Source organism: Paenarthrobacter nitroguajacolicus, from assembly GCF_007786235.1.
GTDB lineage: Bacteria > Actinomycetota > Actinomycetes > Actinomycetales > Micrococcaceae > Arthrobacter > Arthrobacter nitroguajacolicus_A.
The window spans coordinates 1-57671 of record NZ_VNFK01000014.1 but is presented as its reverse complement, the minus strand read 5'-3'; the positions used below and the strand labels follow the sequence as shown (position 1 = coordinate 57671).

General features: G+C 63.3%; 52 protein-coding genes (1 of these 52 running past the window's edge). 40 read left to right on the top strand and 12 right to left on the bottom strand.

The window, feature by feature from the left end; all coding sequences use genetic code 11:
• The 4 genes in view from FQP90_RS16625 to dapF are tightly spaced (at most 38 nt apart) and all read left to right on the top strand, a layout consistent with a single transcriptional unit that may run on beyond the window.
• On the top strand, nt 1-401 hold the 3' portion of the coding sequence (locus FQP90_RS16625; protein WP_144652184.1) for a regulatory protein RecX. Its footprint begins 142 nt before the window's first position; 401 of the gene's 543 nt are visible here — the last part of the coding sequence; its start codon lies off the left edge, out of view; it ends in the stop codon at nt 399-401.
• Nucleotides 401-1930, top strand: a complete 1530-nt coding sequence (miaB, locus tag FQP90_RS16620; protein ID WP_144652183.1) for a tRNA (N6-isopentenyl adenosine(37)-C2)-methylthiotransferase MiaB — start codon at nt 401-403, stop codon at nt 1928-1930. Before FQP90_RS16625 ends, miaB begins: the two co-directional genes overlap by 1 nt.
• A 19-nt stretch (nt 1931-1949) precedes the next feature.
• Nucleotides 1950-2882, top strand: a complete 933-nt coding sequence (gene miaA, locus FQP90_RS16615; RefSeq protein WP_144652182.1) for a tRNA (adenosine(37)-N6)-dimethylallyltransferase MiaA — start codon at nt 1950-1952, stop codon at nt 2880-2882.
• Nucleotides 2883-2920: 38 nt separating this feature from the next.
• Nucleotides 2921-3889, top strand: a complete 969-nt coding sequence (gene dapF, locus FQP90_RS16610) for a diaminopimelate epimerase (RefSeq protein ID WP_144652181.1) — start codon at nt 2921-2923, stop codon at nt 3887-3889.
• Here dapF and FQP90_RS16605 read toward each other — a convergent pair.
• Nucleotides 3870-4484 carry a class I SAM-dependent methyltransferase gene (locus tag FQP90_RS16605; RefSeq protein WP_144652180.1) on the bottom strand — a complete coding sequence of 205 codons (615 nt, stop codon included), beginning with the start codon at nt 4482-4484 and terminating at the stop codon, nt 3870-3872. The two genes, dapF and FQP90_RS16605, sit on opposite strands and share 20 nt — an antisense overlap.
• A 494-nt stretch (nt 4485-4978) precedes the next feature.
• Between FQP90_RS16605 and hflX the strand changes: the two genes are divergently transcribed.
• Together hflX and FQP90_RS16595 are read left to right on the top strand one after the other, a co-directional pair.
• Nucleotides 4979-6541, top strand: coding sequence for a GTPase HflX (gene hflX, locus FQP90_RS16600; protein WP_144652179.1), 1563 nt, complete (start codon nt 4979-4981; stop codon nt 6539-6541).
• On the top strand, nt 6534-8594 hold the full coding sequence (locus FQP90_RS16595) for an ATP-dependent DNA helicase (protein WP_144652178.1): 2061 nt from the start codon (nt 6534-6536) through the stop codon (nt 8592-8594). The genes hflX and FQP90_RS16595 overlap by 8 nt, the downstream gene beginning before the upstream one ends.
• Here FQP90_RS16595 and lexA read toward each other — a convergent pair.
• Entirely contained in the window at nt 8591-9334 is a 744-nt protein-coding gene (gene lexA / locus FQP90_RS16590) for a transcriptional repressor LexA (RefSeq protein ID WP_090822501.1), read from the bottom strand. The genes FQP90_RS16595 and lexA overlap by 4 nt on opposite strands.
• A 345-nt stretch (nt 9335-9679) precedes the next feature.
• On the opposite strand from lexA, the gene FQP90_RS16585 reads away from it, so the two are divergent.
• From FQP90_RS16585 to FQP90_RS16555, 8 genes are all read left to right on the top strand, one after another.
• Nucleotides 9680-10039 (top strand): LysM peptidoglycan-binding domain-containing protein, encoded by a 360-nt coding sequence (locus FQP90_RS16585; protein WP_144652177.1) that lies wholly within the window; start codon nt 9680-9682, stop codon nt 10037-10039.
• Nucleotides 10040-10117: 78 nt separating this feature from the next.
• A complete protein-coding gene (locus FQP90_RS16580; protein WP_144652176.1) occupies nt 10118-11236 on the top strand; it encodes a histidinol-phosphate transaminase in 1119 nt (372 codons plus the stop codon).
• A 47-nt stretch (nt 11237-11283) separates the two neighbouring features.
• Nucleotides 11284-11910, top strand: coding sequence for an imidazoleglycerol-phosphate dehydratase HisB (gene hisB / locus FQP90_RS16575; RefSeq protein ID WP_144652175.1), 627 nt, complete (start codon nt 11284-11286; stop codon nt 11908-11910).
• The gene (hisH, locus tag FQP90_RS16570) at nt 11907-12650 is read left to right on the top strand and encodes an imidazole glycerol phosphate synthase subunit HisH (protein ID WP_144652174.1); all 744 of its coding nucleotides are present in this window, start codon (nt 11907-11909) and stop codon (nt 12648-12650) included. The genes hisB and hisH overlap by 4 nt, the downstream gene beginning before the upstream one ends.
• Nucleotides 12651-12809, top strand: a complete 159-nt coding sequence (locus FQP90_RS23360; protein ID WP_167510508.1) for a hypothetical protein — start codon at nt 12651-12653, stop codon at nt 12807-12809.
• A 48-nt stretch (nt 12810-12857) separates the two neighbouring features.
• Nucleotides 12858-13601 (top strand): bifunctional 1-(5-phosphoribosyl)-5-((5-phosphoribosylamino)methylideneamino)imidazole-4-carboxamide isomerase/phosphoribosylanthranilate isomerase PriA, encoded by a 744-nt coding sequence (priA, locus tag FQP90_RS16565; protein WP_144652173.1) that lies wholly within the window; start codon nt 12858-12860, stop codon nt 13599-13601.
• On the top strand, nt 13601-14512 hold the full coding sequence (locus FQP90_RS16560) for an SseB family protein (RefSeq protein WP_144652172.1): 912 nt from the start codon (nt 13601-13603) through the stop codon (nt 14510-14512). The genes priA and FQP90_RS16560 overlap by 1 nt, the downstream gene beginning before the upstream one ends.
• 51 nt (nt 14513-14563) lie before the next feature.
• The gene (locus FQP90_RS16555; RefSeq protein ID WP_144652171.1) at nt 14564-15868 is read left to right on the top strand and encodes an MFS transporter; all 1305 of its coding nucleotides are present in this window, start codon (nt 14564-14566) and stop codon (nt 15866-15868) included.
• 81 nt (nt 15869-15949) lie between these two features.
• Here the strand turns inward: FQP90_RS16555 and FQP90_RS16550 are convergent, their stop codons facing one another.
• Entirely contained in the window at nt 15950-16348 is a 399-nt protein-coding gene (locus FQP90_RS16550; protein WP_144652170.1) for a DUF1844 domain-containing protein, read from the bottom strand.
• Between the two features lie 396 nt (nt 16349-16744).
• On the opposite strand from FQP90_RS16550, the gene infC reads away from it, so the two are divergent.
• The 5 genes from infC (at nt 16745) to FQP90_RS16525 (ending at nt 20820) form a co-directional block, all read left to right on the top strand.
• Nucleotides 16745-17752, top strand: coding sequence for a translation initiation factor IF-3 (gene infC, locus FQP90_RS16545; protein WP_244296809.1), 1008 nt, complete (start codon nt 16745-16747; stop codon nt 17750-17752).
• Nucleotides 17753-17869: 117 nt separating this feature from the next.
• Nucleotides 17870-18064, top strand: coding sequence for a 50S ribosomal protein L35 (gene rpmI, locus FQP90_RS16540; protein ID WP_011774324.1), 195 nt, complete (start codon nt 17870-17872; stop codon nt 18062-18064).
• 119 nt (nt 18065-18183) lie between these two features.
• Nucleotides 18184-18858, top strand: a complete 675-nt coding sequence (gene rplT, locus FQP90_RS16535; protein ID WP_144652168.1) for a 50S ribosomal protein L20, sunset domain variant — start codon at nt 18184-18186, stop codon at nt 18856-18858.
• 26 nt (nt 18859-18884) lie between these two features.
• Nucleotides 18885-19796, top strand: coding sequence for a TrmH family RNA methyltransferase (locus FQP90_RS16530; protein WP_144652167.1), 912 nt, complete (start codon nt 18885-18887; stop codon nt 19794-19796).
• Nucleotides 19797-19896: 100 nt separating this feature from the next.
• Nucleotides 19897-20820, top strand: a complete 924-nt coding sequence (locus FQP90_RS16525; RefSeq protein ID WP_144652166.1) for a cation diffusion facilitator family transporter — start codon at nt 19897-19899, stop codon at nt 20818-20820.
• A gap of 71 nt (nt 20821-20891) precedes the next feature.
• Here the strand turns inward: FQP90_RS16525 and FQP90_RS16520 are convergent, their stop codons facing one another.
• Nucleotides 20892-22100, bottom strand: a complete 1209-nt coding sequence (locus tag FQP90_RS16520) for an MFS transporter (RefSeq protein WP_144652165.1) — start codon at nt 22098-22100, stop codon at nt 20892-20894.
• A gap of 134 nt (nt 22101-22234) precedes the next feature.
• Here FQP90_RS16520 and FQP90_RS16515 point away from each other — a divergent pair, with 134 nt between their 5' ends.
• Nucleotides 22235-22669, top strand: a complete 435-nt coding sequence (locus FQP90_RS16515) for a (deoxy)nucleoside triphosphate pyrophosphohydrolase (protein WP_144652164.1) — start codon at nt 22235-22237, stop codon at nt 22667-22669.
• A gap of 117 nt (nt 22670-22786) precedes the next feature.
• On the opposite strand, the gene FQP90_RS16510 is transcribed toward FQP90_RS16515, so the two are convergent.
• Nucleotides 22787-23878, bottom strand: a complete 1092-nt coding sequence (locus FQP90_RS16510) for an Rv2578c family radical SAM protein (protein WP_144652163.1) — start codon at nt 23876-23878, stop codon at nt 22787-22789.
• A 91-nt stretch (nt 23879-23969) separates the two neighbouring features.
• Between FQP90_RS16510 and pcp the strand changes: the two genes are divergently transcribed.
• Entirely contained in the window at nt 23970-24611 is a 642-nt protein-coding gene (gene pcp / locus FQP90_RS16505; protein ID WP_144652162.1) for a pyroglutamyl-peptidase I, read from the top strand.
• Here the strand turns inward: pcp and FQP90_RS16500 are convergent.
• Both FQP90_RS16500 and FQP90_RS16495 read right to left on the bottom strand, forming a co-directional pair.
• Nucleotides 24608-25237, bottom strand: coding sequence for an SIMPL domain-containing protein (locus FQP90_RS16500; protein ID WP_144652161.1), 630 nt, complete (start codon nt 25235-25237; stop codon nt 24608-24610). The genes pcp and FQP90_RS16500 overlap by 4 nt on opposite strands.
• Nucleotides 25238-25239: 2 nt before the next feature.
• Nucleotides 25240-25683, bottom strand: a complete 444-nt coding sequence (locus tag FQP90_RS16495; RefSeq protein ID WP_144652160.1) for a hypothetical protein — start codon at nt 25681-25683, stop codon at nt 25240-25242.
• Nucleotides 25684-25784: 101 nt separating this feature from the next.
• Between FQP90_RS16495 and FQP90_RS16490 the strand changes: the two genes are divergently transcribed.
• From FQP90_RS16490 to FQP90_RS16460, 7 genes are all read left to right on the top strand, one after another.
• Entirely contained in the window at nt 25785-26690 is a 906-nt protein-coding gene (locus FQP90_RS16490; RefSeq protein WP_144652159.1) for an LppM family (lipo)protein, read from the top strand.
• Nucleotides 26691-26872: 182 nt separating this feature from the next.
• Nucleotides 26873-27934 carry a phenylalanine--tRNA ligase subunit alpha gene (gene pheS / locus FQP90_RS16485; protein ID WP_144652158.1) on the top strand — a complete coding sequence of 354 codons (1062 nt, stop codon included), beginning with the start codon at nt 26873-26875 and terminating at the stop codon, nt 27932-27934.
• A gap of 2 nt (nt 27935-27936) precedes the next feature.
• Nucleotides 27937-30480 (top strand): phenylalanine--tRNA ligase subunit beta, encoded by a 2544-nt coding sequence (pheT, locus tag FQP90_RS16480; RefSeq protein ID WP_144652157.1) that lies wholly within the window; start codon nt 27937-27939, stop codon nt 30478-30480.
• A gap of 187 nt (nt 30481-30667) precedes the next feature.
• Entirely contained in the window at nt 30668-31534 is an 867-nt protein-coding gene (locus FQP90_RS16475; protein WP_144652156.1) for a trypsin-like serine peptidase, read from the top strand.
• A gap of 203 nt (nt 31535-31737) precedes the next feature.
• Complete coding sequence (locus FQP90_RS16470) at nt 31738-32175, top strand: hypothetical protein (protein ID WP_144652155.1); 438 nt, start codon at nt 31738-31740, stop codon at nt 32173-32175.
• Between the two features lie 149 nt (nt 32176-32324).
• Nucleotides 32325-32708, top strand: coding sequence for a DUF4259 domain-containing protein (locus FQP90_RS16465; protein WP_167510507.1), 384 nt, complete (start codon nt 32325-32327; stop codon nt 32706-32708).
• A 141-nt stretch (nt 32709-32849) separates the two neighbouring features.
• Entirely contained in the window at nt 32850-33494 is a 645-nt protein-coding gene (locus FQP90_RS16460) for a 4'-phosphopantetheinyl transferase family protein (RefSeq protein WP_144652153.1), read from the top strand.
• Here FQP90_RS16460 and FQP90_RS16455 read toward each other — a convergent pair.
• From FQP90_RS16455 to FQP90_RS16440, 4 genes are all read right to left on the bottom strand, one after another.
• On the bottom strand, nt 33491-34828 hold the full coding sequence (locus tag FQP90_RS16455; RefSeq protein WP_144652152.1) for a M1 family metallopeptidase: 1338 nt from the start codon (nt 34826-34828) through the stop codon (nt 33491-33493). The two genes, FQP90_RS16460 and FQP90_RS16455, sit on opposite strands and share 4 nt — an antisense overlap.
• Nucleotides 34829-34839: 11 nt before the next feature.
• A complete protein-coding gene (locus tag FQP90_RS16450; protein WP_208760028.1) occupies nt 34840-38796 on the bottom strand; it encodes a Pls/PosA family non-ribosomal peptide synthetase in 3957 nt (1318 codons plus the stop codon).
• Between the two features lie 118 nt (nt 38797-38914).
• Nucleotides 38915-39880, bottom strand: a complete 966-nt coding sequence (locus tag FQP90_RS16445) for a quinone oxidoreductase family protein (RefSeq protein ID WP_144652151.1) — start codon at nt 39878-39880, stop codon at nt 38915-38917.
• 85 nt (nt 39881-39965) lie between these two features.
• A complete protein-coding gene (locus FQP90_RS16440) occupies nt 39966-41054 on the bottom strand; it encodes a fatty acid desaturase family protein (RefSeq protein WP_144652150.1) in 1089 nt (362 codons plus the stop codon).
• Between the two features lie 167 nt (nt 41055-41221).
• Between FQP90_RS16440 and argC the strand changes: the two genes are divergently transcribed.
• The 9 genes from argC (at nt 41222) to FQP90_RS16395 (ending at nt 50831) form a co-directional block, all read left to right on the top strand.
• Entirely contained in the window at nt 41222-42265 is a 1044-nt protein-coding gene (gene argC / locus FQP90_RS16435) for an N-acetyl-gamma-glutamyl-phosphate reductase (RefSeq protein ID WP_144652149.1), read from the top strand.
• Nucleotides 42262-43428: a bifunctional glutamate N-acetyltransferase/amino-acid acetyltransferase ArgJ gene (argJ, locus tag FQP90_RS16430; RefSeq protein ID WP_144652148.1), complete on the top strand. Its 1167-nt coding sequence runs from the start codon at nt 42262-42264 to the stop codon at nt 43426-43428. The genes argC and argJ overlap by 4 nt, the downstream gene beginning before the upstream one ends.
• An 11-nt stretch (nt 43429-43439) precedes the next feature.
• Nucleotides 43440-44381, top strand: coding sequence for an acetylglutamate kinase (gene argB / locus FQP90_RS16425; RefSeq protein ID WP_144652147.1), 942 nt, complete (start codon nt 43440-43442; stop codon nt 44379-44381).
• Nucleotides 44378-45709 (top strand): acetylornithine transaminase, encoded by a 1332-nt coding sequence (locus FQP90_RS16420; RefSeq protein ID WP_208760027.1) that lies wholly within the window; start codon nt 44378-44380, stop codon nt 45707-45709. The genes argB and FQP90_RS16420 overlap by 4 nt, the downstream gene beginning before the upstream one ends.
• Complete coding sequence (argF, locus tag FQP90_RS16415) at nt 45706-46731, top strand: ornithine carbamoyltransferase (RefSeq protein ID WP_144652146.1); 1026 nt, start codon at nt 45706-45708, stop codon at nt 46729-46731. The genes FQP90_RS16420 and argF overlap by 4 nt, the downstream gene beginning before the upstream one ends.
• On the top strand, nt 46731-47267 hold the full coding sequence (locus FQP90_RS16410) for an arginine repressor (RefSeq protein ID WP_039240660.1): 537 nt from the start codon (nt 46731-46733) through the stop codon (nt 47265-47267). The genes argF and FQP90_RS16410 overlap by 1 nt, the downstream gene beginning before the upstream one ends.
• Nucleotides 47268-47338: 71 nt before the next feature.
• Nucleotides 47339-48544, top strand: a complete 1206-nt coding sequence (locus FQP90_RS16405) for an argininosuccinate synthase (protein WP_018779118.1) — start codon at nt 47339-47341, stop codon at nt 48542-48544.
• Nucleotides 48541-50016 carry an argininosuccinate lyase gene (gene argH, locus FQP90_RS16400; RefSeq protein WP_144652145.1) on the top strand — a complete coding sequence of 492 codons (1476 nt, stop codon included), beginning with the start codon at nt 48541-48543 and terminating at the stop codon, nt 50014-50016. Before FQP90_RS16405 ends, argH begins: the two co-directional genes overlap by 4 nt.
• A 77-nt stretch (nt 50017-50093) precedes the next feature.
• Entirely contained in the window at nt 50094-50831 is a 738-nt protein-coding gene (locus FQP90_RS16395) for a maleylpyruvate isomerase family mycothiol-dependent enzyme (RefSeq protein ID WP_144652144.1), read from the top strand.
• Nucleotides 50832-51097: 266 nt separating this feature from the next.
• Here FQP90_RS16395 and FQP90_RS16390 read toward each other — a convergent pair whose 3' ends face one another.
• Nucleotides 51098-52588 carry an AlkA N-terminal domain-containing protein gene (locus FQP90_RS16390; protein WP_144652143.1) on the bottom strand — a complete coding sequence of 497 codons (1491 nt, stop codon included), beginning with the start codon at nt 52586-52588 and terminating at the stop codon, nt 51098-51100.
• Between the two features lie 83 nt (nt 52589-52671).
• On the opposite strand from FQP90_RS16390, the gene FQP90_RS16385 reads away from it, so the two are divergent.
• The 3 genes from FQP90_RS16385 to tyrS all read left to right on the top strand — a co-directional run bounded on the left by FQP90_RS16385 (nt 52672) and on the right by tyrS (nt 57039).
• Nucleotides 52672-53340, top strand: a complete 669-nt coding sequence (locus FQP90_RS16385) for a DNA-3-methyladenine glycosylase (RefSeq protein WP_144652142.1) — start codon at nt 52672-52674, stop codon at nt 53338-53340.
• Nucleotides 53341-53462: 122 nt separating this feature from the next.
• Nucleotides 53463-55691 carry an ATP-binding domain-containing protein gene (locus tag FQP90_RS16380; RefSeq protein ID WP_144652141.1) on the top strand — a complete coding sequence of 743 codons (2229 nt, stop codon included), beginning with the start codon at nt 53463-53465 and terminating at the stop codon, nt 55689-55691.
• Between the two features lie 37 nt (nt 55692-55728).
• On the top strand, nt 55729-57039 hold the full coding sequence (gene tyrS / locus FQP90_RS16375) for a tyrosine--tRNA ligase (protein ID WP_144652140.1): 1311 nt from the start codon (nt 55729-55731) through the stop codon (nt 57037-57039).
• Nucleotides 57040-57671: the final 632 nt, after the last annotated feature.

Below are 57671 nucleotides of genomic sequence, written 5' to 3'. Positions count from 1 at the left end.
CCGAACGCAATGTTCCCGAGGACGTGGCGGAAGCTGTCCTCGACCGGTTCGAAGAAGTTCAGCTGATCGACGACGCCGAGTTTGCCAGGATGTGGGTCCGCAGCCGCTCGCAAAGCAAAAAACTGGCCAAGGGTGCGCTTCGTCGCGAACTGACAGATAAAGGCATTGGCCTGGACGCAGCGGAGGAAGCCCTGTCCCAGCTCAGCGACCAAGACGAAGAAGTGGCTGCGCGGGAACTCGTCCAGCGCAAGCTACGGCCAGGCGTGGACTTGTCAGATCGTGCCGAACGGGACAAGTACACGCGGAGGTTGGCCTCGATGCTCGCACGGAAGGGCTACGCCCCCTCCATGGCCTTCAGGATCGTCGGTGAGGTGCTGGCAGAAGCCGGTACCCTTGAGTAGTGAGTTTGACCATTCCTTCCCCAGCAGCTGCCACCACCCCTTCGGCTGAGCCCAGGACCTACCAGGTCCGGACGTTTGGCTGCCAGATGAACGTCCATGACTCGGAACGCATGGCGGGACTCCTGGAGGATGCGGGCTACGTTCCCGCTGAAGGTGAGCTTGCCGACGTCGTGGTTTTCAACACGTGTGCGGTGCGGGAGAACGCGGACAACAAGCTCTACGGAAATCTCGGCCAGTTGCGGCAGGTCAAAGAGGCCAACCCCGGAATGCAGATTGCCGTAGGTGGTTGCCTTGCGCAGAAGGACCGCGAAACCATAGTGAAGAAGGCGCCGTGGGTTGATGCCGTATTCGGTACTCACAACGTCGGTGCCCTTCCTGCCCTCCTCAAACGCGCCCGACACAACAACGAGGCACAACTCGAAATCCTCGAGTCCTTGGACGTCTTTCCCTCAACGTTGCCTACCAAGCGGGACTCGGTCTACTCGGGGTGGGTCTCCATCTCCGTGGGCTGCAACAACACCTGCACCTTCTGCATCGTGCCCTCACTCCGCGGCAAGGAGAAGGACCGCCGGCCCGGTGAAATCCTTGCCGAAATCCAGGCATTGGTGGATGACGGGGCTGTGGAAGTCACCTTGCTCGGCCAAAACGTGAATTCTTATGGCGTTGAATTCGGGGATCGTTTGGCATTCTCCAAGTTGCTGCGGGCCTGCGGCGAGATCGAAGGACTCGAGCGCGTTCGGTTCACCAGCCCCCACCCGGCGGCCTTCACTGACGACGTTATCGACGCCATGGCCGAGACTCCCAACGTCATGCCTCAGTTGCACATGCCGCTCCAGTCAGGCTCGGACAAGGTCCTCAAGGACATGCGCCGCTCCTATCGCTCCAGCAAGTTCCTTGGGATCCTGGATAAGGTTCGGGAACGGATTCCCAACGCTGCCATCACCACGGACATCATCGTCGGGTTCCCGGGGGAGACCGAGGAAGACTTCCAGGCGACCCTGGACGTAGTTGAGAAGTCCCGTTTCGCGTCGGCCTTCACCTTTCAGTATTCCAAGCGACCAGGGACGCCCGCGGCCGAGCTGCCGGAGCAGCTCCCCAAAACCGTTGTCCAGGAGCGCTATGAGCGGCTTACTGCACTGCAGGACCGCATTGCGGCCGAAGAGAACGCCCGGCAGCTGGGGCGCCAGGTCGAAATTCTGGTGACTGCCCAGTCAGGGCGAAAGGCGGGCGAAACCCACCGGTTGTCCGGACGTTCGACCGACCAGAGACTGGTGCACTTCTCTGTGCCGGCCGGTGCTGAGACTCCTCGCCCCGGTGATTTCGTCACCGTGACCATCACTGAGGCCGCGGCCTTCCACCTTGTCGCGGATCCTGCCACCGCGGGGGATTACACCCTTCGCCGTTCCAGGGCCGGCGATGCTTGGGACCGTGCGCAGGCTGAATCCTGCGGTGTGCCCGCGACGGGATCGCCGTCAGGCAAGACCGGGGTGTCGTTGGGCATGCCGTCCTTGCCGATCCGGCGAGCCTAGCTGCGGACCCGCGGATCACATGTCGCACTCCCCACAGGAAAGGCCCTTGCCTGTCATTGCGGTGGTAGGCCCCACCGGTTCCGGCAAGTCGGATTTGGGCGTCAGCCTGGCCTTGGCGCTGGACGGCGAAGTCATCAACGCCGACGCCTTGCAGTTCTACCGAGGCATGGACATTGGCACAGCCAAGATCAACGTGGAGGAGCGCAAAGGTGTTCCGCACCACCTCTTGGACACCATGGACGTCACACAGGAAGCCAGCGTCGCCGACTTCCAAGAGGAATGCCGCGCTGCCATCATGGACATTCACTCGCGGGGAAAACGCGCCATCCTGGTGGGAGGGTCCGGCCTGTATGTGCGGGCGGCCCTGGATGTCCTGGAGTTCCCGGGCACCGATCCTGCGCTTCGGAAGCGCCTCGAAGGCGAGTGTGAAGCCCATGGCCTGGCACCGCTGCGGGCGCGTCTTGAGGAAGTGGACCCTGTCTCGGCCGCTCGCCTCGGGGATGCCAGGCGGGTGATCCGTGCCTTGGAAGTGCACGGACTGACCGGACGGCCCTTCAGTTCGTTCATGCCGCAGCGTGAGTATTTCCAACCTTCGGTTCAGATCGGCCTGTCGGTGGATCGCGAGGAGCTGAGGGAACGACTGGCCGTCCGCGTGCACCGGATGGTCGACGCCGGCCTTCAGCAGGAGGTGGAGCGGCTTGACGCCTTGGGGCTTCGGCATGGGAAAACGGCCTCACGTGCCTTGGGTTACTCCCAGTTCTTGAAGGTTCTGGACGGCCACATGGAAGTGGAGGCGGCAGTTGAAGAGACCATTGTGGCCACCAGGCAGTTCGCCCGGCGCCAACTCACGTGGTTCCGCGGAGATCCCCGCATCACGTGGCTGGACTGGCAGGATTCCGAGCTGTTGGCCAAGGCCGTCGCCAGTGCCAACGGTACTCAAAGCTCAGGGTAATTTCGGGCCGAACCCGCGTGGAAGGTAGCCTTGATTCCATGGATGAAACCGTCGAAGTTCCCGTGCCGCAGCCCACAGCTGCCGGTGCCCCCGCCCCCACTGCCAGCCTTGCCGGATTGGCTTTTTCCAAGGGCCACGGAACGGGTAACGACTTCGTCCTCATTGCTGATCCAGGCGACGCGCACGAGATCACACCGGACCAGGTGGCGCATTTGTGCGACCGCCATATTGGCATTGGGGGCGATGGACTCATCCGTGCCGTTCCCTCACGGTTTCTTCCTGAAGGCCGCACCCTGCTGGAACAGGATCCTGCAGCGGAGTGGTTCATGGATTACCGCAACGGAGACGGTTCCCTCTCCGAAATGTGTGGCAACGGCGTCCGCGTCTTCGTCCATTTCCTCATCGAGGAAGGTTTGGTTGATCTTGGACCCGGCCAAACCCTGACCATCGGAACACGTGGCGGCGTCAAGAAGGTTGTCCGTACGGTCAACGGCTATGCCGTAGACATGGGCCCCTGGGAGTTCATCTTCCCCAACGAAGCAACCAGCAAGGCGATGGATGCCTTGGTCAGCGCCGACGGACTGGAAGTAGCACGGCCGGGCCTGTCCGTGAGCATGGGCAACCCGCACACGGTCGTGGCCCTTGCCGAACTCGGCGAGCTTGCGGCCACGGAACTGTTCAAAGCTCCCTTGGTTGACCCGAAGCCCGTCAACGGTACGAATGTCGAATTCGTGGTTCCCGCCGAACCGTTGGTGGAAGAAGGCGTAGGAACCATCACCATGAGGGTTCACGAGCGAGGTGTGGGGGAGACCCAGTCTTGCGGCACGGGCGCCTGCGCGGCAGCCGTCGCCATCCGCCACTGGGCGGGCGCAACGGCACCGAACGATTGGCACGTCAAGGTTCCGGGCGGCGTCGTGGGCGTTAAGTTCTTTCCGGGTGCAGGTGGCCGCGAGCACGTTGAGCTCAGCGGCCCGGCCGTGATTGTGGCTACTGGGATGCTTTCCTGACCCGAAGGATCCTGAAGGACTTGGACGTGCTCTCGCGTGAGACTGTGAAGGATGCGTCCAGTTCGGTGGCCAGCCATCGTTGCAGCGAGTCGGCGCCCAGGTTCTTCTGAACCACCAGCCAGGCGTTCCCGCCGGGTGCGAGGCGGGGCAGCCACGTGAGCAGCAGAGAGTGGAGTTCGGCCTTGCCGATGCGGATGGGCGGGTTGGACCAGATGGTGTCGAATTCGACGCCGGGATCTACTTCGTGCGGAAGGCTGGCGGTGACGTTGCCCAAACCCACAGCTGCCGCATTCTCGTTGGTGAGGGTGACGCACCGCTCGTTGACGTCAACGGCGTACACCTGGGCGTTAGGGGCCGAAAGGCCCAGCGTGAGGGCGATCGGCCCCCAACCGCATCCGATGTCCAGCAAATTTCCTTGAGGAGAAGGCGGGGGGACCTCGGCAAAAAGTACTGCCGTCCCCTTGTCCACACCCTCGGGGCTGAAGATGCCTGAAGAGGTCTGCAAGTGGCGTGTGGCTCCAGCAAGCTCCACTGTGAGGGGCTTTCGGGTGAACGGTCCGGCGGGTTGAGCGGTGAAATAGTGTGCAGACTCCATAATTTGCCAGATTAGTTGGCTAACGGCGCCTTGGGAAACTGCCCCTGCCAAGCGGGTGTTTGACACCTGATGCTATTGTGGAACGCATGTTCTTGATCTTCGAGTAATCAGCCGACATACGGCACCGCCCGCGACGCAGGCCCTCACCTGGCACAGCCCAGCCACAGGCCTTTCCGCCCGGCAGGTCCACCCGGCTCAGTTCGGCTCCCTATAGTGCGGAGACGGATGCTCTGAAGATCCCGCCCACCCCTGTATTCGCAGTGGACCGCCAGCTATTGCGCGGCCGAATCATGGACAGTGCGCCCTCCAGTTTGCCGGGAACCTCCTCGCGGATCCAACCACGCTCGATCACCAACAGCCACAGCCCCATTGAGGGCTGGCTGTACAGCACACAGGAGGCCCCTTTGGCCCAAGCCCGTCAGCCCAGCGCGAATAGCGCCCCATTGGGCAGCAAACAGCACTATTCTGGAATTGCCGAACAGTCTAAGGAGACCATGACCACCCAGAAGCACTCCGGATCCGATTCCGACGCCCAGGACATGAGTCCTGAACAAATCCAGGCCGTCATCGACCGGATTCTTTCCAAGGATGTACCAGCGCAGGCATCCGACGACAACGACGCCAGCGGCGTGTTCGGTAAGGCGCAGGCGATTTCCACGCTGGACCAGGAACACAGCATCTACGACGGTGACCAGGAAGACCTGGCCGAACGTCGTGCACTGCGTCGTACCGCGGGACTGTCCACGGAACTTGAAGATGTCACCGAAGTTGAGTACCGGCAGCTGCGGCTCGAGCGCGTCGTCCTGGCAGGCCTCTGGACCGAAGGCACCCTGGCCGATGCCGAAAACTCGCTCCGTGAGCTGGCCGCTTTGGCAGAGACCGCCGGTTCCGAAGTTCTGGACGGCTTGGTTCAACGCCGCATGAAGCCGGACCCGGGGACGTTCCTGGGGTCAGGCAAGGCCCAGGAACTTAAGGACATCGTTGCCGCCACCGGTGCCGACACCGTGGTGGTGGACACTGAACTCGCGCCATCGCAGCGACGCGGCCTTGAAGACATCGTGAAGGTCAAGGTCGTTGACCGCACCACGCTGATCCTGGACATCTTCGCCCAGCACGCGAAGAGCCGTGAAGGCAAGGCCCAGGTTGAGCTCGCACAGCTCGAATACCTGCTCCCGCGCCTCCGCGGTTGGGGTGACTCCATGTCCCGTCAGGCCGGTGGCCAGGTGGGCGGAGCCGGTGCAGGCATGGGCTCGCGCGGTCCGGGTGAAACCAAGATCGAACTTGATCGCCGGCGTATCCGTACCCGCATGGCCAAGCTGCGTCGTGAAATCGCCGCGATGAAGCCGGCGCGCGAAACCAAGCGGGCCAACCGTCGTCGTAATGCCGTTCCGTCTGTTGCCATTGCCGGGTACACGAACGCCGGCAAGTCGTCACTGTTGAACCGCCTTACGGACGCGGGTGTCCTGGTGGAGAATGCCCTGTTCGCAACCTTGGACCCCACGGTTCGGAAAGCGCAAACCCCTGACGGCATTGGCTACACCCTGGCAGATACCGTCGGGTTCGTTCGCTCCCTGCCAACCCAACTGATTGAGGCCTTCCGGTCAACGTTGGAGGAAGTGGCAGATGCTGATTTGATCCTCCACGTCGTGGATGCTTCGCACCCCGACCCGGAGGGACAGATCGCTGCGGTGCGGGCCGTCTTCACCGAAGTGGATGCGCGGAAGGTTCCCGAGATCATCGTCCTCAATAAGGTTGATGTGGCGGACCCGTTTGTAGTGGAACGCCTCAAGCAGAAGGAACCGCGCCACGCTGTGGTTTCCACACGCACTGGCCAGGGCATTGCTGAACTCTTGGAAGACATCAGCCAGTCCATTCCCCGGCCCGGCGTGCGCCTGGAGCTGTTGATTCCCTACGAACGTGGCGACATGATCAACAAGCTGCACAGCTCCGACTCGGAGATCCTCAGCCTTGATCACGAGGAAAACGGAACGCGCGTGGTTGTCATGGTCCGCGAAGGACTGGCAGCCGAACTGGAGTCATTCGTCAGCAATGGTTGAGAAGGTGGCGGCGGACGCCGTCGAGTCGGTGGGGGAGAAGGCCACCCTCGAGTTGTTGGATCGGGCTGTTGCCGGCATGGGCGGTCAAAGCCGTGCCGGCCAGCACGAAATGGCCAAGCACGTCACCCGGGCGATTGAGACCGGAGAGCATTTGCTGGTCCAGGCAGGGACGGGAACAGGTAAGTCCTTGGCGTACCTGATTCCGTTAATTGCGCACTCCATGGACAGCGATAAACCCACACTGGTGTCCACCGCCACTTTGGCACTCCAGACCCAAATTGTTGGCCGGGACCTTCCCCGGTTGCTGGAGACCATCAACCCTGCCCTTGAACGGCCCGTCAACGTGGCACTCGTCAAGGGCAGGGCGAACTACGTGTGCCTGCAGAAACTCGAGGGAGGGTTCCCCAGCGAGGAACCCTCCGAAGGGCAGCTGTTCTCCCTGGGCGAAGACACCAGCGTGCCGCATTTCGCTGCGTCCATGGGCGGTCCGCAATCGCAGCTGGGTAAGGAAGTGGTCCGGCTCCGCGAATGGGCCGAGAAAACCGCGACCGGAGATAGGGACGAACTCATGCCCGGCGTCACTGACAGGGCCTGGCGGCAGGTTTCAGTGACGTCCATGGAGTGCTTGGGTGCCCAGAAGTGCCCCGTAGCTGAAGAGTGCTTCAGTGAGCTGGCTCGTTCCCGCGCCGCGGAGGCCGATGTGGTGGTCACCAACCACGCCATGTTGGCCGTCAGCGCCTTCGAGGGCCTGGCTGTGCTGCCTGAGTACGACGTGGTGGTGGTGGACGAGGCGCATGAGCTCCAAGACCGTGTGACGGGCGCCGTTTCGGGCCAGTTGTCGGTGGCCATGGTCCACGCCGCGGCATCGAGTGCGCGCAAGCACACCGCCATCACGGTGGATGCGCTCAATGCTGCGGCCGACCGGTTGGATATGGCCATAGCCGGCGTGTCCAATGGGCTGTTGCCCAGCGGGCTCAGTGACGAGCAGCTCGATTGCCTGGACCAGCTGCGGGACGCCACGCGCGCGGCGCTGTCCGATTCGAAGACGGACTCTTCAAACGCGGTGGACGGCGGCAGGCAGCTTGCGCGTTCACGGCTCATGCTCATTCTTGAACTGTGCGAGCGTATGCTCGCGGCCAAGGAGAACCGGGAAGTAGTGTGGTTCTCGCGGAACAGCACCTTCGACCCCCAACAGGGTTATTCGCAACCTGACGAGACCGCACCTGCCCTCATCAACATCGCTCCGCTCAGCGTCGCGGGACGGCTCCGGGAGGGTCTCTTTGCCGGCCACACCGTGGTGCTTACCTCAGCTACGCTGGCCATCGGCTCGGCCTTCGAACCGGCCGCCGGCGGCCTCGGCCTGATCGGCGACGGGGCACCAAGCTGGACCGGCATCGATGTTGGATCGCCGTTCGACTATCCCAAGCAGGGCGTGTTGTACGTAGCGAAGCATCTGCCTAAACCTGGCCGGGGTACTTCACCCGAAGCGCTCGATGAGTTGGAAGACCTCATCCGCGCGTCCGGCGGCGGAGCACTGTGTCTCTTCTCCTCTCGGCGGGCTGCCGAGGAAGCTGCGGATGCCATGCGGCTGCGCCTGGACGTGGACATCCTCTGCCAAGGCGAATCCACCATGGCGGCCTTGGTGAAGCAATTCGCGGACGAGCCGGATACCTGCCTCTTCGGAACCATGTCCCTGTGGCAGGGCGTCGACGTGCCGGGCGGTTCCTGCCGGCTCGTGGTGATCGACCGCATTCCTTTTCCTCGTCCGGATGACCCCCTGATGACCGCCCGTTCACGGGCCGTCGCACAGTCAGGCGGGAACGGTTTCATGGCGGTTTCGGCAACACATGCCGCGATCCGGCTGGCGCAGGGCGCTGGACGCCTCATCCGTTCCACCGGTGACAAAGGTGTCGTGGCTGTGCTCGACTCACGGCTCTCGACAGAACGCTATGGCGGTTTCCTGCGGGCCGCGCTGCCACCGTTCTGGGCCACGACCGACCGAGCGGTGGTGCGTGGGGTCCTGGAGCGTCTGGGGTCGGCCAAAGCCCCCTAGAGGGAACGCAGGACCGAGACGACCTTGCCCATGATGGTGGCTTGATCGCCAAGGATGGGTTCGTATTGGGTGTTTTGCGGGAGCAACCACGTGTGCCCGTCCCGCTGGCGGAAGGTCTTTACGGTGGCCTCGTCGTCCAGGAGTGCCGCCACGATGTCGCCGTTGATGGCGTCGTTTTGCCGCCGGACAACCACCCAGTCCCCGTCGCAAATGGCGGCATCAATCATGGAGTCGCCGGCAACCTTCAGCATGAACAGTTCGCCATGTCCCACGAGCTGCCGAGGCAGCGGGAGTACGTCTTCCACTGTCTGGTCCGCCAGGATTGGACCGCCCGCTGCGATGCGGCCTACCAGGGGAACCATGGCGGTATCGCTGGCGCTGGCCAGTTCCGTCACGGCGAGGCCTCCTGCGCTGCGAAGCGTCGTAGGCGCTTCAACTCCAGGGATGGGCCCGCCGTCGAGGGTCAACGGCATGAGGACTTCCATGGCCCGGGGACGCTTGGGATCGCGGCGGAGGTAGCCCAGTTTTTCCAATTGGGAGAGCTGGTGGGTGACGCTCGACAAACTGGCGAGGCCCACGGTGTCGCCGATTTCGCGCATGCTGGGGGGATAGCCGTTGTCGTTCACTGACCGCTGGATGGTCTCCAGGATCTTCTTCTGCCGGACAGTCAGGCTCTTGGGACTCTTCTGAGGCTGTTGGCTCCGCAGGGGTGCCCCGCCGCCTGTGGCTTTCGCTGCCATGTTCGCCAATGCCTTTCCATTCCGCCCCGAAGAGTCTCCGGGATGCAGGGCCTGAAAAATGTCAGACCCTCCTGTTCCACTGAAACAGTGCTGTTTCTTCACTCAAACGTAGGGCAGCCACAGGCGTTTATCAAACATTTGTTCTAGCGAGTCTCGACACCGTTCGTTGATAAGTGCTAAAAATGTCATAGCAAGGTTCGAATATGTGTTCTATAAACCTGATGCTGATGCGGGATGTTCGAAGAAAGTGTTCGAACATCGGGGTCGGTGGAGGGGGACGCAAAGAATTGGCAGTCGAACGCCGGGCACTCCGGCGTGAGGCAATAGCTCAGAAGGGCTCAGCTCATGTCCGCAATCACTACGTTCGCTGATTTCCGCACCACTCAGGCTCCCTCGCGCCTGCGGCTCACCCGTCGGGGTCGGATGGTCTTCTTCGGCATTCCCGCGATGCTGCTGGTGGCTGCGCTGCTAAGCCTCGCCGGATTCATCACTTCGCCCGCCAAGGCCTCCGACTCGCAGGCTCAGCTGCACCCGCCGGTGGCGGTTACCGTCACTGTGCAACCTGGCCAATCCCTGTGGGGTATCGCCGGTGCAGCCGCTCCGGAGCGCGATCCGCGCGATGTCATCGCGGAAATCATCCAGTTGAACGACCTCCGCGGTGGACGTATCCAGCCCGGCCAGCAGCTGTTTGTCCCAGCCAACTGAGTCGCTCCACCAGCAGGGAAAACGATGCTCCGGCGTCACAGTTAGTCGGCAGTCCCGGCGGCCCCTTAAACTGACGTGGTGAGTGACCAGCTTGAGCGACTTGACCGACTTCCCCTCCGGACCAACCTGCGTGGACTGAGCCCCTACGGCGCACCGCAGCTTGATGTCCCTATTTTGCTCAACGTCAACGAGAACACCCATGGTGTCCCTGCGGATGTCCAGGCCGCCATCACTGAAGCCGTCGCTGCTGCGGCCACGGGACTGAACCGCTACCCGGACCGCGAGTTCACGGAACTTCGCCAGTCGCTGGCCGAGTACCTTGGTCACGGACTCTCCCCGGACAATATCTGGGCCGCCAACGGATCAAACGAGGTCCTGCAGCAGATCCTCCAAGCATTTGGTGGTCCGGGGCGCAAGGCCCTTGGCTTCCCGCCTACGTATTCCATGTACCCGTTGCTCGCCAGCGGCACGGACACCGAGTATGTCCGTGGCGTCCGTGCCGACGACTATGGGTTGGACGCGGAGTCGGCCGCTGCCCAAGTCCGGGAAACCGGTGCCAACATCGTCTTCCTGTGCTCGCCCAACAATCCCACGGGGACAGGGCTGGGCTTGGACGTGGTGGAGGCCGTCTACGAGGCCGGCGAAGCGAGCCAGGCAATGGTGATTGTGGACGAGGCCTATCACGAGTTCGCGCACGACAATACGCCGAGTGCCCTGACCCTGCTGCCTGGCCGCGAGCGGCTGATCGTCTCACGCACCATGAGCAAGGCATTCGCCCTGGCTGGTGCGCGGCTGGGCTATATGGCTGCAGCGCCCGAGGTTACGGATGCCATCAGGCTGGTACGCCTGCCGTACCACCTGTCCGCCGTCACGCAGGCCACTGCCCTCGCAGCACTCAATCACCGCGAAGCCCTGATGGCCGACGTCGAGGACATCAAGGTGCAGCGCGACCGCATCGTGACGGAACTCCTCCGCATGGGGCTGAAGCCAGCGGCGTCGGACTCCAACTATGTCTTCTTCGGCGGACTCACCAACCCGCACGCCATCTGGCAGGGTTTGTTGGATGCCGGAGTGCTGATTCGTGACGTTGGCATCCCGGGACACCTGCGGGTCACTGCCGGAACCGAGCCGGAAACCACTACCTTCCTGGAGGCGTTGGAAGCCCTGCTGGACGGACCGGCCTCCCAGCCCGCCTAAACTTGTCTATAGACCCAACCCACCCCTCCGTGTATAAGGACGTCCCAATGAGCGAAACCGGCGCCAAGCCGTCCGCTGCCCGCACTGCGCGCATGGAGCGCACCACCAGCGAATCTTCAGTCCTGGTGGAGATCAACCTGGACGGCTCCGGTATCTCGGACATCAGCACCTCGGTTCCGTTCTACGACCACATGCTGACCGCGCTGTGCAAGCACTCCCTGATTGATATGACCGTCAAGGCCACCGGGGACACGCACATCGACGCACACCACACCGTTGAGGATGTGGCTATCACCTTCGGAGAAGTGTTGCGCACCGCATTGGGCAACAAGGCCGGCATTCGGCGCTTCGGCGAAGCGACGGTGCCCCTGGACGAAGCCCTGGCCCACGCGGTAGTGGATGTTTCCGGCCGCCCGTACCTGGTTCACGGCGGCGAGCCCGCCGGACAGGAGTACCACCTGATCGGTGGCCACTTCACCGGTTCGTTGACCCGGCACGTTTTCGAGGCCATCACCTTGCACGCCGGTATTTGCCTGCACATGAACGTTCTCGCCGGTAGGGACCCGCACCACATTGTCGAAGCCCAGTTCAAGGCATTCGCACGGGCACTTCGCGCAGCAGTGGAGTCCGACCCCCGGGTCGAGGGAATCCCCTCCACCAAGGGAGCGCTATGAGCGGCCAGGTCCTGAAAGACGGGGCAGTCATTGACGCCAAGGCTTCGGTCAAGCCTGAGTCGCCGGAGGGCAAGCCCACCGTGACAGTGCTGGATTATGGATCCGGCAACGTTCGGTCCGCAGTCCGCGCGCTCGAGCGTGCCGGGGCCCACGTGGTACTCAGTTCCAAACCTGAAGACGTACTGAACGCCGACGGCCTGGTGGTTCCCGGGGTCGGTGCCTTCGAGACCGTCATGAAGGAACTGAAGTCCGTTGATGGCATTCGCATGATCGGACGCCGGGTTGCCGGTGGCCGTCCAGTGCTTGCCATCTGCGTAGGCCTGCAGGTCCTCTTCGAAGCCGGCGTGGAGCACGGAACGGAATCCGAAGGCATGGCCGAGTGGCCGGGCAAGGTGGAGCTGCTTCCTGCCCCCGTTGTTCCGCACATGGGGTGGAACACCGTGGACGTTCCCGAGGGCTCCAGGCTTTTCGCCGGTGTCGAGCAGGAACGCTTCTACTTTGTGCACTCATATGGCGTGCAGGAGTGGAACTTCGACGTCGTGCAGCCTCGCATGGCTCCGCCCCTGGTGACGTGGTCCGAGCACGGCGCACGCTTCATTGCCGCCGTCGAGAACGGCCCTCTCTGCGCCACGCAATTCCACCCGGAGAAGTCAGGCGACGCAGGAGCTCGACTCCTGCGCAACTGGGTTGACGGCCTGCGAAAGCCGGCTCCGGAAGCGTCCGCAAGCGGGGCTGCCTAAATGTGGTCCGTCGTCCTCATGGGACTTGCCGGCCTCCTGGTGGGCGGGGGTATTTCCTTCCACCAGCAGAAGAAGCCCAGATGGGTCTCGATTTCCTTCTACGTGCTGGCCGGGATGTCCCTGCTGGCCGCCTACCTCCTGACGCTGCCCGGTAGCTGACCCGGTCACCGCAAAAGCCCGCGTCGCCTCTCAACTCCAAGGACACTCATGACCACCTCTGCCCAGTCCGTTCTGGAACTCCTGCCCGCCGTCGACATCGTTGATGGCCAGGCGGTCCGTCTCCTGCAGGGAGAAGCCGGCTCGGAAACCAGCTACGGAACACCACTCGAAGCAGCCTTGAACTGGCAGAATGCCGGTGCGGAGTGGGTTCACATGGTGGACCTCGACGCCGCCTTCGGTCGTGGCAACAATGCAGACCTCATCAGCGATGTGGTGTCACAGCTGAACGTCAAGGTTGAGCTGTCCGGTGGATTGCGGGATGACGAGTCCCTGGAACGTGCCTTGGAACTGGGTGTCGCTAGGGTCAACCTTGGCACCGCAGCCCTTGAGAACCCGGAATGGACCCGACGCGCCATCGACCGCTTCGGTGACAAGATCGCCGTCGGCCTTGATGTCCGCGGCACGACACTGGCTGGACGCGGTTGGACCAAGGAAGGTGGCGACCTCTGGGAGGTTCTGGCCCGGTTGGAGGATGCCGGCTGTGCGCGCTACGTGGTCACCGATGTCACCAAGGATGGAACTCTGCAGGGACCTAATGTCGAACTTCTGCGCCAGATGGTGGAGAAGACGGGCAAGCCTGTTGTGGCCTCCGGTGGTATCTCCAGCTTGGAAGACCTCCGTGTGCTGCGTGAACTCGTACCGCTGGGCGTCGAGGGCGCGATCGTGGGTAAGGCTCTGTACGCCGGCGCCTTCACGTTGCCCGAAGCCCTGGACGTCGCCGGTCGCCGCTGATGCCCCACGATGCAGGACACGGGCACGGGGATCACGGCCATGGCAGGCGTGAGCTTCCCGGCCACATAGCCGCCGCATTGGCGGGTGCCGGGGGAGCGACTGACTCCGCGGGACAGCCTTGGGCGGGCAGAAGCCTCAGCGGAGACGATGCCAAGATCCACAACTTCGAGGATGACGACGGCCTGGCAGATCCCGGCTACGTGGCAGCCATCGAGGCGCTGATCGGCGGAACCGGCAGTGAGTCCGACGTCGTTGCCTCCCTGGCGACGGTACGGGTCTTCGTTCCGGTTGTTGCCCAACTTGCTGAAGAAGCGACAGGCGTCGACGGCCTGCACGCGGACAAGCAAGCTGATATGGCATTGGTCACACTCAAAGCGCCTGATGGACGCACCGCCATGCCCGTGTTCACCTCGGCGGCCGCCCTTGAGGCGTGGCATTCCGAAGCCCGGCCTGTGGCTGTCTATGCAGCCCGCGCCGCTCTTTCGGCAGTCTCGGAGGGCGCACAGTTGTTGGTGCTGGACCCTGGCTCGGACTTCACGTTTGTGGTGCGGCGTCCCGCCATGTGGGCCCTGGCGCAGCAGAAGGACTGGACGCCGTCCTACCTTGATGATCAACTGGAGGCTGCTCTCGCTTCCACGGTTTCGGCCTTTCGGACGGTTCGCCGACTTGAGACACAACCTGGCGGCGGCGTTGCGTCCCTGACGGCCGACGGGCGTCAGGTATCCGGCGGCGGCGCTGGGCCCGAACTGCGCGTAGTGCTCTTCCTGGAGGATGGCCTCGACGCCGTAGCCGTGCAGGCGCTCGTTGCCCAACTGAACGAGGCGTGGGCACGGATGGATTCCTTTGCCGAAGGCGTTGATTCCATTGAAGTAAAACTGCAGCGTGCAGCACAGGAGCCCGCGCCGCATTAATGGCAGTGCCGGTTCCCCGGGGCTGCCCTGGGGAACAAGAGGATTTAGCCAGTGAACTTCGCTCTCTACAAAGAGATGCTGTCCATCCGCCCTGTCCGGCGTCTGCTGGTGGTGGGCATGATTGCACGAATCCCGCACTCGGCGGCCGGCGTGCTCCTCACCTTGCACATCGTCCTGACCTTGGGCCAAGGGTACGCTGCCGCGGGTGCAGCAGCCGCGGTGATGACCATTGGCATCGCCCTGGGCGCCCCTTGGCGTGGCCGCCGCGTGGATATGGTGGGCCTGAGGAAGGCCTTGATCCCATCGGTGGTCTCCGAAACCGTCATCTGGTCGATCGTTCCTCACGTTTCGTACGAGTGGCTCTTGCCTTTGGTGTTCGTCGGTGGCCTCTTCACGCTGCCGATTTTCAGCGTTGTCCGCCAGTCGTTGGGTGTCATGGTGGACGGCGAGCAGCGTCGTTCAGCCTTTGCCCTCGATTCGATCGCCACCGAGCTTGTGTTCATGATCGGCCCAGCTGTGGGCGCCATCGTCGCTACCAGTGGGTTCTCGGCAATTGGCCTCACGGCAGTGGGGATATCAGTTTCCGTGGCCGGTTTGTTCCTCATGTGGTTCAACCCGCCCACTCGAAGTGAAGGGTCGTGCACGCCGGAAGAGTCGGCCAACCGGGCCGCAGCCGACCTTGCCGCTGCGGAAGCTGCCATGGTGGCCTCGGCGCCGGCGCATGTTCAGGAGGCTGCTTCGGAGATGGTGTCCGCAACCGCACGCAAGGCGCCGATCCGCAGTCGGGTTGCCAGCAACTTCACCTGGTTCACGGTCTCTGTTGCGGCACTGTTTGCGGTGGCCGCCGGATCCGGGATGGTGCTGAGTGGTTCGGACGTCAGCATCGTCGGATTGCTGGAGCGTGGCGGGCATGAGAATGAAATCGGCATCGTGTTCTTCTTCTGGTGCGCGGCTTCCGTTGTCGGTGGCCTGATCTACGGCTCCATGAAGCGCTCGATCTCGCCCATGCTCTTGCTCCTCGGCATGGCAGCCCTGACCATTCCGATGGGCTTTGCCCAAGACACTTGGACTTTGGCTTTCCTGTCTCTCTTGCCTGGCTTGTTGTGCGCGCCCGTTCTGTCGGCTTCTTCGGAGATGGTGGCTGATCTGGTGGACGAGGAGCGTCGGGGTGAGGCTATGGGTTGGTACGGATCCGCACTCACCGCGGGAGTTGCGCTGGGCGCGCCCCTCGCCGGGGTGTTCATCGACACGGTGGGCCCTTCGGGCGGGTTTGCGGCCGTTGGAATCGCCGGGGTCGCACTCTGCGTTGCGGGACTCATCCTCTCGTCCATGCGCCGCCGCTCCGCGCGCGTCTAGGACGCCAAACCAATCAGACGACGACGGCGGGCCGACCAGAGATGGTCGAGCCCGCCGTCGTTGAATCTTGTGGCTGTTGGGCTAATTCACTGGTCCGGTGAACTTTTCGCCCGGGCCCTTGCCCGGGGCGTCAGGAATCAGTGATGCTTCACGGAAGGCAAGCTGGAGGGAACGCAGGCCATCGCGCAACGGGCCGGCGTGCTGCGAGCCGATTTCCGGGGCCGCCGCGGATACCAAGCCAGCGAGGGCGGTGATCAGTTTGCGGGCCTCATCCAGGTCCTTGAGGTCTTCGGCGTTGGGGTCATCGGCCAGGCCAACTTTGACGGCGGCCGCACTCATGAGGTGAACGGCGCCGGTGGTAATGACCTCCACGGCCGGAACCTCAGCGATGTCGCGGATCTGCTGGGACACCCCGGCATCAGCGGCGGGGGCGGCGCTTTCGCCATAGGAGTTGCGGGAATTGCTGTCTTCAGTGCTCATACTGGTAAGCTTGTCACAGACCGACTGGAAGTCGTTATTCAGGGTTAACATCCGCAGTCCATGATCCCGCCGCACGCAATGTGCGTTTGGCGGGTTGTTTCTGTAGAATTGACTTTCAGTTTGCAAGCGGAGTTCTCTCCCACCCGCGTCAGCCGTTTCCCTTCGGGGGACAGGATTCCCTTCTGGGACAAGAGGTTGCCGGGTACTTGGTCGGACACGTTCGGTGGCTTAGCCCCCGAGGGTGCGTACTTCCCGCAGGGGAGTACAGCCGATCTTCGAGGCCTTCGATTGCACCAGCAATTGGGGGCCTTCTCTATTTGCCGGTGACATCACCACAACCACAGGAGCTTTAACATTAGCGAGCCAAGAATCAATGAGCGTATCCGCGTCCCCGAGGTGCGGCTGGTCGGCCCTGCCGGCGAACAGGTAGGAATTGTCCGCATCGAGGACGCCCTGCGTCTTGCTGCCGAGTCCGATCTCGATCTCGTTGAAGTTGCCCCGCAGGCTAAGCCTCCTGTTTGCAAGTTGATGGACTTCGGCAAGTACAAGTACGAGGCCGCCGTCAAGGCTCGTGAAGCACGGAAGAACCAGACCAACACGGTTCTGAAGGAAATTCGCTTCCGCCTCAAGATCGACAAGCACGACTACGAAACCAAGCGCGGACACGCACTTCGCTTCCTCGGTGCCGGTGACAAGGTCAAGGCCATGATCCAGTTCCGTGGCCGTGAGCAGCAGCGTCCAGAGATGGGCATCCGCTTGCTGCAACGCTTCGCGGAAGACGTTGCCGAGGTGGGCATCATCGAGTCCAGCCCGCGCATCGACGGCCGCAACATGGTCATGGTGATCGGCCCGCTGAAGAACAAGGCAGAAGCCAAGGCTGAAGCCCGCCGTGCCAGCCAGCGTGCAGAAGCCAAGGCCCAGAATGAGGCCAAGGCTGCCGGACGCGTGGACACCACGGGGGAGCAGGCACCGCTGACGCAGAGCCTGGCCGATCTTCTTCCCGAGGGCTTCAAGGTCACCGAAGAGGAGACCAAGCAGGAAACTGTTGAAGCTCCGGTGGCTGAAGAAGCACCCGTGGTTGAGGAAGCTCCGGTTGTCGAAGAAGCACCCGTGGTTGAGGAAGCTCCGGTGGCTGAAGAAGCACCCGTGGTTGAGGAAGCTCCGGTTGTCGAAGAAGCACCCGTGGTTGAGGAAGCCCCGGCTGCCAAGACAGCACCGGCCGCGAAGGCCCCGGCTGCCAAGGCGGCTCCGGTGGCAGCTCCCAAGCCCGTGGTTCCGGCAGCTCCGAAGCCCGCAGTACCTGCGGCTCCGAAGCCTGTTGCCAAGCCGTCAGCTCCGAAGCCGGCAGCCCGGCCTGCTGCCCCCAAGGCCACGCCGAAGCCTGCAACACGCAAGACCAACTAGTTCAACGCCGCGGAGGCCTGGCCTCCACCGGCAAGCAACCAGCACGCCGGCCCTCGTAGGCCGGCTGCGCGATAGAATCGCGGATTCGTCCGTGGATACGTAAGGAGATCGGTTCCCATGCCGAAGATGAAGACCCACAGCGGTGCTAAGAAGCGCTTCAAGCTGACCGGTACCGGCAAGCTGAAGCGTCAGCAGGCCAACCGTCGTCACTACCTGGAGCACAAGTCCTCCAGGCTGACCCGTCGCCTCGCCGGCGACAAGCTCGTCTTCAAGGGCGATGCCAAGGTCATCAAGAAGATGCTCGGCGTCTAAGTTCCAAGTTCTTTGGTTACTGCCATCCGGCAGGGACCGACTACACCAAAAGCCTTCTCAGGCCGGCCGGGTATCCGGTAGTAGCAGCTTGGGATAAAGATTTCTGAAGGAGTACGCACGTGGCACGTGTGAAGCGGGCGGTAAACGCCCACAAGAAGCGCCGGGTTGTCCTCGAACGCGCAAAGGGTTACCGCGGTCAGCGTTCGCGCTTGTACCGCAAGGCCAAAGAGCAGCTGCTGCACTCGTTTGTGTACAGCTACGGCGACCGCCGCAAGAAGAAGGGTGACTTCCGTCGCCTCTGGATCCAGCGCATCAACGCTGCATCCCGCGCCAACGGCCTCACCTACAACCGTTTGATCCAGGGCCTCAAGGCCGCTGAGGTTGAGGTTGACCGCCGCATGCTGGCCGAACTCGCCGTATCCGACGCCAACGCTTTCGCCGCTCTGGTGAACATTGCAAAGGCTGCCCTTCCGGCTGACACCTCTGCTCCGGCAAAGGCCCAGGTTGCTGCTCCCAAGGCTGCAAAGGTTGCTCCGGCTGCCGCCACTGCTACGGCAGTCAAGGCCGTCGTTTCCGAGAAGCCGGCCATCGACGGCGCAGTTGCCGCTGACGGTGACGAGGCTCCGGAAGGCTATGCCATCAAGGGCAACGCCGAGTCCAAGAAGTACCACGTACCGGGTTCCACCTGGTACAACACCACCGCTGCTGAATACTGGTTCTCCACCGTTGAGGCTGCAAAGGCTGCCGGTTTCGAGCCGGCCGGCGGCGAAGCCCGCCAGCAGATCAAGAACTAGTAGCAACTGCCACTAAAGTTCTTTATATGAACGAAACCGGGCGCCCGCAAGACTTTCCGATGACCAACCCCCGAGCAGATCGGGTGAGGGATGTCGCCAAGCTTGCCGGGCGCCCGGCGCGTTTAAAGCGCGGACGTTTCCTTGCAGAAGGTCCGCAGGCGGTGCGCGAGGCGTTGACCCTCCACCGTGAGCGCACCGCGGCAGGCGGTGCCGCCGTCGTGCATGAAGTTTTTGCCAGTGAGGCGTGCCTTGACCGTCTCCCCGAACTCGCCGACCTCGCGCAGGAAACGCTGCTGAGGATCGCCAGTGACGAAGTCTTGTCCGCCATGGCGGACACCGTGAACCCACAAGGCATTGTGGCTGTTTGCAGTTTTGTGGATGTCAGCCTTGATTCAGTGCTCGACGCCGGTCCACGCCTTCTGGCGGTCATGTGCCAAGTGCGGGACCCCGGCAACGCCGGTACTGTGCTCCGTGCCGCAGATGCTGCCGGCGCTGATGCCGTGGTGCTGACAGGCTCGAGTGTGGATATTTACAACCCCAAGGCTGTTCGCTCCACCGCCGGTTCCCTGTTCCACCTGCCAGTAGTCCTGGGCGCCGAGGTCGACGAGCTGGTAGCACGCTGCAGGGAGCTCGGAATCGGGATCCTGGCGGCCGATGGGTACGGAACTGTCAACCTGGACAAGCTCCAGGACGAGAATGCGGCCAGGAGGCTGGGCAACGAGTCCGTAGCATCTGACTACGCCTTGGAGGCGCCGACGGCGTGGCTGTTTGGCAACGAAGCCCAGGGGTTGTCGGACGCTGAACTTGCCCTCGCTGATCATCGGGTTGCCGTCCCTGTTTACGGAGCGGCTGAGAGCCTTAACCTGGGGACGGCGGCAACGGTGTGCCTCTACGCCAGCGCGCGTTCCCAGCAGGGCTCCAGAGTGGGGAATGCGTAAACAGCGCCCCGCCGGGTACGGTATTGCTTGCAAGATCAGACGATGACGACTCTTCTTGGCCAATTCCGTACTTTCCCGAACCCGAAGAGGTGAAGCTTTCGTGGCTGCTAGTGGCGGTACCAAAGCGATCGTGGCGGCTCTCGCCGCCAACTTGACCATCGCAGTACTGAAGTTCGTTGCGTTCTTCCTGACGGCGTCATCGTCCATGCTTGCCGAGGCCATCCACTCGGTGGCAGACTCCGGCAACCAGATACTGCTGCTGGTAGGTGGCAAGCGTGCCAAGCGTGCCGCCAGCCCGGAGCACCCCTTTGGCTATGGCCGTGAGCGGTACATTTACGCGTTTATTGTCTCGATTGTTCTGTTCAGTGTTGGTGGACTGTTTGCCCTGTACGAGGCGTGGGAGAAGTTTCAGCACCCGCACGGCATCGAGGGCGCGTTCTGGTGGGTCCCGCTGGCTGTACTGGTGGGCGCCATCATCGCCGAGTCTTTCTCCTTCCGTACTGCGATCATCGAGTCGAACCATGTCCGCGGCAAGCAGTCGTGGGTCAAGTTTGTCCGCAACGCCAAGCAGCCGGAGCTGCCTGTCATTCTGCTGGAAGACTTCGGCGCCCTCTTGGGCCTGGTGTTTGCACTCTTCGGCGTCAGCATGACCCTCATCACCGGTGACGGAGTCTGGGATGCGCTTGGTACCGCCATGATCGGTCTGCTCCTGGTAGCCATCGCAGTGGTTCTCGCGTTGGAAACCAAGTCCCTGTTGCTCGGGGAGTCCGCCACCAAGGAGGACGTGCAGCGCATTACCGACGCTTTGGAAGCGGATGGCACCCGCATCATCCACCTGAAGACCCTTCACCTCGGACCGGAAGAACTTCTGGTTGCAGCGAAGATTTCCATGGGTGCCTCCGAGACGGGCGAGGAGATCGCCAAGGGGATCGACGACGCCGAGCAGCGGATCCGCGCGGCTGTTCCCATGGCGCGGGTCATCTATCTTGAACCCGACATTGAGCGGGTTCAAGCGCAGGCCTAGATGTAAACGTCTGTAAAAAGATGAAGGGCTCCGCGAAAGCGGAGCCCTTCAACGTTTTAGCCGCTGTTGTTTCAGCTGGCCAAAGGCCTCTTGCGTTCGAGTGCGCCGCTGAGGATGGCTACGCCGAGACCGAGGATGGCCAGGACAGCGCCCACGAGCGCGGGAGCCACGTAGCCCCAACCCCAGGCGATGACGGTGCCACCGAGGAAGGCGCCCAGGGCGTTGGCGATGTTGAGGGCGGAGTGGTTAAGCGATGAAGCCAAGGATGCGGCTCCGGGTGCAGCGTCCAGCAAACGGGTCTGCAGTGCCGGTGTCAGCATGGAACCGACACCGCCCACCACAAACGCCATGACAAAGGCGGCCCATGCCCAGTGGGCCGCTATGGCGTAGACCACCAAGGCGGCGGCAATGCCCGGCATGACCCAGTAGATGGTGCCCATGACTGATTTGTCGGCGATGCGTCCGCCGATGATGTTGCCCACCACCATGCCCAGTCCATACAAGGCCACCACGGCAGGAATGAGGCTTTCAGGGATGCCCGCCACGGACGTCATGGTGTGGGCGATGTACGTGTAGACGGCAAAGAACCCGCCGAAGCCGATGATGCCGATCAGCAGGGCAAGCCACACCTGCAGCCGCTTCAGTGCGCCAAGTTCCCGCCGGATGCTGGCATCGGGGTGGGCAGCTTGAAAGGGGACGAACTTCCAGACCATGGCAACAGTCAGCAACCCGATGGCGCCGACAATCACGAAAAGCAGCCGCCAACCAAAGGTCTGCCCCACCCAGGTTGCCAAAGGCACTCCGATGACGTTCGACACTGTGAGGCCGGCCATCACCATGGAGATGGCCCAACCTCGCTTGGTAGGCGCCACCAGGCCCGCTGCGATGACCGCCGCCACTCCGAAGAAAGCGCCGTGGGGAAGGCCGGATGCGAAACGGGACAGCAACATGAAGCCGTAGTCCGGAGCAATGAAGGATGTCAGGTTGGCAACTGACAGGAACAGCATGAGGCCCAAGGCGAGGTGCTTCTTGGGAAGCTTGGCTCCGAAGGCCGCAAAGATCGGCGCGCCAACGACAACACCCAGGGCATAGGCCGAGATGAGGTTACCGGCCTCCGGCGTGCTGATGCCCAGACCTTCCTCGATTTCCTTCAGCAGACCCATCATGGCGAACTCGGTGGTACCGATGGCAAACCCGCCCGTGGCCAGTGCCAGGATGGCGAGGCCAAGGTGGCGTTGTGCTGCTTTCGCAGTAGCGGGTGGGGACATAGTGGTAGTCATAAGCCTGCTTCTTGAGGGGCGCCTGATGGGCTGGGGAATACGGAGAAAATCCGCTAACAAGTTTAGTCCCGTCTTCGCGACTTGGCGTCGCTATGTGACGATGCCCATTGATGGAACAGCCATAGACTGTTGAGGTGACTGCACTCATCAACGTCGTGGGCGCCGCCGTCGTCGACTCCTTGGACGCGCCCACCCGCCTGCTTGCCGCCCGCCGCACGGCACCACCCCAGTTCGCGGGGATGTGGGAATTTCCCGGCGGCAAGGTCGAGGCCGGAGAGATGGCTGAGGACGCCCTGCACCGGGAGCTGGCGGAAGAGTTGGGTGTTGAAGTGCGTCTTGGACCGGAGCTTGAGTCTGGCAATACCACGGGGTGGACACTGAATGATCGTGCCTCAATGCGGGTTTGGTTCGCGGAGTTGACGGCAGGGGAGCCGCGGCCGCTGGAGGATCATGACGAACTGCGGTGGGTGTCCTTGGTTGACTGTAACGAAGCTCTCAACCTTCCGTGGATTCCGGCGGACCTCCCGATTGTCCGGGCCTTGCTTGATCGGGTAGCCGCTCCCGCGTAAGAACGGGACACCTCCATGAATTAAATGGTGGCTTCCCAGCCACCTATGACTGAGGAGGGACTGCCCGACGGCGGTCCCTCCTTTTGCACGCCGGCCACCCCGCGGGGCGGATTCACCCTAGAAAAGTGTCTGTTGTCCCGGGAGGGCGGAGGATGCGCCCACGGCTGGTTCTCCCGAAGAAGCCGCGGGGCGGGCATTCCGGTGGCTAAAACCCGATGTCCCCGTGAATCCGTATTTCGCCTTGAAGTGGCTGATCCGGCCGGACAGCCAGATGCGATATTCCTTGGAAGCGTAGGAGCCTTGGCCGTAGAGCCTGCGGTACCTGCCCACCAATTCCGGGTGTTCGGCGGCCAGCCACTTCATGTACCACTCGCGCGTTCCGGGCTTGAGATAAAGGGCGCCAGCTGTGACTCCTGTGGCGCCTGCCTTCGTCAGCTCAAAGAACAACGAGTCGAGGGCCTCATCTGAATCAGTGAGCCACGGCAGGATCGGCATCGCCATGACGCCGCATCCCAAGCCCGCGTCGCGCAGGCGGGCTATGAGCTTCAGGCGGGCTTTGGGGGAGGGCGTGCCCGGCTCGATGAGTTCTGCGAGGTCCTGGTTGGTCATGGCCAGTGAGATGCCGAGGTCCACGGGAACCTGGGTTGCCGCGTGCTTGAGCAGCGGGATGTCCCGTGCCAACAACGTGCCCTTGGTCAGGATGGAGAACGGGGTGCCTGAATCGGCCAGGGCCCGGATGATTCCGGGCATAAGGGCATAGCGACCTTCTGCGCGTTGATAGGGGTCCGTGTTGGTGCCCAGAGCCACCTGGGGCCGTTCCCAAGACGGCTTGGCGAGTTCCTTGCGCAGTACCTCGGCAGCATTGATCTTCACTACGACCTGGGAATCAAAGTCCCTTCCGGCATCGAATTCCAGGTACGTGTGGCTCTTGCGGGCAAAACAGTAGACGCAGGCGTGGCTGCAGCCGCGATAGGGATTGACCGTCCACTCGAACGGCATGTTTGAACCGGAAGGCACCTTATTGAGCACTGACTTTGCGGTGACCTCATGGAAGGTGACTCCGGAGAATTCGGGTGTCGAGATGGAACGCACAAGTCCGGAAAGCGGCAACAAAGCATCCAGGGCCGGGGCAGGGCCCGGAGCTTCGGTGTCGCTGATATCCGACGCTGGTCCACGCGTGGGTGAAAGTGCTTGTGCGTCCCATCTCATGGACTCCATTCGAATGTATGTTCGAACGATTGTCAAGGCCCCGAAGGCGCGCTCCGAATAACCTGGGTTAGGGCCTTGCTAAGGTTGTCCCATGATTCTGCTGACCGGCTTCGAACCTTTTGGCGAGGCGGATATCAATCCTTCATGGCTCGCCGTGAGCAGGGCGCAGGAGATTCTCCGAGCCGAGGGCTTCACAGTTGAAGCCGTGGAGTTGCCGTGCGTTTTCGGTGAGTCGGCGGCCGTTCTGATGGAAGCCGTGGACCGTCTCGATCCGGACATTGTTGTCTGCGTTGGGTTGGCGGGTGGCCGTGAACGCGTGTCGTTGGAACGTGTGGCCATCAACTGTGACGACGCTCGGATCCCGGACAATAGGGGTCAACGCCCCGTCGATGAGGAGGTCGTTCCGGGCGGTCCTGCCGCGTACTTCTCCAGCCTGCCGATCAAGGCCGCGCTCAGAAACCTCCAGATCGCCGGAATCAAAGGCGAAGTATCGCAGTCTGCCGGCACCTACGTCTGCAATCACATCTTCTACGCGCTGATGCATTCGCTCAATTCCAGGGCGGGCATACGCGGCGGGTTCGTGCACGTTCCCTACCTGCCGGAACAGATCCCGGAAGGCAGCATTGCCCCCTCCATGTCCTTGGAATCAATGTCGGAAGGCATCGGCGTCGTTGTTCGGACGTCCATGCAGCACCAGGGCGACATCAAAATATCCGCCGGAGCCATTCACTAGAGAAGTTCCCACTCGACGCTGACGCTTGCCGAAACTGATGACTCCCCGGCCTCAACAGGGGCGGACTCGGCAGCGTAGGAAGCCCTGACCATCCCGCCCAGGGGGATGGGTGCGCTGTGCACTTGCTGCTGGGAGATGGAAACTACGGTTCCAAGGCGGGCGGACGCCAGTGACGCGTATTGTTCGGCGCGAGCCAAGGCATCCTGCCATGCCGCTTCCTGCGCCTGTGCGGTGACTGTAGAAGCATCTGCGAATCCCTGCTCGATGCCATTGATCCTGATGTCGTCCCCACCGGCCGCAACCGCGGCGGCGATGGCGGCGGGAGCATCCTCGTGGGAACGGATTCCTACGTGCAGATTAGTGGAGGCCACGTACGCCACAACTTTCTGCCCCTGCCCCTCCACCCAGACCAGATCGGCCCGGAGGTTCAGGCCACTCGTGCGAAGGTCGGCGTCCTGCACGCCGGCCTCCCGCAAACTGGCCGCGACAGCGCCGGCCGCCTTGCCGGCGTCGTCATAGGCTTTAGAGGCGGTGTCCCTGCGGGTTTCCACTCCGAGCGTGAGGGTAACCAGGTCCGGAACAGCCTTGGCGCTCGCGGTCCCTGTGACGGTGATGGTTCGCTTCATGCTTAGGCCTCATTTCGCTGGCCGACAGGTCCGTCCGGCCGATTGTGGGTGTCGATATAGCCGCCCGCAGCGAGGCCAGCCTGGCGTTCGAAGAAATTCTTCGAGCTTGGATTGCCGCTCCTCAGCATGGACCATCCGGCGGCGACACCGTAGAGGGCAAGGAACGGAAGCCCCAGGCAGTACGCGTACTGGGTGCTGTGCCGCTCCTCATGCCCCAGGAGTACGGTGTTCGTTCCCGCGACGCCGTGGTGCGCCCGGTACAGGATGACGTTCCCCAGCGTGAATGCTCCAGCGTGGGGGAGTTTCCAGCCATACCCCGCTGCTATCAGGAGACCACGTGGACCGCGGGACAGGGTGGTTCCGGACGCCGCGGCCACAGCAAGTCCCAACGGCGTGGACAGGTTCACGACGTTGGCGATCTGCCTGAGGCGCTGCGCGGGGGTCATGAAGCCATGCTAGACCCGTCGTGTATGGCACGGCATGAGCGGCGGGGATACGCTGTTCGAGCACTCACCGGTGCAGGGGAAATGAATGGGGGAAAAACACAATGAACATTAAACGCGCCGTGGGCGTCGTGGGTGTCCTGATTGCTGTCATGGTGGCTTTGACCGGCTGCGTGAAGCTCAACATGTCCGTCAAGGTCAACAACGAGAAAAGCGTGGACTACGAAGTTGTCTACGCGATCCAAAAGTCGGTACTCGGCGACAAGTCCTTTGACGAATTCATGGAGTCAAACGGCAGCGGCAGCGGCAGCCAGGAGATGGACATCCCTGAAGGTGCCACCGTCGTGGACTACGAGGACGAAAAGTACAAGGGCAAGCGGATCAGTGCCGCCAACCTTGATCCTGCCAAGCTTGCTGAATCATCCAGCTCCGAGAACCCCTTTGAACTCAAGAAGGAAGGCGACTTCTACGTCCTCTCGATGGGCGGCGTGACAGGAGCGGACAGCAGCGACCCGCAGGCATCCAGCATGGCGAAGTCAATGTTCGACGAAGCCATAGTCAAGTTCACCTTCCCGGGCAAGGTGGTCGAAGCCAAGGGCGCCACCGTGGACGGGAACACAGCAACGTTCGACATGCTTTCCATCAAAGAGTCAGCCGTCCAAGCCAAAGCCGAAGCCAACGCCGGAATCCCGATGTGGATCATCTGGATCCTGGTAGCAGTGCTGGTGGTTGCCGCCGCTCTGGTCCTCCTGTTCGTGCTGCTGCGCAAGAGGTCAGCCCAGCAGGCCACGGCGCTCGCAGGGGCCGCACCATACGGCCAGCCGGGCTACAACCCGGAACACTCCGGCTACTCGCCACAACAGCAGGGTTACGTGCCGCCGCAGCCGGGTTACGCGCCACCACAGACGGGTTACGTGCCGCCCCAGCCGTCTGCGCAGCAACCCGGACAAGCGCACGACGACGGCCAGGTACCCCCGCCGCCCACGGCACCGCCGGCATCGGGCGCCTGAAGTGAAAGGCGACGCGCCGCCGTCGTCATTCCACATAGCGGGACCCGCCCTGGTGGGTTAAATCGCGCCAGTGAGGTTCAACTAGACTGAAGGGTAGTGCCTGCCGTCCGCGGCGAGCACTGCCCTTTCGTTTTGCAGGCCTGCCTTGCCGGCCGCTCCCGACTCGTAGCTAAGAACAGTAGATGACTGACACTTTGCCAGGCGCTGCCATCCCGAATCCGCTGGATGAAGCCGCCATCACCGCCGCCGTCGAGGACGCCATTGCCGCGATTGCGGCTGCTTCCTCCCTTGAAGAACTCAAGGCTGTCCGCCTCGCACACACCGGCGAGAAGTCGCCCCTGAGCCTTGCCAACCGTGAGATCGGTGGCCTCGCCAAGGAGCACAAGGCTGCCGCAGGCAAGCTCATGGGGTCTTCCAGAGGCAAGGTCAACCAGGCGCTCGCAGCCCGGACCGAGGTTCTTGAGGCTGAGAACGACGCCCGCATCCTCATCGAGGAAACGGTCGACGTCACGGCAGGCCCGCGTCGTCGCCGTGCCGGGGCGCGCCACCCGCTGTCCACGTTGCAGGACCGCGTTTCGGACATCTTTGTTGGCATGGGTTGGGAAATCGCCGAAGGCCCGGAAGTGGAGTCCGAGTGGTTTAACTTCGACGCCCTGAACTTCAAGCCGGACCACCCTGCACGCGAAATGCAGGACACCTTCTTCGTCGAACCGCCCGAAGCGCACCTGCTGATGCGCACGCACACGTCACCGGTACAGGTCCGTTCCATGCTGGAACGCGAAGTGCCCATCTATGTGCTGTGCCCGGGCAAGGTGTTCCGCACCGATGAACTCGATGCCACGCACACGCCCGTATTCCACCAGTTCGAGGGTCTCGCAATCGACAAGAACCTCAGCATGGCTGACCTGCGCGGCACGTTGGAGCACTTCGCCCGCCAAATGTTCGGCGACGAAGCTTCCATCCGGTTGCGTCCCAACTACTTCCCGTTCACCGAGCCGTCCGCGGAACTGGACATTTGGCACCCGGGTGCCAAGGGTGGTCCCCGCTGGATCGAGTGGGGAGGCTGCGGCATGGTCAACCCCAACGTGCTCCGGGCAGCGGGCATCGATCCGGACATCTATTCAGGTTTTGCCTTCGGCATGGGCATTGAGCGCACGCTCATGTTCCGCAACGAGGTTGGCGACATGCGCGACATGATCGAAGGCGATGTACGTTTCAGCGAGCACTTCGGGATGGAGATCTAACAGTGCGTATCCCACTTTCATGGCTGCGCGAATTCGCGCAGGTTCCGGCCGAAGCTACGGCCGAAGACGTCATGGCGGACCTGGTTAAGGTTGGCTTCGAAGAAGAAGGAGTCCACCGTCCCACCGACGAACTGACGGGTCCTGTTGTGGTTGGACAGGTCTTGAGCCTGGTCAAGGAACCGCAGACCAACGGCAAGACCATCAACTGGTGCCAGGTCCGCGTCGTTCCCGAGGGGCAGGAGCAGACCCTCACCGGCGAGGGCATCGACCCTTCCGGTGTACAGGGCATCATCTGCGGCGCCCACAACTTTGTTGAGGGCGACAAGGTTGTAGTGACGTTGCCGGGAGCTGTCCTGCCCGGAAACTTCCAGATCTCGGCCCGGAAGACCTACGGGCACCTGTCCGCAGGAATGATCGCTTCCGTGCGTGAGCTTGGTATCGGCGACGACCACGACGGCATCCTGGTCCTGTCCCGCATCGGCTTGGACCCGGAAATCGGCACGGACGCAATGGAACTGCTGGGCCTGTACGACCAGGCCGCGGAAATCAATGTCACCCCGGACCGCGGTTATGCGTTCTCCATCCGTGGTGTTGCCCGCGAATACGCCCACGCCACCGGAACGCTTTTTGTTGATCCGGCGTCGAAGGTCACCGCACCGGCTTCCCTTCAGGGCGGATACGGGATCAAGCTGAATGACGATGCTCCCATTTATGGCAAGCCGGGCTGCGACCGCTTCGTGGCCCGCACCGTCCGTGGCGTGGATGCATCCCGCCCCACCCCACCGTGGATGTCCTCGCGCCTGCGCCTGGCTGGTGTCCGCTCTATCTCCCTGCCGGTTGATATTTCCAACTACGTGATGCTGGAGCTCGGCCAGCCGAACCACTGCTACGACCTCGACAAGCTTTCGGGCGACATTGTGGTCCGACGTGCCGTCGCGGGGGAGAAGATCACCACCCTTGACGACAAGGAGCGTACGCTCGACGTCGAGGACCTGCTGATCACCGACGACTCGGGCGCGATCGGCATCGCCGGCGTGATGGGTGGTGCGCACACTGAGGTGTCAGACTCCACCACGAACATCCTGGTGGAAGCCGCGCACTTCGACGAAGTGTCCATTGCGCGCTCCCGTCGCCGCCACAAGCTGCCGTCCGAGGCGTCCAAGCGCTTCGAACGCGGCGTTGACTGGCACGTGGCCAACATTGCTGCCCAGCGCGTGGTTGACCTCCTGGTGGAACTCGCCGGAGGCACGGCGGACGAGACCGGGACTGACGTCGGAACCGCCCCTGACGCCGTGACCATTGAACTGCCCGCAGATTTCGCGGCCGCCCGTATCGGCATCGACTTCTCTGAAGAGCAGATCACCACGTCCTTGGTGGATCTGGGCGCGACCGTGGAAAAAACTGCTTCCGGGTACTTGGTAACTGCTCCGAGCTGGCGCAACGACCTCGAAACCAAGGAAGACCTCTCCGAGGAAATCGCCCGCCTGGTGGGTTACGACAACATCCCGGCGACCCTGCCCGTGGCGCCTCCCGGCCGTGGCCTGAGCCGCAGCCAGCAGCAGAAGCGCCGCGTTGTCCAGGCGCTGGCTGACGCGGGACTCACCGAGGTGCTGTCCTACCCGTTCGTCACGAAGGCTGCCAACGATACCTTCGGAGTGGCGGAGGAGGGCGCTCCCCGTCCGGCGTTGAAGCTCGCCAACCCCATCAGTGAGGAACACGGCTACCTCCGTACGTCCATCCTGCCGGGCCTCATTGAGGTAGTCCGCCGTAACCACTCGCGAGGATTCCGAGACCTCGCGGTCTACGAGGCAGGCTCTGTCTTCCTCCCGGGCGACAAGCTGGGCACGGAGTCCATTCCTCCGTTGGGCATCAAGCCTTCCGATGAGGTTCTTGATGGACTGTACGACGGCGTCCCTCACCAGCCGCTGCACATCGCCGCGGTACTGACCGGCCATGATTCGCCGGCAGCCGCGACGCATACGCCGCGTGCCTGGGATTGGGCCGATGCGCTGGACATTGCCCGCCTCATGGCCGATGTTTTGGGCGTTGAGCTGGTCATCAGCCAAGGCAGTCACCAAGCGTTCCACCCGGGACGCGCGGCACAGCTGGCTCTCCGGAACGGCGACGTGGTGGGTTATGCCGGCGAGCTGCACCCGAAGCTCCTTGCCGCCCACGATATGCCGGCCCGTTCAGTAGCACTCGAGGTCAACGTTGAAGCGTTGTTTGACGCGGCGGCTGACGTCATCGTCGCCAAACACATCTCCGGATTCCCGGTGGCGACGCAGGACGTTGCGTTGGTTGTCCCGCAGGATGTACCAGCCGACCACGTTCTGGCTGCACTCCGCGAAGGTGCGGGAGTCCTTCTCGAAGACGTCTCGCTGTTCGATGTCTACGTGGGTCCGGGGATCGAAGAAGGTAAGAAGTCGCTGGCTTTCGGCTTGCGTTTCCGTGCAGACGACCGCACGCTGACTGCTGACGAGGCTTCTGAAGCCCGTGCGGCAGCAGTTGCTGTTGCCACGGAGCGCTTCGGAGCTGTCCAGCGCTAATACTTGACGTGAACGACGAAGGTCCCCGGAACTGCCTTGGTTCCGGGGATCTTCTTTTATTGAGATTGCACTCCCATCATCTTGACAGAGTATTCACATCTGTATGACAGTTTTGTCATGCCCATGTGAAACATGTGTATCACATCACTCGCACGGTTCTCTTTGAGCCGTCCCTCGAAAGGTACTCATGAAGAAGCAGAACGTTGCTTTGCTTGTGGGGGCAGCAGTTATGGCCCTGACGTCTTCGCTTGGTGGAGCCGCAGTCGCGTCAGAGTCGACGCCACAAGCAACCGCGGCTGAGGTCCAACCTGTATCGCACACTGTGGACAAGGCGCAGACGTCCGGCTCCGCCGCATCCCCGCTGGCCGACAAATACACCATCTCCGCACCCATCAAGAACGGTGGCGCCTCCACGGATTCAGTCATCGGTGCTGATGGCCGCGTCAGGATCACCAACACCACGGCGGCGCCCAACCGCTCCATCGTGCAAATTGAATTCAACGGCGGCTACATCTGCTCCGGCGCCCTGATCTCGGATGACACCGTATTGACCGCTGGCCACTGCGTGCACGAGGGCGGCACCGGATCGGAAGCCGACTACTCCTGGGGCGTCAAAGTAGCTCCTGGGCGCAACGGATCAACTGACCCCTACGGCACGTGCGGGGCAACGAAGATCTTCACGGACCAGCGGTGGATCGACTCCGCCAACACCAACGCCGACTGGGGTGTCATCAAGCTCGACTGCACCATCGGCAACACCACGGGATGGCTTAACTACACCGGCACCACGGCCAGCCTGAATGGAACCAGCACAACGGTCCGTGGCTACCCGGGCGACAAGGCGTTCGGCACTATGTGGTCCATGACCGGGCCCATTGAGAGCACCACCACCGAAAAGGTCTACTACAAGATGGACACCTTCGGCGGCCAGAGTGGCGCCCCTGTCTATAACAGCTCCAACACCATCGTCGCCATCCACACCAACGGCGGCAGCTCCAACTCGGGCACCCGCATTACCCCCACCCTTGCGAACTACCTGACCTCGGTGAAGTAGCGCTGGTGAGTTAACTCACGAACACTGTTCCCCGCAGCATTCCTTGCTGCGGGGAACACGTGTCCATGCTTGACTTGGGTTGCAGTTTCGCTGGGGACCTCGGCCTCCCGCGGTGAGCGGCGGGCTTCGGGTTCAACGCTTTGCCCGCTGGTTCTCACTTTCACATTGACTCGGAGACGTTCAATCGCACAGAGGAGCAAGATATGGCAGCACCCTCATACGTGCCCAACGAACTGCTGTCGCGGCTAATTGGGGTCAGGATGTACTCGGTCGAATTCGTACTCAACGACTACGTGCAGCTGCGTTTCGATGGAGACCCACATGCCGACGGTCCGATCGTGCTCAACAGTTATGTCTGGCCATTTGTGGAATCAGCCGGTCGTTCATGGCGTGAGCCGGATCTTGGCTACGCGGACGCACTACGCCGTCTGACCCCAGGGACTGTGATCTCTACCAGCGAGGCAACAGGTTTAGGCATCCGCATTGAGCTGGACACCGGGACTGTGATGATTCACCCGACGATCGAGGAGGTCCATGTCGAGATCGCTCAGCTCATGGGCTTCGAGGATCGTACATGGATGGTCTGGCGTCCAGGTGAACACAGCTTTGAGGACCTGCAACAGCCCCGGGAACCTGTTTAGTCGCGAAAGAAAGTTGAGCCCATGTCACGCGTCGTTTCGTCGCTGGGGCTGGACCCGGCGGATGTGATTCACTATTGACTGTCCAGGTCGCAGTACGCAGCGTAAGTGATTTACAGGACTGATGAACACAACGTATGGGGGAGTTTGAGATGGGTGCTTGGTCTACGAGTAGTTTCGGCAACGACGAGGCTCTCGACTGGTTCGGTGATCTGCAGGAAGCCCCTGAGGTGTGGCCGTTCATCGAGGAGACGCTGGACAGCGGCTCGACTGAGAGCGTCGTAGCCGCGGGCGCGCTTCTGCTGCTGCTCAGCGGCAAAGCGGAAACTGACGTCCATCCGGATGTCATTGACTGGGCTGCTGGCCAACAGGCGCCTCCGGTTGCCCTGAACCTAGCTGCTGCACAGGCGATCCAGGCGATCATCGACGATCCGGAGGTCGACGGCCACGACGTCTGGGCGGATCTCGGGGAAGACGACGAAGACTACGTGGCGTGGCTCGCTAACCTGGCGCGTATTCAGGGCCTGTTGCGCTGATCGGCCGAACTGTTGTCAGATCGGCGGCCTACTGCAGCCATCCAGTATTGGTCAGTGGAGTGCCTGGACCTCCATGCTCGTTGACATGCGCCCATACCTGTGAACATTTCGCGGGGGACAAAGCCAGGTAAGGAGGTCACGATGGAGAGTCCGGTGCTTGAATTGCTCCAGCTCGATGATGTGCCTGTTTCGGACACTCGTAGTCTTGGCCAGCCTGCTCACCAACGCGCCCTCCGTTTCGCGAACGCCAAGGATCGGGCTGAATTCATCGGCGGCCGGGTTGCCCTCCAACGGTTTGCCGCCTCCCTTCTGGAGGCTGAGCCCAGCCACCTGATCCCGAACTACCACTGTCCGCAGTGCGGCCCGGGCCAGGACCACGGCCGCCCCGGGTTCCTTCTCGACGGCGGTCCGGCGCCTTTGTTAGTGAGCGCATCCCGCGCGTCGGGCTGGGTGCTGCTGGCCGGCGTCGTGCATCCAACGGATGCCTTCCGGCTGGGAGTGGACCTGGAAGCGATAGACGGGGTTGGCTTCGACGGATTTGATGACGTGGTCCTGACCGAAAGCGAGAAGCGTTTCCTGGCGTCCTTCCCGGAACAGGACCAAGCCACGCTGCGGGCCCGGCTCTGGGCACGCAAGGAAGCCTGGTTGAAGATGACCGGCGAGGGACTACGGCATAACCCCGCAGAGCTGGATGTGTTGGACCGGCCTGGCCTGCGAGATGTTACCGGAAGGGAACTGCCTGCCGGGCAGCCGAAGGGACTGGTGGCCGCCCTCGCCCTCGGCTAAGGCGCCGTAGGCAGCGCCGGCAACGCAGTCATATAGAGCCACGGCCGCAGGATCGACGCGGCATCGAAGCCCGGAATGAACGAGTCCGCAGCTTCAACGAATGACTCCGTCGATACAGAACCGTGGCGGTTCGCGGCGGTCCAATGCTTCAGGAACGCGAAGAACGCCGGGTCCCCGGCAGCCGTGCGCAGTGCGTGCACGGCCAAGGCACCACGTTTGTACACCCGGTCATCGAACATCAGCTCAGGTCCTGGATCGCCAATGAGCAAGTCCTGCGGACCGACGTCGAGCTTCTTCCACGCGGCCAGCGCACGGGCGGCCACTGTCATGGTCCGGGATTCCTCAGACCACAACCACTCCGCGTAGCAGGCAAATCCTTCATGCAGCCAAATGTCTTTCCAGCTGCTCGCAGTCAGGGAATTGCCGAACCATTGATGCGAGAGCTCGTGGGCTATGAGCCGCTGGGCTTCCCACGTGTCACGCAGGTGGTTGCGCCCGAAGATGGAAACCGTCTGGGCCTCCAAGGGGATTTCCAGGTCATCGTCGGTGACCACCGAGGTGTACTCCGTGAAGGGGTACGGCCCAAAGCAGTCCTCGAAGGTTCGCATCATGTCCGGCTGGCGCCGTAGCCCGTGACGTGCGGCATCGGCCATTTCAAGCGTCACCGCAGCGAACTGAGGTACCCGGTGGTGCGTGTCAGCCGGATTCAAAGGGACAAGGACGTACCGGCCGATCTGCACCGTAGCCAAGTACGTCGCCATCGGTTCGGAATGCTCGTACACCCAGGTCTCACGGCTGGATTTCCGCGAAACGGACATCAGTCGGCCGTTGCAGACGGGCCGGTAGTTGGCGTCGGTGGTTACCGAGATCAGGAAGCTCGATTTGCTCCGTGGATGATCATTGCAAGGAAACCAGGATGCAGCGCCGTTGGGTTGTCCGGCAACCAGGACGCCGTCGGTCAGTTCCTCCCAGCCCACCTCTCCCCACAGGCCCCGACGCGGCTGGGGATTACCGTCGTACCGGATATCCACGGTGAATTGTTGCCCGGGCTTCACCGGGGAGGCAGGGGTGACCACCAGGTGCTCAGCGCGTTGGCTGAATTTCGCGGTTTTCCGTCCATCCACGTGGACTTTGGAAGCCCGCAAACCCACCAGGTCCAAGACGATGTGCGTCGCTGCTTCCAAGGCCGTGCACTGCAGGACTGCCTTGCCGATCAGCTTGTTGCTGCCCAGTCTGACGTCAAGGTCCAACTCATATCGGTCCACTCGGTAGCTGGTACTGCCGTGGTCCAACGTGTAGGGGTCGGGGCTGGGGGTGCTGATGGGTGCGGTCATTAGCTCCCAATCTACTTGAGACGCGGGGCTTGTGCAGACGGACCCACCCACGGGCTCACCGGGTTGCCCATCCAATACGTCCCCGCCGGGACGGTCTCGCCGCGCATGACCAACGACGCCGGGCCTACAGTTCCGCCGTCGCCGATGCTGGCCGCGGGGAGGATGACGCCGTGCGGACCCATGGTGGCCCCGCTACCGAGCGTCACCGTGTCCAGGCTCATCACACGGTCGTGGAAGAGGTGCGTTTGCACCACGCAGCCCCTGTTGACGGTGGAGTTCTCGCCCAGGGTCACGAGGTCGGCCTCAGGGAGCCAGTAGCTCTCGCACCACGTGCCGCGGCCGATCTTTGCGCCGAGGCCGCGGAGCCACCACACCAGCGCAGGCGTGCCCGCAGCCGACCGGGCGAACCAGGGTGCGCTGACCATTTCGATGAACGTGTCCACCACTTCGTTGCGCCAAATGAACGAGCTCCACAGGGGATGTTCACCGGCTCGAATGGTTCCCACCAGAACCCATTTGGCAACGATGGAGCTGAGTGCGGCCACGGCGCCTGCAGCCAGCATGACCACACCACCCAGGAGCGCGGCAACCCAATAGCCCCACCCCCTCGCGATCCAGTCCAGGACCACCATCACGGCCACCGCGATAGTCACTGTGAGGATGACCGGAACCAAGCGGCACAGTTCCCACAGGGCTCGCGCCAGCTTGAGCTTGAAGGGAGGCTGGAACGTGCGGGTCTGGTCAGCGTCGACGGCGGTGCGGCGCAACCTCACGGGCGGGCTGCCCAGCCACGACGTACCGGATTTCGCCTTGGCGGGCGTGGCAGAGAGGACTGCGACGAGGGAGTTCTTGGGAACGTTGCGTCCGGCCGCCGTCATGCCCGAGTTGCCGAGGAAGGAACGTTTTCCGATCTTGGCCGGGGCAATCTTCATCCAGCCGCCACCGAGTTCGTAGGAGGCCACCATGGTGTCGTCGGCCAGGAAGGCGCCATCGCCAATGGTCGTCATCCGGGGGACCAGCAGCACCGTGGAAGCTTCCACGTTCTTGCCAACCTTGGCTCCGAGCAAGCGAAGCCAAAGAGGGGTGAACAGGCTGGCGTAGACGGGGAACAACAGGTCCCGGGCCATATCCAGGAGGCGTTCAGTGGCCCACACCTGCCAGCCCACCCGACTCCTTACCCGGTAGTAGCCCTCTTTGAGACCCAACCCGAGGAGCCTGGCCACTATCAGGATGAGGACGAGGTTGCCGAAGAACCACACCAAGGCAGCCAACGGCAGTGCGACGGCGACCTGGGGAAGGGCGGTTTCCAAGGATTCGTGGCCTCGGATGAAAGCAAGGATCACCAGTGCACCGGCGAAGGCGGACAGGTAGGGGATCAAGGCGAGAAGAGCTGAGGCGGCCGCAAAGGCCGAGAGCCACAGTCGGTCCACCGCGGAACGACGACTCGCGGTTTCCGGCCAGTCGTGTTTGGCCTTGCCACGCCGCTCAGCGGGGGACCCTGCCACCAAGTGTCCGGCTTTGACCTTGCCAAGAACTGCGGAGCCCGGCTCAACATGCGCACCGGCACCGATGGTGGCACCAGGCATGAGTGTGCTTCTGGAGCCCACAACGGCTCCTGCGCCCACATGTATCTGGCCGATATGGACTGAATCGCCGTCCACCCACCAACCGGAAAGGTCTACTTCCGGCTCAATGTTCGCGCCGCTGCCCAGCGACAGCAGCCCTGTCACCGGCGGCAATGAGTGCAGGTGCACATCCCGGCCGATTTTGGCGCCGAGAGCCCGGGCGTAATAGGGGACGAAAGGCGCACTGGCCAAGCCAATGGCACCCGAAAGATCCTGAATCTGCTCGGCAAGCCAGAGCCGCAGGTGCGTTTTGCCGGATCTCGGGTACGTTCCCGGTTCCACCCGGCCGAGGAGGAGGCGGGCAGCAAGAATCGAAATGCCCATCCTTCCCAACGGGCTGACAAAGACCAGCCATGATGCTGCTATCCACCACCACGACACCACTGGTGCAGCGGAGAAGCCGGCAAAGTCGGCCAGCAACCTGTTTGCGGCCATGAGGTAAGTGAGCCAGCGCATGCCCACCAGGATGTGCAGCGGCACTCCCATGAGGACCTGGAAAATCTGCGACTTCAAGGCGGTGGGACGGACGGTGCGCTCGGCGGCGGGACCCAGCGCAACGCCGTCGGGCAGTGACTGCCGGGCGGCGTCGATCAAGGCGCCGATGCGCGGAGTCGCGTAGATATCGGCCACTGTGATGGTTGGGTACCGGACCCGAAGGGCGGAGACGAGCTGGGCTGCGGCCAGGGAGCCGCCGCCATAGGCAAAGAAGTCAGCGTCGAGGGAGCCGACAGCGCTGCCGAGTACGGCCTCCCACTGGTCTACGATCCACCGGGCGTCATCGGGCAGGTTCAGCGGAGCGTTGCTTGCCTCGGTGGCACCGGCTCCCGCCAGTGGCCAGGGGAGGGCATGGCGATCCACCTTGCCGCTGGTCTTGGTGGGCAACGAATCCACTACCGTCAGCAGGGGGATCAAGGCAGCAGGAAGACTTTCGGCCAAGAGGCGCCGGGCTTCATCCATGTCCAGCTCGAAGCCGTCAGCGGGAGCCAGGTATCCCACAAGGATTTGGTTCCCTGCGGCCGTGGTTTGGACCGCCGCGGCAGCGCCGGCAACGCCCGGGAGGGACTGCAGCGCCGCATCCACTTCGCCCAGTTCGATTCGTCGTCCGCCCAACTTGACCTGTTCGTCTGCCCGGCCCATGAAGATAAGGCCCTCGGCTTCGAAGCGGACCAGGTCGCCTGAACGGTAGGCCCGGTCCCATTCCAACGTCGGCATCGGCGCGTACTTTTCGGCGTCCTTGGCGGGGTCGAGGTAGCGGGCCAGCCCAACGCCGCCGATGATGAGTTCGCCGATCTCGCCTTCGGCGACCGGGACACCGCTGGCATCGACGACGGCGAGGTCCCAGCCGTCCAGCGGCAGGCCGATGCGTACGGGGCCGGGTCCGCCCAGGGGAGCGGCGCACGCAACGACGGTGGCTTCCGTGGGGCCGTAGGTGTTCCAGACTTCGCGTCCGTCCACGGCAAGCCGCTCAGCCAGTTCAGGCGGGCAGGCTTCGCCGCCAAAGATGAGCAGGCGGACGTTTTCCAGTGCTTCGGCCGGCCACAGGGCGGCAAGGGTTGGCACAGTCGAAACGACGGTGATGCCATGGTTGATGAGCCAGGGCCCCAGGTCCATGCCCGTGCGAACCAAGGCCCGGGGAGCGGGGACCAAGCACGCACCGTGGCGCCAAGCGAGCCACATTTCCTCACAGGACGCATCGAAGGCCACAGACAAGCCGGCCAGTACTCGGTCCTGGGGTCCGATGGGCTCGGTCTGGAGGAAGATCCGAGCCTCGGCGTCCACGAACGCGGCGGAGGATCGGTGTTTGACGGCTACGCCCTTGGGAGTGCCTGTGGATCCGGACGTGAAGATGATCCACGAGTCGTCGTCCAACCCCGGAGTGCTGGGGGTGGCAACGGGTTCGCGTGCGCCTTCGGCGAGTCGCACCTCAAGTCCTGCTCCAATGACAGCGCCCACTTTGGCTTCGCCGAACACCAGGCGCGCCCGCTCATCAGGGTCATCGGCGTCAACCGGCACGTAGGCGGCGCCTGCCATGAGGATGCCAAGGATGGCGATGTAGAGCTCGTTGGTCCCCGAGGGGATGCGGACGCCTATTTTTTCCCCGCGGCCCAGTCCTGTGGCATTCAGTTTCCGAGCGAAGGCACGGACGGCGGCGAGCAGTTCTGTGTAGCTCAGCGATTTCTGGCCGTCGTCCAGCGCGGATGACTCCGGGAAGGATGCCGCCGTCTCCTCCAGGATGTCAACGAGGGTACGTTCGGCGGGTGCTGCGGTGCCGCCCGGCAACTGGGGGCGGTAGGTGGTCAGGGCAGGCGTCTGCCCGGCCCCCACGGGATGTTCTGTGCTCACAGGCCCAGCTTTTCGCAGGAAGGTGAACAAAAGGTGTCGGACGTTTCCTGCCCGTAAGACTTTGTTGCACCGTTGTTCGCCTGTAGGTCACCGAATATTGGGGAGCCGGGCATGGCGGTCAGGGCACCAACAGGACTTTGCCAGTGGTGCGGCGGCCTTCCAGGTCGCGGTGCGCCTGGGCGGCCTCTGCCAGTGGGTACGTGGCGCCCACCCGGACAGTGAGAGTGCCGTTGGCGGCGGCATCGAAAATTTCCGCTGAGCGCCACCGGCGTTCGTGGGTGTTCTGGACGAAGTGCGCCATGGTGGGCCTGGTCAGGGACAACGAACCCGCGGCGTTCAAACGCTGGGGATCAAAGGGCGGCACCGGGCCCGAAGCCGCTCCGAAGAGCACCATGGCACCCCGGATGCGCAGGCTCTTCAGGGAATCGTCGAACGTGTCCTTGCCGACGCCGTCGTACACCACATTGACGCCTTCCCCGTCGGTGAGTTCGCGGACCTTGCCAGCAAAGCCGTCGTACCTCAGCACCTCGTCTGCGCCCGCCAGCGTAGAGAGATCCGCCTTCTCGTCCGAGGAAACGGTGGTGATCACACGCGCCCCGCGAGCCTTCAGCAGCTGGGTCAACAACAAACCCACGCCACCGGCTCCAGCGTGCAGCAGGACGGTGTGTCCCGGCTCCACACGGAAGGAGGAGTTCATCAGGTAGTGGGCCGTGATGCCCTGCAGGGGCAAGGCTGCGGCGGTGTGATCATCCACGCCGGCCGGAATGGGCAGTGCCTTGGCCGCGTCCACCAGCGTGTAGTCAGCGTAGGTCCTGGAGGCTTCGGCAGTGGCGATGCGGTCACCGACTGCAAACTCCTCCACCCCCTCACCTACCGCCTCCACGGTGCCGGCTGCCTCAGCGCCCGGGGTGAACGGATAGTCCACGGTGTAAATACCGCTGCGCTGGTAGGTCTCAATGAAGTTGACCCCGGCAGCTGCGACCTTGATCAGCAGCTGGCCGGGGCCAGGTGTCGGTGGTTCCACGGATGCGTACTCGAGGACGTCAGGTCCTCCGGGCTGCCGTGCAACGATGGCGTGCGTCATGGTGGCTCCTCACTCCGGGGCGGTGGTTCCGGTACCCGGTTTCAGAATCCATCCTAGGGAGGTTGGGGCCTCCCGTGTCGAACGCCTAGCGGCGCCCGTGCGTCGAAGCGACGGGGCAATCGAAACCACGGCCGGCCGCCAGGCCAACGTCGTTGAGGTACCGGACAACGATTCCGTACGACTGCAACAGCGTGGTTTCGGTGTAGGAAATCGAATGCTTGGCGCAGAATTCACGCACGATCTTTGTGGCCTTGTACAGGTGGGGGCGGGCCATGTCCGGGAACAAGTGGTGCTCCACCTGCCGATTGAGACCGCCCAGGAGGAAGTCCATGAAGATGCCGCCCGAGATGTTGCGCGAGGTCAGGATCTGGCGGTTGAGGAAGTCGACCCGACTGTCCTTGGGAAGGACTGGCATGCCCTTGTGGTTTGGCGCGAACGAAGCGCCCATGTAGAAGCCGTACACCATGATCTGGACGCCAAGGAAGGCAAACGCCATGCCAATGGGCAGAAAAGTGAAAGCCAGGACCGGGAGGGTAGCGAGCCTCGCCACCAGGATGGGCGTCTCTACCCAGCGATGGCGTACCTTTTGCTTGCCGAAGACGAAGCGGAGGGAGTCGAACTGCAGGCTCAGGCCCAGGAGCGTCAGGAGCGGGAAGAAGAACCAGCCCTGCCGCCGGGTGAGGAAGGCGAGGCGGCCCTTGCGTTCAGCTGCGGCGTCTTCGTGGAAGACCAAGGCGTTGTTCCGGATATCCGGGTCCTTGGAAATGACGTTGGGGTGGTTGTGGTGGGCTCCGTGCTTCTGTTCCCACCAGGAGTAGCTGATGCCGGCGACGCCGGTGGCCAGCAAGCGCGCGGACCAATCATTGGCACGGCGTGAGGCGAAGATCTGCTTGTGGCCGGCTTCATGGGCCAGGAAGCTCAACTGCGTGCAGAGGATACCCACGGCAGCAGCGATCAACAGCTGGTACCAGGATTCACCGATCAAGGCGAACCCCAACCAGGTGCCCGCCATAAGGAGCACCAAGGCCACGAAGACCCAGATGTAGAAGCCGGAACGGCGTTCGAGGAGTCCTTCGGCTTTGACGCTCTTGAGGAGCTCGGAGTAGCTCTGGACGACGGGGTTGGGTTGAATTGCGCGAGCTTTGGGGCGCTCAGCGGTGGACGTGGGTGACATAAATGTGCCCCGTATCGCTAACGGGCAACGCTGCAGCCGACGTTCGGACTGCACGGTCTGGATCACCCTTCACTAAGCATACGGGTAATCCCCAAAAAAATGAGACTGCTCACAACTGCATGCATAAATATCGGACAGCATGAATATTTTTGCTGTACAGTGGAGTCATGACTATTTCTGTTGCCGTCTCCGGTGCCAGCGGCTACGCCGGGGGGGAAGTGCTGCGCCTGCTTGCGGGCCATCCGAACGTCACTATCGGTGCCATCACCGCACACAGCAACGCCGGTTCCAGACTAGGGGAGTTGCAGCCACATCTCCACGGTTTGGCCAGCCGGATCCTGGAAGACACCACGGTGGAGAACTTGTCGGGTCACGACGTCGTTTTCCTGGCCCTTCCGCACGGCGCGTCCGCCGAAATCGCCGCCCAGTTGCCGGCAGGCACTGTAGTCATCGACGCCGGTGCCGACCACCGCTTGCAGGACGCCTCAGCGTGGGAAAAGTTCTACGGGTCGGCCCATGCGGGCACGTGGCCCTACGGGCTCCCGGAACTGCCCGGCCAGCGCGAGGCGCTCAAAGGTGCCACCCGCATCGCCGTGCCCGGCTGCTACCCGACGTCGGCCCTGCTCGCCTTGACGCCAGGGTTCGCCAATAATCTCCTCCTGCCGGACGACGTCGTTATTGTCTCTGCCTCAGGTACCTCCGGTGCCGGTAAGGCGGCCAAGATCAACCTCATCGGCGCTGAAGTCATGGGCTCCATGAGCCCCTACGGCGTGGGTGGCGGACATCGCCACACGCCGGAAATCGAACAGGGACTGTCCAACGCAGCCGGAGAGCCGGTGACCGTCTCGTTCACGCCTACGCTGGTGCCGATGAGCCGGGGGATTCTCACTACGGCTACAGCGAAAGTGCGGCCGCAAGCCGGACGCAGTGTCACCGAAGCCGAGCTTCGCCAAGCCTGGGTAGATGCCTACGACGACGAACCGTTCGTTCACCTTCTTCCCGAAGGCCAGTGGCCCACCACCAAATCGGTGCAGGGCTCCAACCACGCCGTCATGCAGTTGGCATTCGACCAGCACACCGGCCGTGTCATCGTCACCTGCGCCATCGACAACCTCACCAAGGGGACAGCCGGCGGAGCCGTGCAGTCCATGAACATTGCCCTCGGCCTGGACGAAACAGCCGGCCTGAACCTGCAGGGAGTTGCACCGTGACCATTACCGCACCCAAGGGATTCCGGGCCGCCGGCATCACAGCAGGCATCAAAGCCTCAGGCAAACCGGATCTGGCACTCGTCGTCAACGATGGTCCGTCCAAGGCGGCCGCCGCGGTTTTCACCTCCAACCGGGTGGCAGCTGCCCCTGTTCATTGGTCCCGCCAAGTTGTCAGCGACGGCCGCGTGGACGCCGTGGTCCTGAACTCCGGCGGCGCCAACGCCTGCACCGGACCGCAGGGTTTCCAGAACACCCACGCAACCGCCGAGAAAGTGGCCGAGGTGCTGGGCGTCTCAGCTTCCGACGTCGTAGTCTGTTCCACCGGCCTCATCGGTGAGCAGCTGCCCATGGACAAGATCCTCCCGGGCGTCGAAGCCGCGTTCCGTGAGCTGTCCCAGGACGGCGGCTCCGCGGCTGCCACCGCAATCATGACCACGGACAGCGTGTCCAAGGAAGCTGTCTTCACGGGCAAGGATGCAGAAGGCAAGCCGTTCACAGTGGGCGGTATCGCCAAGGGTGCGGGGATGCTGGCTCCAGGCCTGGCCACCATGCTGGTGGTGCTGACCACCGACGCTGAAGTACCTGCGAACGAGCTCGACGTAGTGCTCCGCGATGCCACACGGGTCACGTTCGACCGTGCAGATTCGGACGGCTGCATGTCCACGAACGACACCGTAGTGCTGCTCGCTTCAGGTGCTTCCGAGGCCCTGCCGTCGGCAGAGCAACTCAGCGAAGCGGTAACCGCCGTCTGCGCCGAGCTTGCCCGCAAGCTGATCGGTGACGCCGAAGGTGCCAGCCACGACATCGCCATCCGCACCTTCAACGCCGCCAGTGAACGTGACGCTGAAACCGTCAGCCGCTCCGTGGCCCGCTCCAACCTTTTCAAGGCGGCCATCTTTGGCAAAGATCCCAATTGGGGCCGTGTCCTTTCTGCTGTGGGAACCACGGACGCCGTTTTCGAAGCGGATCAGCTCAACGTCGCCATGAACGGTGTGCAGATCTGCCGCAACGGTGCGATCGGCGACGACCGCAACCTGGTGGACCTCGAACCGCGCGAAGTGCTCGTGGAGATTGATCTCCAGGCCGGCGACGCCGAGGCAACTATTTGGACCAATGACCTCACGCACGACTACGTGCATGAGAACAGCGCCTACTCGAGCTGAGCGGAATGACGATGACTGCGCACACCCGCGAGACGACGTCAATGATTGACGCCCAGGGCAAAGCCGGAACACTGATCGAGGCCCTTCCATGGATCCAGCGTTTCGCCGGCACCACCATGGTGATCAAGTACGGCGGAAACGCCATGGTCAACGATGACCTTCGGCGTGCCTTTGCCGAAGACATCGTGTTCCTCCACCACGTGGGCATCCACCCGGTAGTGGTGCATGGCGGCGGTCCCCAGATCAATTCCATGCTGGGCCGCCTCGGCATCGAGTCCGAGTTCAAGGGCGGCCTCCGTGTCACCACCCCCGAAGCCATGGACGTTGTCCGCATGGTCCTCACGGGCCAGGTAGGACGCGAACTCGTTGGCCTCATCAACTCCCACGGACCGTACGCGGTGGGAATGTCCGGCGAAGACGGTGGCCTGCTGCGCGCCGTCCGGACCGGCACTGTGGTGGACGGCGAGGAAGTCGACCTCGGCCTGGTGGGCGAAGTCGTAGGCGTGGATCCCGCCGGTATCAAGGACATCCTCGACGCCGGCCGCATCCCCGTGATTTCTACGGTCGCGCCGGAGATCACTGAGGAGGGCAACGGTTTCCAAACCACGGGCCAGGTCCTCAACGTCAACGCGGACACCGCCGCAGCCGCGGTAGCCTCAGCCTTGGGTGCCACCAAGCTGGTCATCTTGACCGACGTCGAAGGCCTCTACGCCAACTGGCCGGACAAATCCTCGCTGATCTCCTCCCTGACGGCCTCCGAACTCCGTGACATGCTGCCCCGCCTCGAGTCCGGCATGATCCCCAAGATGGCCGCGTGCCTGAAGGCCATCGATGAAGGCGTGGAACGCGCACACATCGTGGACGGCCGCCTGCCGCACTCGATGCTGCTGGAAACCTTCACGACGGCGGGCATCGGCACCCAGGTAGTACCCGACGAGGAAGTGAACGCATGAGCGAAACTGTTGGCCTCAGCCCGACCGGCGATGGACCCCCCGCCCGCTTCGCGGTGCCCGACCACACCCGGGGGTCCATCTCCGGATCGGACGCCAAAGCTTCCGTCATTACTGGAGTGAGTAATGGCGCGGACTGGCTTGCCCGGTACTCGTCGTCGCTCATGGGTGTCTTCGGTACCCCGCAGCGTGTTCTTGTCCGTGGCGCCGGTTGCCTCGTGTGGGACGCCGACGGCAAGGAATACCTGGACCTCCTGGGCGGTATCGCCGTGAATGCGTTGGGCCATGCCCACCCATTCGTCACGTCCGTGATCGCCAGCCAGTTGGCCACGCTGGGGCATGTCTCCAACTTCTTCACCAGCCCGACGCAGATTGCCCTGGCCGAAAAGCTGCTGGCCCTGAGCAAGGCGCCGGCCGGGTCCAAAGTGTTCTTCGCGAACTCCGGCACGGAAGCGAACGAGGCCGCCTTCAAGCTCGCGCGGCGGAACAACGCCGACGGCAGGCGCACCAAGATCATCGCCCTCGAAGGCGCCTTCCACGGCCGCACCATGGGTGCCTTGGCGCTCACGGCCAAAGAGGCGTACCGCGCTCCCTTCGAGCCACTGCCCGGTGGTGTTGTTCACATACCGTTTGGCGACATCGAAGCCTTGCGTGCCGCCGTCGACGATTCCACCGCGGCCGTTTTCCTGGAACCGATCCAGGGCGAAGCAGGCGTCCGGCCCCTCAGCCCCGAATACCTGCAAGCGGCCCGTGAGGCCACCAGCGCCGCTGGCGCGCTGCTGATCCTGGACGAGGTCCAGACCGGCATCGGCCGAACCGGCAAATGGCTCGCCAGCGAGGACGCGGGCATCGTGCCCGACGCCGTCACGCTCGCCAAGGGTCTCGGTGGCGGCTTCCCGGTAGGTGCCTTGGTCACTTTCGGAAGTACGACGTCGGCCCTGCTCACCGCCGGGCAGCACGGCACCACTTTCGGTGGAAACCCGGTGGCCACGGCTGCCGCACTGGCCACACTGCACGCGATCGAAAGCCAGGGTGTCCTGCAGAATGTGCTCGCTGTCGGAGCGCACCTGCGCGAGGGTCTGGCCGTAGTCGAGGATGTCACCGAAGTCCGCGGCGAAGGCCTGCTGATCGGCTTCGACCTGAACGCCGACATTGCGCCGGCCATGGTGACTGCGGCACTGGATGCCGGCTTCATCATCAACAGCCCCGGACCCCGGACCATCCGTTTGGCGCCCCCGCTGATCCTGACCATCGAGCAAGCGGATCGATTCCTTGCCGCCTTGCCTTCCCTGATCGCCACGGCTACCGCCCAGACCCCTAAGGACGCATAGTGAGCACTTCCACCACCCGTCACTTCCTGAAGGACACGGATCTCAGCCCGGCCGAGCAGGCCGAGGTCTTGGAACTCGCCGTCCGGATGAAGGCAGCACCGTACAGCGTGCAGCCCTACGCTGCGGATGGCAACGGCCGCAAGACGGTCGCCGTGATCTTCGACAAGACCTCCACCCGAACGCGTGTTTCCTTCGCTACCGGGGTGGCCGACATGGGCGGAAACGCCCTCATCATCAACCCTGGTGAAGCGCAGATCGGCCACAAGGAAACCGTCGAGGACACCGCGAAAGTCCTGGAACGCATGGTGTCCACCATTGTGTGGCGGACGGGTGCCCACTCGGGGCTGGTGGCCATGGCGGAGAATTCCAAGGTCCCCGTGATCAATGCCCTGTGCGACGATTACCACCCCTGCCAACTCCTTGCCGATCTTCTGGCAGTCAAAGAGCACAAGGGGGAGCTCGCAGGATTGAGCATGGCGTACTTGGGCGATGCTGCGAACAACATGGCCAACTCCTACCTGCTGGCAGGCGTTACCGCCGGAATGCACGTCCGCATCTCCGGTCCCGAAGGTTACCTCCCGGCACCGGAAATCGTGGCGGCCGCAGAAGAACGCGCTGCGGAGACCGGCGGTTCCGTCCTGATCACCAGCGATGCCGCCGAAGCCCTCAAAGGTGCAGATGTCGTGGCAACGGACACCTGGGTGTCCATGGGCCAGGAAGCGGAGAAGGAAGCACGCCTGCAACTGTTCCGCGACTACTCCGTGGACGAGGTTGCCATGGCGCAGGCCGCGCCGGACGCCGTCGTCCTCCACTGCCTCCCGGCATACCGCGGCTACGAGATTTCGGCCGGCGTCATTGACGGACCGCAGTCCATCGTCTGGGATGAGGCAGAGAACCGGCTCCACGCCCAGAAGGCCCTCATGGCCTGGCTGATGCACCGCTCCGGACTTGCGTTCGTTGAGGGCCTTTCTCCCGTCGAAGGCACCTCTGCCCTCGAGAGCACTGGGGAGAGCACGTTCTAGTGTCCGCCAACCCGTCCGTGCCGGGCGCAAGCCCGGCCACCAAGACCGCCCGGCAGGCCCGCATCACTGCGATCCTGACGGGTGAGTCCGTGCGTTCCCAAGCAGAGCTTGCAGCCCTGCTCGCGGACGACGGCGTGCAGGTCACCCAGGCCACCCTGTCCCGCGACCTCGTGGAACTGGGCGCGGTGCGCGTCCGCGGCAAGGATGGAGCATTGGTCTATGCCGTGCCGGGGGAGGGCGGCGACCGCAACGCCAAGAGCGGGGTCACCCAGGAAATTCTCGACGCGCGGCTGACCCGGCTCTGCGGCGAACTCCTGGTAACCGCCGAGGCATCGGGCAACATCGTGGTGCTCCGCACCCCGCCGGGGGCAGCCAACTTCCTGGCACTGGCCGTTGACCACTCCGTGATGCCGTCGGTATTGGGTACGATCGCAGGCGACGACACTTTGCTGCTGGTCGCACGGGATCCCGATGGCGGGGCAGAGCTAGCGGCCAGATTCCTGCGGATGGCCGAGGAAGCCGGCCCCGGCAACTAACTGCTTTACACAGCACTGATTCACACAGCATTTGATTCGAATGAACCAAGCAACAACAAAGGAGCACTCTCGTGACTGAGCGCATTGTTCTGGCCTACTCCGGTGGCCTTGATACGTCCGTAGCCATCGGCTGGATCGGTGAAGCCACCGGCGCCGAGGTCATCGCTGTGGCCGTCGACGTTGGACAGGGCGGCGAGTCCCTGGAGACCATCCGCCAGCGCGCTCTCGGTTGCGGCGCCGTCGAGGCCTACGTCGCGGACGCCCGCGACGAGTTCGCCAACGAGTACGCCATGCCCACCCTGAAGGCGAACGCCCTCTACCAGGGCCACTACCCGCTGGTTTCGGCCATCTCGCGTCCGGTCATCGTCAAGCACCTGGTGAAGGCTGCCCGGGAATTCGGCGCCACCACCGTTGCCCACGGCTGCACCGGCAAGGGCAACGACCAGGTCCGTTTTGAAGTTGGCATCCAGACCCTCGGCCCGGACCTGAAGTGCATTGCGCCGGTTCGCGACCTCGCCCTGACCCGCGACAAGGCCATCGCCTTCGCTGAGGAAAAGGGACTGCCGATCGAGACCACCAAGAAGAACCCGTACTCGATCGACCAGAACGTCTGGGGACGCGCCGTCGAAACCGGTTACCTCGAGGACATTTGGAACGCTCCCACAAAGGACATTTACGACTACACCGCCACCCCGGAATTCCCGCCGGCACCGGATGAGGTCACCATTTCCTTCCAGGCCGGCGTGCCTGTAGCCATCGACGGCGTCAAGGTCACCCCGCTGCAGGCCATCCAGGAACTCAACCGCCGTGCAGGTGCGCAGGGCGTTGGCCGCATCGACGTCGTCGAGGACCGCCTTGTGGGCATCAAGTCCCGCGAAATCTACGAAGCCCCGGGTGCCATGGCGCTGATCACCGCACACAAGCACCTCGAGGACATCACCATTGAGCGCGAGCAGGCCCGCTTCAAGGCCACCGTCGGCCAGCGCTGGGCAGAACTCGTGTACGACGGACAGTGGTTCTCCCCGCTCAAGCGCTCCTTGGACGCCTTCATCGAGGACACCCAGAAGTATGTCTCCGGCGACATCCGCATGGTCCTCCACGGCGGCCAGGCAGTCGTCAACGGTCGTCGTTCCGAGACCTCGCTCTACGACTTCGACCTCGCAACCTATGACACCGGCGACACCTTCGACCAGTCCATGGCGCGCGGCTTCATCGAGCTGTGGGGCATGTCCTCGAAGGTAGCCTCCGGCCGCGACCTCCGCGTCGCAGGCGAGTGACGCCGCAGCAGGGCCCCGGGACGCAGGGGTCCCCGGCCGAGCGTAGCGAGGTTGGGGAGCGTTCAGGGACAAATGAGGGTGCACTGTGGGGCGGCCGGTTCGCCGGCGGCCCCGCGGATGCACTGGCCGCACTGAGCAAGTCCACCCACTTTGACTGGCGGCTTGCACGTTACGACATCGCCGGTTCCAAGGCCCACGCCCGCGTGCTGGCCAAGGCCGGACTGTTGGACGACGCCGAGCTCGAAGGCATGCTCGCCGCCCTCACGCAGTTGGACGAAGACGTCGCGAGCGGCGCCTACCTCCCGGCCGAGAGCGACGAGGACGTGCACGGGTCACTGGAACGCGGACTGATTGAGCGTGCCGGGACCCAGTTGGGCGGCAAGCTCCGCGCCGGCCGTTCACGCAACGACCAAGTGGCCACTCTTGGCCGCATGTTCCTGCGGGACCACGCCCGGATCATCGCCCAGGGTGTCCTTGCCACCATCGATGCCCTCGTCGAGCAGGCCAAGGCCCACCACGGTGTCGCCATGCCTGGCCGCACCCACTTGCAGCACGCCCAGCCGGTTCTCCTGAGCCACCACCTGCTGGCCCATGCCTGGGCTTTGCTGCGCGATGTGCAGCGGCTCCAGGACTGGGACAAGCGTGCCGGTGTTTCGCCGTATGGTTCCGGTGCCTTGGCCGGTTCGTCCCTGGGACTGGATCCTGAGGCTGTTGCCGCGGACCTCGGCTTCTTCTCGGCCGTGCACAACTCGATCGACGGCACCGCTTCCCGCGACGTCTTCGCCGAGTTCGCGTGGGTTTGCTCCATGATTGGCGTTGATCTGTCCCGGATCTCCGAGGAAGTCATTTTCTGGGCCACCAAGGAGTTCTCCTTCGTCACGCTGCATGATTCGTACTCCACGGGGTCCTCGATCATGCCGCAGAAGAAGAACCCGGATGTTGCTGAGCTTGCTCGCGGCAAGGCCGGACGCCTCATCGGCAACCTGACGGGCCTCCTCGCCACGCTCAAGGGCCTGCCGCTCGCGTACAACCGCGATCTGCAGGAAGACAAGGAGCCGGTCTTCGACGCCGCCGACACCCTGGAGCTGCTGCTCCCGGCCGTGTCCGGCATGATCGCCACGCTTACGTTCAACACCGAGCGAATGGAATCACTGGCACCCCAGGGCTTTGCGCTGGCGACGGATATCGCCGAATGGCTGGTCCGCCGGGGCGTCCCGTTCCGCGAGGCGCATGAGCTCTCCGGTGCCGCGGTCAAGCAGGCCGAAGGCCGGGGCGTGGAACTGTGGGACCTGACGGACGAGGAGTACGCAGCCATCTCGGAGCACCTGACTCCGGAGGTCCGCAGTGTTCTGAGTACGGAAGGTTCGCTCAACAGCCGCAACTCGCAGGGCGGAACGGCGCCGGCCGCCGTCGAACGCCAGCTGACGGCTCTGGAAGCGGAACTGGACGCAGCGCGCACTTACGCGTCTTAACGCTTGTCCGCCGGGAGCGGGACGGTACCTGAAGGTGCCGTCCCGCTCTTCGTTTAACTCTGCGTTAGCATGGCGATATGACCCGGATCACTCCAGCGACGTTGCCCGCAGAGCTTCACAAAGCCGCCGACACCGTCACCCGACTCCTTGCCAAAATGGACGACGCGTCCGTAGCCGAATCCTCGGAACTTCCCGGTTGGACCCGCGGACACGTTCTTGCCCATACCAGGGGCATTGCCGACGCGATGGCACGGCAGCTGGAATATGCCCGCCGCGGCGAAACCATCGAACTGTACGACGGCGGCATGGAGGGACGCACGAAGGCCATCGAGCTTGCTGCGGGCCACAGCCTCGCGCAGCACACGGAGTCCGTCACCGCTGCGCTGGCTTCCGCCATGTCCGCATTTGACGCCCTGGGTCCGGACGACTGGCAGGCCCGGATCGCCTATCGGGACGGAACAGTTTTCGGCGGCGGGCTGGCTCTGTGGCGCGAACTCACCATCCATGCATCGGACCTGCGCCTGGGTTACGGGCCGGAGACGTGGAGCCGGCCGTTCTGCGAGCACCTCATTGGCTTCCTGGCTGCGCGTGTGCCCGAGACGTACAAACTGGTCCTGCAGCCAACAGGCCTTCCGCAGCTGAGTATCGGCAATGGTGGGACGTCGATAGCCATTACGGGAATGCTGACGGACATCGCAGCTTGGCTGGCGGGCCGCGAACCGAGCCTTGGCAGCCTGCGGGCAACTGCGGCCGCCGACGGCGTCGAACTGCCCGAGCTCTTGCCTTGGCCGGCCGCCCAGCCCGCCGCCCGCTAATCCTCTGACGCTCTCTCACTTCCCGTCGGCTTTTTGGAGACGCTCTCTCACATCACCACCACTTCACGCGATCCCTCTCTCACATTGCACGTCCATGCCCCAGTCAAGTGCTTGCGTTGGGATGTGGAAGAGGGGCGGTTGAATGGTGTTGGGATGTGGAAGAGGGTCGGTTGAATGGTGTTGGGATGTGGAAGAGGGTCCGTTGAATGGTGTTGGGATGTGGAAGAGGGTCCGTTGAATGGTGTTGGGATGTGGAAGAGGGTCGGCTAATTACGGGGTTTGGGCTTTGCCGCTGCACGCCACAGGTGCATGGTGGCGTAGGAGCGCCAAGGGCTGAGCTCACGGAAATCGCCACTGAGTCCTGCTCCTGCGGGCAGCACCTTCAAGCCGTTCCGCACCGCGGCATCGTTGGCCAGGAAAACGTCAGGGGCACCCAGCACACGCATGCCGACATACCCAACCGTCCACGGTCCCACGCCCGACAACGGCAAAAGCTTCTTTTCCAGGCTCTCCAGATCGTCGCCGTAACCGAAGTCGAGCGCCCCGGTGGCCACGGCCTCGGCTGCGGCCACGACGGAGTCAATGCGGCGCTGGGGTCCCCGGAGCAGGGCACGGCCGTGCTCGGCGAGTTCTGCCGCCGTCGGAAACAGTCGTTCCAAACCGGGAGTGGCCACAGCGGCGGGAGAGCCGGCAGCCGACAACCGGGTGAGGGCAGTACGAGCAGCGCCGACGGTGATCTGCTGCCCGATTATTGCCCTGATCAGCAATTCCTGGGGGTCCACGGCACCTGGAACCCGAATTCCGGGGGTCGCTGTGACGTTGCCCTTTAGCCGGGGGTCCGTGGCCAATGCATCATCTATGGACTGAGGGTCCGCGTCCAAATCGAATAGTCTCCGGACTCGGCTCAACAGTGCCGGGAGGTCATGGAGGTCAACGGCGGTGGCCGTCAACTGCAACGGTTTGCCCGGAGCCGAAGGGTTGAACGCGACAGAGAAGGACGCGCTGCCCCGCGGCAGGTGCAGCGTGCGGGCATACGTCCTGGTTCCATCCGCCGAGGTACTTGCCGCCTCGATGCCCGGAACCGCCCGAACTGCCAGGAAGTCGAAGATTCCCGGATCAAACGGTTCCCTGTAGGGCAAGTTAAGCGTCAGAGCGGCAGGCGCCGCCCCCGAAACCCCGGTGCCCCTGTGCGGGCCGGACTTCGCCCCGGTGGCGCGCAACGCCGTCGGGGTCATCGCAAAGACCTCACCAATGGTGTCGTTGAATTGGCGCACGCTGTTGAACCCGGAAGCGAATGCGACATCTGCCAGCAGCATGTTCGTTGAAACCAACAGGGTCCTGGCCGTCTGCGCCCTGCTTGCCCGGGCCAGCGAGAGGGGACCGGCACCGAGCTCGTTGCTGAGGATGCGGTTTAGTTGCCGCGCGGAGTAGCCCAGCCGTTGCGCCAGGCCGTCGACGCCCTCACGGGTGATGACGCCGTCGTTGATCAATCGCATGGCGCGGCCGGCGATGTCCGAGCGGATGTTCCACGCCGGAGTTCCGGGGACAGCCTCGGGAAGGCACCGCTTGCAGGCCCGGTAACCTGCTTCGTGCGCAGCCGCAGAGGTTTCATAGAATGTGACGTTTTCAGCTCTTGGAGTCCGGGCGGGACACGACGGCCTGCAATAGATCCCGGTGGAGCTGACGGCTGTGAAGAACTGGCCGTCGAACCGTGTGTCGCGGGCGTCGATCGCCCTGTAGCGCTGCCAGAAGTCCATGGCTTCATCCTGCCAGCCGCCCCGCACGGTTGCTAGCGGAAATCGGACATGGCCGTTCCCTCGTCCTTTGCTAGGGTCTGGGCATGAGTTCGTCCACGGAAAACGCTGTCAGTGACCCGAAGGAAGTGCGGAAGTTCCTTGAGGGCGACGCCCGTGTCATAGCTCCGCTGATCCTGGGCGCTGTACTGACTCATTACTCGGAAGCCGGTCCGGTCTCGGTGAGGCTCACGGAAGTGGAGGCCTACATGGGCCCGCGCGATTCCGAGTACCCCGATCCCGGTTCGCATACCTTCGGGGGTCTCACAGCACGGAATGCTCCCATGTTCGGACCGCCGGGATTTCTGTACGTGTACTTCACCTACGGGATGCACTACTGCGCCAACATCGTTTGCGGCCGTGACGGCGCCCCCTCGGCTTTACTCCTCCGAGCCGGCGAAATTGTGGAGGGTGAAGGTCTCGCTGCCGTCCGCAGGCCGGCCTCCAAGGCATATAGGGACCTGGCCAGCGGGCCTGCCAGGCTTGCGTCCGCACTTGGACTGACGACGGCGGACACCGGCCGTGACGCGCTCGCAGAACCTTTCAATTTGTTGTTGCCTGCGACTCCGGCAGCGGCGGTGGCCAGCGGGCCACGGGTTGGGGTGGCTGGCCCGGGAGGAACCACCGAGTATCCGTGGCGCTTTTGGATCGAGGACGATCCCACCGTGTCCAGGTACAAAGCGGCCAGGCCCCGAAATCGGCCCGCAACGGGGTGACTTTGCACTGCGGCACGGAGAACTATATGTGACGCAGTCCGCCGTATGACCTGTACCCCCCACGTTTACCAAAATCGCTGTAGAATGGACGGTCTGTCTTTTGCGATAGGGGTTACGGTTCGATGCACGACGCTGATTTGGTCCACGAGCAGGAATACGTTGCCGGGCTGTACGCCCGGCTCGATGAGCTGCGCGCAGAAAAGCGCGCCCAGCTGGCGCAAGTGCGCAAGGCCGGCGCGGTGGGAACCATGCAGAACGTTTCCGAACGTGACGCGTTCGCGGCACTGTACGAAGACCGCTTGGCCCAGCTCGACGCCGTCGACGACCGCTTGGTCTTCGGTCGGCTCGACCTGGATTCGGGTGAGGCCCAGTACATAGGTCGCATCGGCCTCTCGACCGCCGATCTCCAACGACTCATGGTCGACTGGCGTGCGCCCGAAGCCGGCCACTTCTATCAGGCCACCGCCTTCGATCGCCAAGGTGTGCGCCGCCGTCGCCACCTCATCCTGCAGGGGCGCGAGGTCAAAGCGATTGAAGATGACGTCCTGGACGCCGGGATGCTCGCGGACAACGACTCCCTCCAGGGGGAAGGCGCCCTGCTGGCGGCCTTGAACTCCAAGCGCACGGGCCGCATGTCGGACATCGTGGGTACCATCCAGTCGGAGCAGGACCGGATCATCCGCTCCTCCATCTCGGGCGCGCTCGTGGTCCAGGGTGGTCCCGGTACGGGCAAGACTGCCGTCGCCCTGCACCGCGCGGCCTACCTGCTGTACACGCACCGGGATCGGCTCAAGAGCGCCGGCGTCCTGTTGGTTGGGCCGTCGTCGTCCTTCATGCACTACATCGAACGGGTTCTGCCGTCGCTGGGTGAAACGGGCGTGGTCATGGCCAGCCTGGGTCGCCTCATGCCTGGTATCAACGCCATCCCCGAGGACAACGCGGATGTCGCTGCCCTCAAGGGCAAGCTGGACATGGCCGCCGTGGTGGCCAATGCCGTGGCCAACCGACAGCGCACGCCTGCCGAGGACCGCATCCTCGAGGTCGACTCGCGGAAGCTGACGCTGACTGTCCGGCAGGTTCGTCGTGCCCGGGAAAAAGCCCGCGCCACCGGCAAGCCGCATAACGAAGCGCGGCTCACCTTCGTCAAGATTCTGCTGCGTGAGCTCACCGAGCAGTTGACGGACCTTGTGGAGGAATCGAATATCGGCAACAACGCCGATCGTGCTTACCTCGCCGAGGACGTCCGGTCTGCCCGGGATGTCCGTATCGCCCTGAACCTCTGCTGGATGCCGATGACGCCGGAGAAATTGATCTCCGAGCTGTTCAGCAAGCCCGCCATCCTTGAAGCCTGCACGCCCCACCTCACGGCCGCACAGCGCGCGCTGCTGCAGCGGCCCGTCGACGCGCCATGGACGGAGGCTGACGTTCCGTTGCTGGATGAGGCCGCCGAGCTGTTGGGCGAGCTCGATCCCGCGGCCGGCAGGGGACTGGCGCAGCAGGAAGCAGATCGCGCCCGCGACCTCGCCAATGCCAAGCAAACCCTTGCCAACATGGAAGCCATGGGCGTCGATGTCCTGGTGACGGCTGAGGAGCTCGCTGAACAAAACCAGGAACGCGAGGGACGGCTCACCGCTGCCGAGCGCGCCACGAGCGACCGCTCGTGGGCCTTCGGCCACATCGTGGTTGACGAAGCCCAGGAATTGTCGCCCATGCAGTGGCGCCTTTTGGTGCGGCGCTGCCCGTTGAAGTCCTTCACCATCGTCGGTGACATCGCCCAGACGAGCGCAGCAGCGGGTGCCAATTCGTGGCAAAGCGCGCTGGCGCCGTCGTTCGGTGACCGCTGGACGCTCGAAGAACTCACGGTCAACTACCGCACGCCGTCGCAGATCGCCGAAGCGGCAGTCCGTATGGCCAACCGCGCCGGCCTGGTTGTTTCCGCCCCCAAGGCTGTACGCGAGGGCAAGTGGTCACCCGTAGTGGACCACGTTGAGGCAGGCGGTATTGTGCAGCGCCTGGTGGAGGTCCTGCCGGAGGAAGTGGAAGCGATCGACGGCGGCCTGCTGGCCGTGATTGCCGACGGCCCCTTGCTGCCGCAGGCCACAGCCGCGCTCCGGGAAGTCTACGGACGCCGTATCGGTTCCGGCGCCGGCAGCTACGAGCAGGACATCGTGGTGATCAGCCCCAAGGAAGCCAAGGGCCTGGAATTCGACGGCGTTGTGGTCCTGGAACCTGCTGCCATGCTGAACCACGAGCACGGCAAGGTGGGCGACCTTTACGTTGCCATGACACGAGCCACGCAGCGTTTGCGCCTCATCGCTGCCGCGCCGCTACCCGCCGGCATCGAGCGCTAGGAAAAACGGCCACTGCAATCCTGCTAACTTAGATCTCGTGTCACACGTAAACAACCTCGAGTCCCAGCACAACGATCCCGCCTTTGCCAACATCTGGCAGGAGCTCAAATGGCGCGGCCTTGTCCACGTTTCCACCGATGAAACGGAACTGGAAAAGCTGCTCGCAGGGGACCCGATCACGTATTACTGTGGCTTCGACCCCACGGCGCCGTCGCTGCACTTGGGCAACCTCGTACAGCTTCTGGTGATGCGCCGCCTTCAGCTGGCCGGCCACAAGCCGCTGGGTTTGGTGGGCGGTTCCACCGGGCTGATCGGTGACCCGCGTCCGACGGCGGAACGCACCTTGAACACCAAGGACACCGTCGCGGAGTGGGTTGGCTACCTTCAGGGCCAGGTGCGCCGCTTCCTCAGTTTCGAGGGCGAGAACTCCGCCCGAATGGTCAACAATCTGGACTGGACCGCCCCGCTGAGCGCCATCGACTTCCTGCGCGAGATCGGCAAGCACTTCCGTGTGGGCACCATGCTCCGCAAGGATGCCGTGGCGTCTCGCCTCAGCTCGGACGAAGGCATTAGCTACACCGAGTTCAGCTACCAGATCCTGCAGGGCATGGACTACCTCCAGCTCTTCCGGGATTACGGTTGCGCGCTCCAGACCGGTGGCTCGGACCAGTGGGGCAACCTCACCAGTGGCACCGAACTTATTCGCAAGGTGGAGGGCAAGAGCGTCCACGCCATGGGTACGCCGCTCATTACCAACTCCGATGGCACCAAGTTCGGCAAGAGCGAGGGCAACGCCATCTGGCTGGACCCGGAAATGTGCAGCCCGTACACGTTCTACCAGTTCTGGCTCAACACAGCCGATGCCGATGTCGTGGATCGCCTCAAGGTATTCACGTTCCTTTCGCGTGCGGAGATTGAGACTCTCGGGCAGGCTGTGGCGGAGCGTCCGTTTGCCCGTGAAGGCCAGAAGAAGCTCGCCTTCGAAGTCACTTCCCTGGTCCACGGTGTCGACGCCACAGAGAAGGTCATCGCCGCTTCGGCTGCGCTTTTCGGCAACGGCGACCTCACCGTCCTGGATGAGCGAACCCTCGAAGCCGCCACCGCGGAACTCCCTTCGGCAACGATTAGTGCGGAAGGGCTGGGAATCATTGATCTGTTGGTTGCCTCCGGCCTGTCCGATAGCAAGTCGGCTGCACGGAGGACCGTGGGAGAGGGTGGCGCCTACGTGAACAACACCAAGGTGTCCGACCCCGACGCCGTCATTGCGCAGGACGAACTGCTTCACGGCCGCTACCTGCTCCTTCGGCGGGGCAAGAAGAACCTGGCCACCATCGAGGTTTCGGCCTAGGTTCACTGGTAATCACGAAGCTCTGAAAGGGCCGGCAACCGTTATGGTTGCCGGCCCTTTCTGCGTTTAAGCGCTTGTGGCGTGTGTCGGCGGCTTCGACGCTCTCTCACCTAATCGTTGGTTTTGGCCGACGCTCTCTCACCTAATTGCCGTTTTCGGGCGACGCTCTCTCACTTTGGGGTGGGTGGTGGGTGTTCGACGGCGGTGGTTTGGGTGGTGTGATGGGCTTCACTGCTGGTTGTTGGGGTGTTTTTGGGTTGGTTTTGGGGTGTGGTGGGGTTGTTTGGCTTGTGTTTGCGGGGTTTTTGGGTGGTGTTGGGGTGGATTTGGTGCGGGGGTGGGGCGCGTGTAAAGTTATCTGAGTCGCCGCCGCTGATGCGGAAGGAATGGCGACCGACTCCCTTCAAATTGCCGGTTTCGGTGGTGCTTTTGTGTGCTGCTGGGTGGTGTGGGAGGCCCTGGGTTTGGTTTGCTTTGTGCGGCCGGTTCGGGTAAGTTTGAAAAGTTGCTCCGGAGCGATCCTGGACCCTGTGGGGTGTGGGTGGTGCCGGTTGTGTCTGTTGTTTGAGAACTCAATAGTGTGCCAAGTTTGTTGATACCGATTGTTTTTTGATTGGTTGAATTTTGCCAGG

What these genes read in the sequence shown, in the direction of transcription:
- miaA (WP_144652182.1), top strand. Translation starts at nt 1,950, where the DNA reads ATGTCGCACTCCCCACAGGAAAGGCCCTTGCCTGTCATTGCGGTGGTA.
- dapF (WP_144652181.1), top strand. Translation starts at nt 2,921, where the DNA reads ATGGATGAAACCGTCGAAGTTCCCGTGCCGCAGCCCACAGCTGCCGGT.
- FQP90_RS16605 (WP_144652180.1), bottom strand. Translation starts at nt 4,484, where the DNA reads ATGGAGTCTGCACACTATTTCACCGCTCAACCCGCCGGACCGTTCACC.
- hflX (WP_144652179.1), top strand. Translation starts at nt 4,979, where the DNA reads ATGACCACCCAGAAGCACTCCGGATCCGATTCCGACGCCCAGGACATG.
- FQP90_RS16595 (WP_144652178.1), top strand. Translation starts at nt 6,534, where the DNA reads ATGGTTGAGAAGGTGGCGGCGGACGCCGTCGAGTCGGTGGGGGAGAAG.
- lexA (WP_090822501.1), bottom strand. Translation starts at nt 9,334, where the DNA reads ATGGCAGCGAAAGCCACAGGCGGCGGGGCACCCCTGCGGAGCCAACAG.
- FQP90_RS16585 (WP_144652177.1), top strand. Translation starts at nt 9,680, where the DNA reads ATGTCCGCAATCACTACGTTCGCTGATTTCCGCACCACTCAGGCTCCC.
- hisB (WP_144652175.1), top strand. Translation starts at nt 11,284, where the DNA reads ATGAGCGAAACCGGCGCCAAGCCGTCCGCTGCCCGCACTGCGCGCATG.
- hisH (WP_144652174.1), top strand. Translation starts at nt 11,907, where the DNA reads ATGAGCGGCCAGGTCCTGAAAGACGGGGCAGTCATTGACGCCAAGGCT.
- FQP90_RS23360 (WP_167510508.1), top strand. Translation starts at nt 12,651, where the DNA reads ATGTGGTCCGTCGTCCTCATGGGACTTGCCGGCCTCCTGGTGGGCGGG.
- priA (WP_144652173.1), top strand. Translation starts at nt 12,858, where the DNA reads ATGACCACCTCTGCCCAGTCCGTTCTGGAACTCCTGCCCGCCGTCGAC.
- FQP90_RS16560 (WP_144652172.1), top strand. Translation starts at nt 13,601, where the DNA reads ATGCCCCACGATGCAGGACACGGGCACGGGGATCACGGCCATGGCAGG.
- FQP90_RS16550 (WP_144652170.1), bottom strand. Translation starts at nt 16,348, where the DNA reads ATGAGCACTGAAGACAGCAATTCCCGCAACTCCTATGGCGAAAGCGCC.
- rpmI (WP_011774324.1), top strand. Translation starts at nt 17,870, where the DNA reads ATGCCGAAGATGAAGACCCACAGCGGTGCTAAGAAGCGCTTCAAGCTG.
- FQP90_RS16530 (WP_144652167.1), top strand. Translation starts at nt 18,885, where the DNA reads ATGAACGAAACCGGGCGCCCGCAAGACTTTCCGATGACCAACCCCCGA.
- FQP90_RS16520 (WP_144652165.1), bottom strand. Translation starts at nt 22,100, where the DNA reads ATGACTACCACTATGTCCCCACCCGCTACTGCGAAAGCAGCACAACGC.
- FQP90_RS16510 (WP_144652163.1), bottom strand. Translation starts at nt 23,878, where the DNA reads ATGAGATGGGACGCACAAGCACTTTCACCCACGCGTGGACCAGCGTCG.
- pcp (WP_144652162.1), top strand. Translation starts at nt 23,970, where the DNA reads ATGATTCTGCTGACCGGCTTCGAACCTTTTGGCGAGGCGGATATCAAT.
- FQP90_RS16500 (WP_144652161.1), bottom strand. Translation starts at nt 25,237, where the DNA reads ATGAAGCGAACCATCACCGTCACAGGGACCGCGAGCGCCAAGGCTGTT.
- FQP90_RS16495 (WP_144652160.1), bottom strand. Translation starts at nt 25,683, where the DNA reads ATGACCCCCGCGCAGCGCCTCAGGCAGATCGCCAACGTCGTGAACCTG.
- FQP90_RS16490 (WP_144652159.1), top strand. Translation starts at nt 25,785, where the DNA reads ATGAACATTAAACGCGCCGTGGGCGTCGTGGGTGTCCTGATTGCTGTC.
- pheS (WP_144652158.1), top strand. Translation starts at nt 26,873, where the DNA reads ATGACTGACACTTTGCCAGGCGCTGCCATCCCGAATCCGCTGGATGAA.
- FQP90_RS16475 (WP_144652156.1), top strand. Translation starts at nt 30,668, where the DNA reads ATGAAGAAGCAGAACGTTGCTTTGCTTGTGGGGGCAGCAGTTATGGCC.
- FQP90_RS16470 (WP_144652155.1), top strand. Translation starts at nt 31,738, where the DNA reads ATGGCAGCACCCTCATACGTGCCCAACGAACTGCTGTCGCGGCTAATT.
- FQP90_RS16465 (WP_167510507.1), top strand. Translation starts at nt 32,325, where the DNA reads ATGGGTGCTTGGTCTACGAGTAGTTTCGGCAACGACGAGGCTCTCGAC.
- FQP90_RS16460 (WP_144652153.1), top strand. Translation starts at nt 32,850, where the DNA reads ATGGAGAGTCCGGTGCTTGAATTGCTCCAGCTCGATGATGTGCCTGTT.
- FQP90_RS16455 (WP_144652152.1), bottom strand. Translation starts at nt 34,828, where the DNA reads ATGACCGCACCCATCAGCACCCCCAGCCCCGACCCCTACACGTTGGAC.
- FQP90_RS16445 (WP_144652151.1), bottom strand. Translation starts at nt 39,880, where the DNA reads ATGACGCACGCCATCGTTGCACGGCAGCCCGGAGGACCTGACGTCCTC.
- FQP90_RS16440 (WP_144652150.1), bottom strand. Translation starts at nt 41,054, where the DNA reads ATGTCACCCACGTCCACCGCTGAGCGCCCCAAAGCTCGCGCAATTCAA.
- argC (WP_144652149.1), top strand. Translation starts at nt 41,222, where the DNA reads ATGACTATTTCTGTTGCCGTCTCCGGTGCCAGCGGCTACGCCGGGGGG.
- argB (WP_144652147.1), top strand. Translation starts at nt 43,440, where the DNA reads ATGACTGCGCACACCCGCGAGACGACGTCAATGATTGACGCCCAGGGC.
- FQP90_RS16420 (WP_208760027.1), top strand. Translation starts at nt 44,378, where the DNA reads ATGAGCGAAACTGTTGGCCTCAGCCCGACCGGCGATGGACCCCCCGCC.
- FQP90_RS16395 (WP_144652144.1), top strand. Translation starts at nt 50,094, where the DNA reads ATGACCCGGATCACTCCAGCGACGTTGCCCGCAGAGCTTCACAAAGCC.
- FQP90_RS16390 (WP_144652143.1), bottom strand. Translation starts at nt 52,588, where the DNA reads ATGGACTTCTGGCAGCGCTACAGGGCGATCGACGCCCGCGACACACGG.
- FQP90_RS16385 (WP_144652142.1), top strand. Translation starts at nt 52,672, where the DNA reads ATGAGTTCGTCCACGGAAAACGCTGTCAGTGACCCGAAGGAAGTGCGG.
- FQP90_RS16380 (WP_144652141.1), top strand. Translation starts at nt 53,463, where the DNA reads ATGCACGACGCTGATTTGGTCCACGAGCAGGAATACGTTGCCGGGCTG.